Source organism: Arsenicicoccus dermatophilus (assembly GCF_046267915.1).
Lineage (GTDB): Bacteria > Actinomycetota > Actinomycetes > Actinomycetales > Dermatophilaceae > Arsenicicoccus > Arsenicicoccus dermatophilus_A.
This window is the reverse complement of the sequence record NZ_CP176520.1, coordinates 1-56969: the sequence shown is the minus strand read 5'-3', so window position 1 is coordinate 56969 and position 56969 is coordinate 1. Positions and strand designations below refer to the sequence as shown.

At 73.2% G+C, this 56969-nt stretch carries 46 protein-coding genes and 3 tRNA genes; 21 read left to right on the top strand and 28 right to left on the bottom strand.

The features are described from left to right. The first annotated feature begins 28 nt into the window (after positions 1–28). Entirely contained in the window at positions 29–1408 is a 1380-nt protein-coding gene (locus ACK2IS_RS00615) for a DUF2786 domain-containing protein (protein ID WP_409484233.1), read from the top strand. A gap of 410 nt (positions 1409–1818) precedes the next feature. Here the strand turns inward: ACK2IS_RS00615 and ACK2IS_RS00610 are convergent, their stop codons facing one another. Further along, positions 1819–2499 carry a hypothetical protein gene (locus ACK2IS_RS00610; RefSeq protein ID WP_409484232.1) on the bottom strand — a complete coding sequence of 227 codons (681 nt, stop codon included), beginning with the start codon at positions 2497–2499 and terminating at the stop codon, positions 1819–1821. 183 nt (positions 2500–2682) lie between these two features. On the opposite strand from ACK2IS_RS00610, the gene ACK2IS_RS00605 reads away from it, so the two are divergent. Then, positions 2683–4371, top strand: a complete 1689-nt coding sequence (locus tag ACK2IS_RS00605; RefSeq protein WP_409484231.1) for a phytoene desaturase family protein — start codon at positions 2683–2685, stop codon at positions 4369–4371. A 73-nt stretch (positions 4372–4444) separates the two neighbouring features. Here the strand turns inward: ACK2IS_RS00605 and ACK2IS_RS00600 are convergent, their stop codons facing one another. Then, positions 4445–4888, bottom strand: coding sequence for an SRPBCC family protein (locus tag ACK2IS_RS00600; RefSeq protein WP_409484230.1), 444 nt, complete (start codon positions 4886–4888; stop codon positions 4445–4447). 84 nt (positions 4889–4972) lie between these two features. Beyond that, the gene (locus ACK2IS_RS00595; RefSeq protein ID WP_409484229.1) at positions 4973–6253 is read right to left on the bottom strand and encodes an oligosaccharide flippase family protein; all 1281 of its coding nucleotides are present in this window, start codon (positions 6251–6253) and stop codon (positions 4973–4975) included. Between the two features lie 55 nt (positions 6254–6308). On the opposite strand from ACK2IS_RS00595, the gene ACK2IS_RS00590 reads away from it, so the two are divergent. The 5 genes from ACK2IS_RS00590 to ACK2IS_RS00570 all read left to right on the top strand — a co-directional run bounded on the left by ACK2IS_RS00590 (position 6309) and on the right by ACK2IS_RS00570 (position 14704). Further along, entirely contained in the window at positions 6309–8078 is a 1770-nt protein-coding gene (locus ACK2IS_RS00590) for a hypothetical protein (RefSeq protein WP_409484228.1), read from the top strand. A gap of 139 nt (positions 8079–8217) precedes the next feature. Then, the gene (locus tag ACK2IS_RS00585) at positions 8218–8400 is read left to right on the top strand and encodes a hypothetical protein (RefSeq protein WP_409484227.1); all 183 of its coding nucleotides are present in this window, start codon (positions 8218–8220) and stop codon (positions 8398–8400) included. 30 nt (positions 8401–8430) lie between these two features. Beyond that, entirely contained in the window at positions 8431–9687 is a 1257-nt protein-coding gene (locus tag ACK2IS_RS00580) for a glycosyltransferase family 4 protein (protein WP_409484226.1), read from the top strand. Continuing rightward, on the top strand, positions 9684–10487 hold the full coding sequence (locus tag ACK2IS_RS00575; RefSeq protein WP_409484225.1) for a class I SAM-dependent methyltransferase: 804 nt from the start codon (positions 9684–9686) through the stop codon (positions 10485–10487). The genes ACK2IS_RS00580 and ACK2IS_RS00575 overlap by 4 nt, the downstream gene beginning before the upstream one ends. Then, positions 10484–14704 carry an alpha-(1->3)-arabinofuranosyltransferase family protein gene (locus ACK2IS_RS00570; protein WP_409484224.1) on the top strand — a complete coding sequence of 1407 codons (4221 nt, stop codon included), beginning with the start codon at positions 10484–10486 and terminating at the stop codon, positions 14702–14704. Before ACK2IS_RS00575 ends, ACK2IS_RS00570 begins: the two co-directional genes overlap by 4 nt. Before the next feature lie 70 nt (positions 14705–14774). On the opposite strand, the gene ACK2IS_RS00565 is transcribed toward ACK2IS_RS00570, so the two are convergent. After that, complete coding sequence (locus tag ACK2IS_RS00565; protein ID WP_409484223.1) at positions 14775–16007, bottom strand: acyltransferase family protein; 1233 nt, start codon at positions 16005–16007, stop codon at positions 14775–14777. Between the two features lie 194 nt (positions 16008–16201). On the opposite strand from ACK2IS_RS00565, the gene ACK2IS_RS00560 reads away from it, so the two are divergent. Beyond that, positions 16202–17233 carry a DUF3068 domain-containing protein gene (locus tag ACK2IS_RS00560; protein ID WP_409484222.1) on the top strand — a complete coding sequence of 344 codons (1032 nt, stop codon included), beginning with the start codon at positions 16202–16204 and terminating at the stop codon, positions 17231–17233. 79 nt (positions 17234–17312) lie between these two features. On the opposite strand, the gene ACK2IS_RS00555 is transcribed toward ACK2IS_RS00560, so the two are convergent. The 3 genes from ACK2IS_RS00555 to ACK2IS_RS00545 form a co-directional block, all read right to left on the bottom strand. Next, complete coding sequence (locus tag ACK2IS_RS00555; RefSeq protein WP_409484221.1) at positions 17313–19481, bottom strand: glucose PTS transporter subunit IIA; 2169 nt, start codon at positions 19479–19481, stop codon at positions 17313–17315. Positions 19482–19943: 462 nt separating this feature from the next. Beyond that, positions 19944–21365: a hypothetical protein gene (locus ACK2IS_RS00550; protein ID WP_409484220.1), complete on the bottom strand. Its 1422-nt coding sequence runs from the start codon at positions 21363–21365 to the stop codon at positions 19944–19946. Positions 21366–21602: 237 nt separating this feature from the next. Further along, positions 21603–22256 carry a TenA family protein gene (locus ACK2IS_RS00545; RefSeq protein WP_409484219.1) on the bottom strand — a complete coding sequence of 218 codons (654 nt, stop codon included), beginning with the start codon at positions 22254–22256 and terminating at the stop codon, positions 21603–21605. Between the two features lie 71 nt (positions 22257–22327). Between ACK2IS_RS00545 and ACK2IS_RS00540 the strand changes: the two genes are divergently transcribed. Then, complete coding sequence (locus ACK2IS_RS00540) at positions 22328–23236, top strand: HNH endonuclease (RefSeq protein WP_409484218.1); 909 nt, start codon at positions 22328–22330, stop codon at positions 23234–23236. A gap of 58 nt (positions 23237–23294) precedes the next feature. On the opposite strand, the gene ACK2IS_RS00535 is transcribed toward ACK2IS_RS00540, so the two are convergent. The 4 genes from ACK2IS_RS00535 to ACK2IS_RS00520 form a co-directional block, all read right to left on the bottom strand. Further along, a complete protein-coding gene (locus ACK2IS_RS00535) occupies positions 23295–23792 on the bottom strand; it encodes a lamin tail domain-containing protein (RefSeq protein WP_409484217.1) in 498 nt (165 codons plus the stop codon). Between the two features lie 121 nt (positions 23793–23913). Further along, a complete protein-coding gene (locus ACK2IS_RS00530; protein WP_409484216.1) occupies positions 23914–25134 on the bottom strand; it encodes a sensor histidine kinase in 1221 nt (406 codons plus the stop codon). Positions 25135–25143: 9 nt separating this feature from the next. Further along, positions 25144–25806, bottom strand: a complete 663-nt coding sequence (locus tag ACK2IS_RS00525) for a LuxR C-terminal-related transcriptional regulator (RefSeq protein ID WP_409485692.1) — start codon at positions 25804–25806, stop codon at positions 25144–25146. 525 nt (positions 25807–26331) lie between these two features. Continuing rightward, a tRNA-Leu gene (locus tag ACK2IS_RS00520) sits at positions 26332–26417 on the bottom strand. Between the two features lie 154 nt (positions 26418–26571). Between ACK2IS_RS00520 and ACK2IS_RS00515 the strand changes: the two genes are divergently transcribed. The 6 genes from ACK2IS_RS00515 to pknB are packed head-to-tail and all read left to right on the top strand — an operon-like array spanning position 26572 to position 34333. Continuing rightward, on the top strand, positions 26572–27660 hold the full coding sequence (locus tag ACK2IS_RS00515; RefSeq protein ID WP_409484215.1) for an FhaA domain-containing protein: 1089 nt from the start codon (positions 26572–26574) through the stop codon (positions 27658–27660). Between the two features lie 8 nt (positions 27661–27668). Next, a complete protein-coding gene (locus ACK2IS_RS00510) occupies positions 27669–28136 on the top strand; it encodes an FHA domain-containing protein (RefSeq protein ID WP_409484214.1) in 468 nt (155 codons plus the stop codon). Between the two features lie 5 nt (positions 28137–28141). Beyond that, on the top strand, positions 28142–29539 hold the full coding sequence (locus tag ACK2IS_RS00505) for a Stp1/IreP family PP2C-type Ser/Thr phosphatase (protein ID WP_409485691.1): 1398 nt from the start codon (positions 28142–28144) through the stop codon (positions 29537–29539). Then, positions 29536–30903, top strand: coding sequence for an FtsW/RodA/SpoVE family cell cycle protein (locus ACK2IS_RS00500; RefSeq protein WP_409484213.1), 1368 nt, complete (start codon positions 29536–29538; stop codon positions 30901–30903). Before ACK2IS_RS00505 ends, ACK2IS_RS00500 begins: the two co-directional genes overlap by 4 nt. Then, positions 30900–32369: a peptidoglycan D,D-transpeptidase FtsI family protein gene (locus ACK2IS_RS00495; protein WP_409484212.1), complete on the top strand. Its 1470-nt coding sequence runs from the start codon at positions 30900–30902 to the stop codon at positions 32367–32369. Before ACK2IS_RS00500 ends, ACK2IS_RS00495 begins: the two co-directional genes overlap by 4 nt. Next, positions 32366–34333 (top strand): Stk1 family PASTA domain-containing Ser/Thr kinase, encoded by a 1968-nt coding sequence (gene pknB, locus ACK2IS_RS00490; RefSeq protein WP_409484211.1) that lies wholly within the window; start codon positions 32366–32368, stop codon positions 34331–34333. The genes ACK2IS_RS00495 and pknB overlap by 4 nt, the downstream gene beginning before the upstream one ends. 174 nt (positions 34334–34507) lie before the next feature. Here pknB and ACK2IS_RS00485 read toward each other — a convergent pair whose 3' ends face one another. The 4 genes from ACK2IS_RS00485 to ACK2IS_RS00470 are packed head-to-tail and all read right to left on the bottom strand — an operon-like array spanning position 34508 to position 36785. After that, positions 34508–35131: an aminodeoxychorismate/anthranilate synthase component II gene (locus ACK2IS_RS00485; RefSeq protein WP_409484210.1), complete on the bottom strand. Its 624-nt coding sequence runs from the start codon at positions 35129–35131 to the stop codon at positions 34508–34510. Between the two features lie 48 nt (positions 35132–35179). Further along, complete coding sequence (locus tag ACK2IS_RS00480; RefSeq protein ID WP_409484209.1) at positions 35180–35344, bottom strand: hypothetical protein; 165 nt, start codon at positions 35342–35344, stop codon at positions 35180–35182. Continuing rightward, positions 35344–36012, bottom strand: a complete 669-nt coding sequence (locus ACK2IS_RS00475; RefSeq protein ID WP_409484208.1) for a class E sortase — start codon at positions 36010–36012, stop codon at positions 35344–35346. Before ACK2IS_RS00475 ends, ACK2IS_RS00480 begins: the two co-directional genes overlap by 1 nt. After that, positions 36009–36785, bottom strand: coding sequence for a DUF881 domain-containing protein (locus ACK2IS_RS00470; protein ID WP_409484207.1), 777 nt, complete (start codon positions 36783–36785; stop codon positions 36009–36011). Before ACK2IS_RS00470 ends, ACK2IS_RS00475 begins: the two co-directional genes overlap by 4 nt. Positions 36786–36858: 73 nt before the next feature. Between ACK2IS_RS00470 and ACK2IS_RS00465 the strand changes: the two genes are divergently transcribed. Then, positions 36859–37152, top strand: coding sequence for a cell division protein CrgA (locus tag ACK2IS_RS00465; protein ID WP_409484206.1), 294 nt, complete (start codon positions 36859–36861; stop codon positions 37150–37152). Positions 37153–37513: 361 nt separating this feature from the next. Here the strand turns inward: ACK2IS_RS00465 and ACK2IS_RS00460 are convergent, their stop codons facing one another. Together ACK2IS_RS00460 and ACK2IS_RS00455 are read right to left on the bottom strand one after the other, a co-directional pair. Continuing rightward, entirely contained in the window at positions 37514–38416 is a 903-nt protein-coding gene (locus tag ACK2IS_RS00460; RefSeq protein ID WP_409484205.1) for a rhomboid family intramembrane serine protease, read from the bottom strand. Positions 38417–38611: 195 nt separating this feature from the next. Beyond that, positions 38612–39097: a peptidylprolyl isomerase gene (locus tag ACK2IS_RS00455; protein ID WP_409484204.1), complete on the bottom strand. Its 486-nt coding sequence runs from the start codon at positions 39095–39097 to the stop codon at positions 38612–38614. Positions 39098–39251: 154 nt separating this feature from the next. On the opposite strand from ACK2IS_RS00455, the gene ACK2IS_RS00450 reads away from it, so the two are divergent. Both ACK2IS_RS00450 and ACK2IS_RS00445 read left to right on the top strand, forming a co-directional pair. Then, entirely contained in the window at positions 39252–40631 is a 1380-nt protein-coding gene (locus ACK2IS_RS00450) for a hypothetical protein (RefSeq protein WP_409484203.1), read from the top strand. Between the two features lie 207 nt (positions 40632–40838). After that, positions 40839–41285 carry a DUF2871 family protein gene (locus ACK2IS_RS00445; protein WP_409484202.1) on the top strand — a complete coding sequence of 149 codons (447 nt, stop codon included), beginning with the start codon at positions 40839–40841 and terminating at the stop codon, positions 41283–41285. Between the two features lie 86 nt (positions 41286–41371). Here the strand turns inward: ACK2IS_RS00445 and ACK2IS_RS00440 are convergent. The 6 genes from ACK2IS_RS00440 to ACK2IS_RS00415 all read right to left on the bottom strand — a co-directional run bounded on the left by ACK2IS_RS00440 (position 41372) and on the right by ACK2IS_RS00415 (position 48041). Then, positions 41372–41444 (bottom strand) — tRNA-Ala (locus tag ACK2IS_RS00440). Positions 41445–41613: 169 nt separating this feature from the next. After that, positions 41614–41690: transfer RNA gene (locus tag ACK2IS_RS00435), tRNA-Ile, on the bottom strand. An 89-nt stretch (positions 41691–41779) separates the two neighbouring features. Continuing rightward, positions 41780–42256 carry a DUF3566 domain-containing protein gene (locus ACK2IS_RS00430; RefSeq protein WP_409484201.1) on the bottom strand — a complete coding sequence of 159 codons (477 nt, stop codon included), beginning with the start codon at positions 42254–42256 and terminating at the stop codon, positions 41780–41782. Continuing rightward, positions 42253–44952 (bottom strand): DNA gyrase subunit A, encoded by a 2700-nt coding sequence (gyrA, locus tag ACK2IS_RS00425; protein WP_409484200.1) that lies wholly within the window; start codon positions 44950–44952, stop codon positions 42253–42255. The genes ACK2IS_RS00430 and gyrA overlap by 4 nt, the downstream gene beginning before the upstream one ends. Positions 44953–45018: 66 nt before the next feature. Beyond that, positions 45019–47052, bottom strand: a complete 2034-nt coding sequence (gene gyrB, locus ACK2IS_RS00420; protein ID WP_409485690.1) for a DNA topoisomerase (ATP-hydrolyzing) subunit B — start codon at positions 47050–47052, stop codon at positions 45019–45021. A 596-nt stretch (positions 47053–47648) separates the two neighbouring features. Continuing rightward, entirely contained in the window at positions 47649–48041 is a 393-nt protein-coding gene (locus ACK2IS_RS00415) for a PaaI family thioesterase (RefSeq protein ID WP_409484199.1), read from the bottom strand. A gap of 59 nt (positions 48042–48100) precedes the next feature. Between ACK2IS_RS00415 and ACK2IS_RS00410 the strand changes: the two genes are divergently transcribed. From ACK2IS_RS00410 to ACK2IS_RS00400, 3 genes are all read left to right on the top strand, one after another. After that, positions 48101–48496 (top strand): hypothetical protein, encoded by a 396-nt coding sequence (locus ACK2IS_RS00410; RefSeq protein ID WP_409484198.1) that lies wholly within the window; start codon positions 48101–48103, stop codon positions 48494–48496. A gap of 81 nt (positions 48497–48577) precedes the next feature. Continuing rightward, on the top strand, positions 48578–49372 hold the full coding sequence (locus tag ACK2IS_RS00405) for a hypothetical protein (RefSeq protein ID WP_409484197.1): 795 nt from the start codon (positions 48578–48580) through the stop codon (positions 49370–49372). Positions 49373–49518: 146 nt separating this feature from the next. After that, positions 49519–50262: a hypothetical protein gene (locus ACK2IS_RS00400; RefSeq protein ID WP_409484196.1), complete on the top strand. Its 744-nt coding sequence runs from the start codon at positions 49519–49521 to the stop codon at positions 50260–50262. A gap of 62 nt (positions 50263–50324) precedes the next feature. Here the strand turns inward: ACK2IS_RS00400 and ACK2IS_RS00395 are convergent, their stop codons facing one another. The 5 genes from ACK2IS_RS00395 to dnaA all read right to left on the bottom strand — a co-directional run bounded on the left by ACK2IS_RS00395 (position 50325) and on the right by dnaA (position 56869). Then, positions 50325–50981 carry a DUF721 domain-containing protein gene (locus tag ACK2IS_RS00395; RefSeq protein ID WP_409484195.1) on the bottom strand — a complete coding sequence of 219 codons (657 nt, stop codon included), beginning with the start codon at positions 50979–50981 and terminating at the stop codon, positions 50325–50327. Continuing rightward, positions 50978–52183, bottom strand: coding sequence for a DNA replication/repair protein RecF (recF, locus tag ACK2IS_RS00390; protein ID WP_409484194.1), 1206 nt, complete (start codon positions 52181–52183; stop codon positions 50978–50980). Before recF ends, ACK2IS_RS00395 begins: the two co-directional genes overlap by 4 nt. Before the next feature lies 1 nt (position 52184). Next, positions 52185–53189 (bottom strand): phosphogluconate dehydrogenase (NAD(+)-dependent, decarboxylating), encoded by a 1005-nt coding sequence (gnd, locus tag ACK2IS_RS00385; protein ID WP_409484193.1) that lies wholly within the window; start codon positions 53187–53189, stop codon positions 52185–52187. A 154-nt stretch (positions 53190–53343) separates the two neighbouring features. Then, positions 53344–54477 (bottom strand): DNA polymerase III subunit beta, encoded by a 1134-nt coding sequence (dnaN, locus tag ACK2IS_RS00380; RefSeq protein ID WP_409484192.1) that lies wholly within the window; start codon positions 54475–54477, stop codon positions 53344–53346. Positions 54478–55210: 733 nt separating this feature from the next. Then, the gene (dnaA, locus tag ACK2IS_RS00375; RefSeq protein WP_409484191.1) at positions 55211–56869 is read right to left on the bottom strand and encodes a chromosomal replication initiator protein DnaA; all 1659 of its coding nucleotides are present in this window, start codon (positions 56867–56869) and stop codon (positions 55211–55213) included. Between the last annotated feature and the right edge of the window lie 100 nt (positions 56870–56969).

Below are 56969 nucleotides of genomic sequence, written 5' to 3'. Positions count from 1 at the left end.
CGCCGAGGCGGGCGGAGAGGTGGAGCTCATGGGTGACGCGACCGGAGGACGTGGGGCCACCTCGGACGAGCGGGCGGCGCTGGTGGAACGGGCGACCCGGCTCGCCCTCGACGGCGTGACGGCCCTGGTCCGCGAGGTGCTGTGGGACCTGGACGACGCGGTGACCGACCTGGTGGTGCTGGCCGGGTCCGGCGGCGCCGAGGTGGTCGACCAGACCCTGGCGCAGCGGCTGCGGGAGGTCCTGCTGGAGCGGTGGCGCACCGGGTGGCAGCCCCTGGACCTGCACCACGTCGTCCAGCGGGCCGACCTGCACGTGCGTGCCGAGGCCCCGGTCGTCGGGCGGGTCGCCGCGCTGGTCGGGGACCTGGTGGCCGACGACCTGGGCCGGTATGCCGCGGCGACGGTCGAGCCGCGCTGGCACGACCAGCTGGCGATCATCCAGGAGTCGCGCAACGACCACCGCAGCGGGGGCGGTGCCGCGGGACGTGGTGCCGCGAGACCTGCTGACCCAGGACGCGCTGGCGGGACGCTCACCTGGCTGGGCGCGCGGGCGGCGTCGTGGGGGCGGGCGGAGACCTACGAGGCGGCCCTGCGCCTGGAGCACGTCCTGCGCCGCGTCCCCGCGCTGCAGCAGCTCGGCGCCCGGCCCGGCCACGCCGTCACGCCGGCCACCCGCCGCAGCGACGTCGACGACAAGGTCCTCGCCCGGGTGCGACAGCTCCTCGCCAAGGCCGAGTCCACGACCTACGAGGCGGAGGCGGAGACGTTCACCGCAGGCGCGCAGGCGCTCATGGCCCGGCACAGCATCGACCACGCCCTCCTCGCGGCGACCGCGGCCGGGAGCGGGTCCGCGGCCGACGGGCGACCGGACGGCAGGCGGCTGTGGATCGAGACGCCCTACGTGCGGGAGAAGGTCCTGCTCCTCGGGGTCGTCGCCGACGCCAACCGCGCCCGCAGCGTCTGGGCCAAGGAGGACGGCTACGTCACGCTGCTGGGCTTCGGGCCCGACCTGGACGCGGTGGAGACGCTCTACACCTCGCTGCTCGTCCAGGCCACGCGGGCGATGCACGGGGAGGGCAGGCGCCAGGACGCGTATGGCGGCTCGCGCACCCGCAGCTTCCGGCAGAGCTTCCTGGCGGCGTTCGCCACCCGCATCGGCGAGCGCCTGGCCGAGGTGACCGCGGCCGAGACCGAGCAGGCCGCCGTGGACGCGCAGGAGCGTGGCGGGCAGGAGCTCGTGCCGGTGCTGGCCGCGCGCGAGGAGGCCGTGGAGTCCTATCTGGGAGAGGTGTTCCCGCAGCTGCGGACGGTGTCGATGCCGCTGGGGCGCGACCGCGAGGGCTGTGTCAGGGGACGGCGCGCCGCGGACCGGGCCGCGCTGTCCTGGGGTCGCCCGCTCGACCGCTGACCTGCACCGGGACCTGGTCCACCGGCGGGCAGGTCGGGCGCGGGCGGGCGGGCGGCAGGTCGGGGCGCCGGTGGCGAGGACGCGGTGCGCGGCGCCCCCGGTCAGGGCGCCTGGATGGGCGACCAAGGTCTCGGCGGGGTCCCCCCGTGGGTGGAGGAGCCGCCCGGCAGGTCCATCCCCCGGGTGGATGCGGGCGGCGGGCCGGGGGCGCGATCCTGGAGCCACGTCCTCGCCGCCAGGCGGCCCGCGTCCGTGGGACGAGCCCTCGCAGGACGACGTGGGCGTACGAGACGACCCGCGGACGTGGGGACGCCCCGCGAGTCGCCGCCGTGGTCGGCGGAGGCACGTGGGCTCCGGCCCAGGGCCGCAGCGCTCCGTCAGGGGGAGAGCGCTGCGGCCCGTCCGGGGGCTCAGCAGGCCTGGGCCGCCTCGGCCAGCCGAGCCACCAGGTGCTCCCGGTGCGGCACCCCGTCGCGGCCGCGCATGTGCCAGGCGAGCGGGCTCGGCGAGGGAGCGGTCAGCACGGGCAGCGGCAGCGTGAGGAGGGCGGGCTCGGCCCGGGTCGCGGCCCGCCAGGTCGTGGCGGCGCCCCCGCCGAGCAGGACCACGGCCCGCGCGGACGGCAGCGACCCCAGCAGCTCCAGCAGGTATGGCGCAGCACGGCGCGCCTGGTCACCCACGCGCCGACGGCGTCCGGGGATGACGTCGCGGTCGGGGTCCTCCACCCACCAGGGCACCACGTCGGTGAGCAGGGTCTCGGCATAGGGCAGACCGGCCTGGTCGAGCGCCGTCAGCAGGTTGCCCGAGGCGGGGTCGTCGCGGTGAGCCGTCGCGAGGCGGGCGCCGCGGACGGCCGAGCAGCGGGGGTCGCGGCGCAGCAGCACCACGCGGGCCCGGATGCCCCCGCCGAGCGGGTCCGGCCACGGGACGTCCTCGCCGGTCTCGTCCCGCAGCCGGCGCACCCGCTCGACCAGGGGGGCGACGTGCGGCCGGTCCAGCAGGGCGAGGCGACCGTCGACGGCGGCCTGGTCGTCGTCGGGGAGCAGCACCCCGGCGTCGGCGGCGGGACGGTTGCGGGGTGCGCGGGCCATGGGTCGACCCTAGGGGCCGCAGGCGCGTCGGCGGGCCCTGGCGTCGGCCGGATCCTGGCCGCCGCGGTGCCGCCCACGCCGTCCGGTCCGCGTCGTCCGGTGCGCGCCGTCCCGTCGGTGGGACGACACGATCGCGTCCGGGCAACGCTCCCACCGCACCCCGGGTGCGGCATCGTGGGAGCCATGGCCCTCCGCCCCGTCGCCCCCGCCCGCCCCACCCTGCCCGCCGACGCCGCAGGCACCGCCACCCCGGCCGCCACCACCCGCCCGACCGAGACCGTCGACGCCGTCGTCGTCGGGGCCGGTCACCACGGCCTGGTCGCCGCCGCGACCCTGGCCGACGCCGGCTGGGACGTGCTCGTCCTCGAGGCGCGCGACACGGTCGGCGGCGCCGTCTCGTCCCGCGACGTGGACGGCTGGGTGATGGACGAGTTCAGCGCCTGCCACCCCCTGGGGGCGGCCTCACCGGTGCTGCAGGCGCTGGACCTGCCGGCATACGGCCTGCAGTGGGCGCACGCACCCCGCCCGGTCGTGCATGTCGCCGACGCCGAGGACCGGCAGGGCTCGACGGTGGAGGACCGGGCCGAGGACACCGCCGCGCTGCTGGACGCCGAGCACCCGGGCGACGGGCAGACCTGGCTGCGGATGGTCCACCAGTGGGAGTCGATCCGTGAGCCGCTGCTCGCGAGCCTGCTCACCGCCTGGCCGCCGGTCCGGCCGATCCCCGCGCTGCTGGCCGGGATCGGCGCGGCCCAGCTGCCGGACTTCGTGCGGTTCGCGCTGCTGCCGGTGGACCGGATGGGGGCGGAGCTCTTCGGCGGGGTGCGCGGCGGTCAGATCCTCGCGGGCAACGCGATGCACGCCGACATCCCCCCGGAGGCGCCGGGCAGCGGCCTCTTCGGCTGGATCATGTCGATGCTGGCCCAGGACGTGGGCTTCCCGTCGCCGCGCGGGGGCACCCAGCGGCTCGCCGACGCGCTCGCCGCCCGGGCCCGAGCGGCCGGAGCGCAGGTCGAGACCGGGCAGCGGGTGGCCCGTGTCGTGGTGTCGGGCGGTCGGGCCCATGGCGTGGAGACCGTCGACGGCCGCCGCGTCCGGGCCCGGCGCGCCGTGATCGCCGACACGAGCGCCCCCGACCTCTACGACCGGCTGCTCCCCTCCGACGCGGTGCCCGCCGGCCTGCGGGCCCGCCTGGACCGGTTCGCCTGGGACCTGCCGACCCTCAAGCTCAACTACCGCCTGTCCGCGCCGGTGCCGTGGCTCGCCGAGCGTGCCCGCGGGGCGGCCGTCGTCCACGCCGGGCAGGACCGGCACGGGCTCGTCCGCTGGTCGGCCGACCTCGGGTCCGACCGGGTGCCCGCACGACCGTTCGCCCTGGTGGGGCAGATGTCGACGATCGACCCGACGCGCTCGCCGGACGGCACGGAGACCCTGTGGCTCTACACCCACCTGCCCCGCGGCGTCACCGACACCGGTGCGGCCCGGGAGCTCACGGACGCGTCCGAGGCGATGCTGGAGGACCTCGCGCCAGGCTGGCGCGATCTCGTCGTCGACCGCTGGGAGCAGGAGCCGGACGGCCTGCACGGCAGCGACGCCAACCTCGGGGACGGCGCGGTCGGCGGCGGCACGATGCAGCTCTTCCAGCAGGCGATCTGGCGGCCGACCACGGGACTCGGGGGCCCGCGCACCCACGTCGCCGGGCTCTACCTCGGCAGCGCCGCGGTCCACCCCGGCGGCGGGGTGCACGGCGGCTGCGGCTACCTCGCGGCACGGGCGGCCCTGGCGGACCGCTCCTGGTGGGGTCGGCCGGCACGGCGGCTGAGCCTGGCTGCGCTGCACCGGCTGTACGCCGAGCTGCCGACCGTGCGCTGAGGGCCCCCGCAGACCGCACGACGAGGGCGGCGCCCCGCTCGGGGTGCCGCCCTCGTCCGGGAGGAGCCGACCGTCAGCGGGGCTCGGTCGCCTGCTCGGCGATCAGCGCCAGCCTCAGCAGCGCCTCGCGGTTGCGGCGGGCCACCCCGGCCTGGCGCAGCTGGTGCGGGACGACCTGGGTGACGCCGGCGACGGTGTCCTCGCGCATGCTGATCAGGGTGCCGCCGGCCTGCGGCTCCAGGGTGATCTCGACGGCGGCGCGGGTGAACGGGCGGGCCTTGGCCTGCAGCACGATGCGGCGACCGGGCTCTACCTCCATGACGGAGGTCTCGTCGTCGAGCAGTGTCGGCCAGGCGCCGACGCTGTGGTGCAGGCGGGCGCCCACGGCCGGCCAGTCCGCGGAGACCGCGCGCATCCGGGAGGCACCGACCACCCAGCAGGGATAGGTCCAGCCGTCGGCGAGGACTCGCCAGACCTGGTCGGGGGTGGCGGTGGTGCGGCGCTGCTCGGTGTGCACGGATCCTCCTGGTCGTGGGTGTGTCTCCAGCATGCCGGGTGCGGCGCGGTGAGCGGGAGTTGTCGCCCCGGCACGGCGATCCGGTCAGCTGCGGGGTCTCGGCCTGCGCGGGCACCGGGTGCGCGGGCACCGGGTGGGAGGGGTCGGCGCCGCCACGGGAGCGCGGCGCACCAGCGCGAGCGCGACCACGACCAGGACGGCCACGCAGGCGAGGACCGCGAGGACCACGGCCGCCACGCTCGCGTGCCACGCCGCGACGGCGGCGACGGCCGCGACCACGATGACCCAGACCGCGGCGCCCACCCGGTGCCCGTGCACCGCGAGGTCGGCGTACACCAGCACCTGCACCAGCGCCAGCAGCACCCCGAGAGTGGTGAAGGCCCAGGCCAGCGGCCCCAGCTCCCCGACGAACCGCGCCCCGCCCGCGACCCGCACGAGCAGGTCCCCGAGCCCGGCCGCGAGCGCCACCCCGACCAGACCGACGCCGGCGGTCAACCCCAGCGCGGCCCGCACGGCGGCGACGCGCTCGGCGGGACGGGCCATCCGCGGGTAGTACAGCGTCGCGAGGAACTGCGGCCCCCAGAAGGCGACCTTCTCGAACAACGCGCCCATGGTGTAGGTCCCGGACCGCCCGTCGGCCAGGTGGTGCCGCGCGAGCAGCACGTCGAGGCTGGACAGCACCAGCAGCCCGGCGGTGGGCGCGGCCGCGGCCAGGGCCTCGCGGGCGCGGGCGAGCCCATCGGTCCAGGTGCGGTCGTATGCCGCAGGGGTCTGCCCGCCGCCTGCCCGCGTGCGTCGCACCAGCGCGGCGCCGGCCAGGGCGAGGAGCACCCAGCCGCCGGCATACCAGCAGGTGACGGCCAGGACGCCGGCACCGAGCCAGGCGGTGACGAGCGCGGCGAGGACCTTGACCACGCCGGTCAGCAGGGCGAGCAGCCCCACGGCGCCGAAGGACTCGCGGCCCTGCAGCAGCCCGATGGCCGCCGAGGTGATGGTGAGGGGCACCGCGGAGGCCGCGAGCACGAGCACCGGCCACGGGGAGGCCAGGTGCAGAACGGGAGCGACCAGCCAGGCACACCCGGCGAGCAGCAGCGCAGGCCCCCCGCCGAGGAGCAGCGCGGCGCCGAGCAGCGATCGTGGGCCCGCGGCCGCACCACCCGCCACCCGCCGAGCCGTCACCAGCTGCAGACCCACGCCGGGGACGGTCAGGATCGTGGACAGGTTGATCAGCGAGCCGACGGCGCCGAGGTCGGCGGGGGACAGGACGCGCCCGAGCACGACGAAGAAGGTGTAGCCGAGGAGCGCCCCGGCGAAGGTCCCCGCGAAGAGCACCGCCCCGGCCGGCACGGCACGACGCGCGCGCATGGGACCTCCTGCGGATAGCGGCTGCTGGGCCTGGTCAGCGTGCCATAGTGCCTGCATGCCGCGCCGACAGCCGGAGCCGCTCGGGACGGGACGGCTCACGACGGGTCCGGGCACGGCCGGACCGAGCAGGGCGGGACCCCGCGCGACGGGCCCGGGGCCGCTCCGGTCGCCTGCGCCGCGGGCCGCCCTGGCCGGGTGCGCGGCCGCGCTGCTGATCACCGCGCTGTGGCTGTGGCCGGCGCTGGGGCGGGGGCAGCTGCTCCACCGCGACTTCGTGCAGGTGCCGCGGCCCGCGCTGGGAGCGGCCACCCTCGGGCTCGGCGACCAGGGCCCGCGGGGGGTCCCCCTGGACGCGGTGACCGCCCTGCTCGCGCCCGTGGCGCCCACCGGCCTGCAGCAGCAGGTGATGCTGCTCGCGTCGCTGGCCCTGGCCGGCTGCGGGGTGGCGGTGCTGCTGCGGCGGCACGGGACGGCGGCGGCGGTCACGGCGGCGGCGCTGACCTGCTGGCATCCCTATCCGGCGGAGCGGCTGCTCCTCGGGCAGCCGCCGACCCTGCTCGCCTGGGCGATGGTGCCCTGGCTGGTGGCGGCGGTGCGGCTCGACTGCTCCCGATCCTGGCGCCTCGGGGCCGTCCTGGCGGCCGCCGTGCCCGCCGCCCTCACGCCGTACGGCGGACTCCTCGCCCTCCTCACCGTGGTGCTGACCAGCGCGCTCACCCGCCGCGGACGAGACCTCGGGAGCCTGCTCGGGCTCGGCGCCGCCTGGTGCCTGCCCTGGGTGGTGGCCGGGCTGCGCGGCTCCCCCGGGACGGGTGAGCGGGCGGGGGCGGCGGCCTTCGCGGTGCGGACGGGAGGGGTGCCGGCGCTGCTGGACGTCCTCACCGGCGGCGGGGTCTGGGCGCCGGGTGCCACCCTGGCCTCCCGCGGGGGCGCGCCCGCCCTGGTCGCGAGCGCCGCCCTGCTGGCCGCGGCGTTGTGGGTGCTGCTGCGGCCGCACCCACGGTGGCGACCGGACGGACGCGAGGACGACGGGCGCGAGGACGACCGCCACCCCGACGGACCTGGCGTGCGCCTGCTGCTGGGGCCGGCGCTGCTCGGACCGCCGGCGCTCGCGCTGCTCCTCTCGACCGGCCCGGGGCTCGCGCTGTGGGGTGCTGCCCAGGCCGTCCCCGGCGTCGGGATCCTGCGCGACACCCATCGCTGGCTCGGGGTGAGCGCCCTGGCCCTCGCCGTCCTGGTGGGGCTCGGGGTGGCCCGGATCCCGGCCCTGACCTCTGCGGACCGGTCTCACCCCGTCCGGCCCGGGACCGCGCTCCCGGCATACCGGCTCGCGCAGGTGCTGCAGGTCACCGCGGCCGTCGGGGCGCTGGCGCTGGCGGCGCTGACCTGCCCGGACGCCCCCGCCCGGCTGCACCGGGCCTATCGCCCGGTGGTCTGGCCGGCGGGCTGGGACCAGGCGGTCGCGGCGCTCGGTGACCGGACCACGCTGGTGCTGCCGTGGCAGCCCCTGCGGCGGCAGGACTGGGCGGGGCCGGAGCCCTTCCTGGACCCGCTGCCGCTGGCGCTGCCCGGGCGGGTGCTCAGCTCCCGCGACCTGACCGTGCGCCGGGGTGGGCGCACCCTCGTGGTGGGCCACGACGACCGGCGGGCCGTCGACGCCTGGCGGCGCGGTGACGGCGCGACCCTGCGGTCTCTGGGCGTACAGGCGGTGGCGGTGTGGACGGGCACTCCCGGTGCCGTCGGCCCCCCGCCGCGCGGTGCCCGGAGGGTCCCCGTGCGCGGGCCGTTGCAGGTGTGGCTGCTCGACGGTGCGTCAGCGGGGTGAGCCGTCGAGAGGGCGCCGTGAGACAGTGGGGGACAGCGCGCGGCCGGCGCCGTACCCTACCTACTGGTAGTCGCCCCCAGCAGCCGCACCGCCGTAGCCGCTCGACTGCCCGGCCCCCGCCGAGACGAAGAGGTCCCCCATGCCGCAGACCACCAGTCGTTCCACCGCCGCCCTGATCACCGCCGTGTGCTGCCTGCTCGGCCTCGGCGCCGCCACCGTCGCCGTCAACGCGATCGCCTCGTCCGCGCCCAACGACGCCAAGGCCGGCACCTCCCAGGGCAACCAGCTGACTGCCGACGAGCTGATCAACTACGGCGGCTGACCGCCCGTCCTGCTGCCCCCCTGATCCATCGTGCGCATCGCCGTCCTCAGCTGGCGTGACCTCACGCACCCGGAAGGCGGCGGCGCCGAGCGCTACGCCCAGACGGTGTGCGCGGGCCTGGCCGCCCTGGGGCACGAGGTCACGCTGCTGTGCGCCGACCACGGCGGCGCCCCCCGTCACGAGCAGCACCCCGACGGCTACCGGGTCCTGCGCCAGGGCGACCGGCTCGGGGTCTATCCGCGCTCGCTGCTGCGGCTGCAGTCCCTGGAGCGCGCCGAGGGCCGCTTCGACGTGGTCGTCGACGTGCAGAACGGGCTGCCCTTCGCCGCCCGCCTCGCCACCCGCACCCCGGTCGTCCTCCTCGTCCACCACGTCCACCGCGAGCAGTGGCCGGTGGTCTTCGGGCGGGTCGTCGCGACGCTGGGCTGGTGGCTGGAGTCCCGGGTGAGCCCGAGGCTGTATGCCGGCTGCCAGCACGTCACGGTCTCCGGGCGCACCCGCGACGAGCTGGCCGAGCTGGGGGTCCGTCCCGAGCACGTGTCGGTGATCCACAACGGCACCGAGCCGCCCCTCGACCTGGGCGAGCCGCGCGCGGCGGAGCCCCGCCTGGTCGTCCTGGGCCGCCTGGTCCCCCACAAGCGGGTCGAGCTGGCCGTCGACGTCGTCGTGGCGCTGCGGCAGCGGCTGCCCGGGCTGCGGCTGCACGTCGTCGGCGACGGCTGGTGGCGCGACGAGATCGCCGCCCACGTGCGGGCGGTCGGTGCCGACGACGCGGTCACCCTGCTCGGGCACGTCGACGAGCAGACCAAGCACCGCGAGCTCGCGGCCGCGTGGGTCGCCCTGGCTCCGAGCCTGAAGGAGGGCTGGGGCCTGAGCGTGATCGAGGCCGCCTCCCACGGCGTGCCGACCGTCGCCTTCCACGGCGCGGGCGGGCTGTCCGAGTCGGTGCTCGACGGCTTCACCGGGCTGCTGGCCCACGACCAGGCCGAGCTCGTCGCCCACACCGAGCGGCTGCTCACCGACGAGGCGACCCGCGCGGAGACGGCCCGGGCCGCGCAGGCCCACGCCCGCCGCTTCTCCTGGGCCGACACGGTGCACCGCTGGGACGCGCTGCTGCGGCACGTCGCCGCCGGACACGCCCCTGTCGCCGAGATCGACCAGGTGGTGACGACCCCGCCGGGACCCGGTCGGCCGGGGTCGGGGGCGCAACGGCCGGGACGAGACCGTCCCGGACCCGCACGACCTGGGTCCGAGCGACCCGACGCCCCCGAGCGGGTGAGCGCATGAGCGCCCCGGCACGCACCCCGGCCCCGGTCCCGGCCCACCGGCGGGCGACCCGACCCCTGCCACCGCTCGCACCCGAGGGCTCGCTGCGCCGGTCGGTGCAGCTCTTCCGGGCGTTCACGGTCGAGCAGACCGACCCGGCCTACTTCTACGGCCTGCTCGCCGTCGACTCGGTGCGCGAGGCGCGGCGCTGGTGCCCGCTCGACGGGGCGACCATGGTCGACGTGGGCGGCGGGCCGGGATACTTCGCCGACGCCTTCCGCGCGGCCGGGGTGCGCTACGCCGGGATCGACCCGGACGCGGGCGAGCTGGAGCGTCGCGGCGACGTCGCCGACGACACCCTGCGCGCCTCCGGCCTGGCGCTGCCGATCGCCGACGACGCCGTGGACCTGACCTACTCCAGCAACGTCCTCGAGCACGTCCCCGACCCCGAGCAGATGCTCACCGAGATGGTGCGGATCACCCGCCCCGGCGGGACCGTCGTCGTGTCCTGGACGCCGTGGCTGTCCCCGTGGGGCGGGCACGAGACCTCCCCGTGGCACTACCTCGGGGGCCGGCGCGCCGCCGACCGCTACGCCCGCCGTCACGGGCACCGGCCCAAGAACGACTTCGGCGTCTCCCTGCACGCCTGCTCGATCGCCCGGACCCTGCGCTGGGTGCGGGCGCAGGAGCGGGCGGGTCGGGTCCGGACCGTCGAGGTCCTCCCGCGCTACCACCCCTCCTGGGCACGCTGGCTGATCCGGGTCCCCCTCGTGCGCGAGGTGCTGTCCTGGAACGCCGTCGTCGTGCTGCGGGTGCGATGAGCGGGTCCGGCCCACGCGCCGAGCAGGTCGTCTGGCGGGCGCGGCTCCTCGCCGGGTGCCTGCTCCTGGCGGCCGTCGCCTTCCTGCAGGCCGGAGGGCGGGTCGCGCCGGACACCAAGCTCGACCTGACCCTCGACCCGGTGGCCTTCCTGCTGCGGTCCCTGCACGTGTGGGACGCGAGCCAGCTCGGCCAGCTGCAGAACCAGGCCTACGGCTACTGGTGGCCGATCGGACCGGTCCACGCCGTGCTGCGCACCCTGCTCGTCCCCGAGTGGGTGACGCAGCGGCTGTGGTGGACGATCGTGCTGGTCACGGCCTTCCTGGGCTTCTGGCGGCTCGCGCGGGCGGTCGGGGTCGGCGGGCCCTGGTCGCGCTACCTCGGGGCCCTGCTCTACGCCCTGTCCCCCCGGATGCTCGCCGAGGTCGCCGTCACCTCGATCGAGGTGTGGCCGTATGCCGTGGCCCCCTGGGTGATCCTGCCGCTCGTCGACCCCCGCCCGCGGCGACCCTGGCAGCGGATCGTGCTGTCCGCCGCGGCCTTCGGGTGCGTGGGCGGCGTCAACGCCGTGGCCACGGGGGCGGTCCTCGTCATACCGACGCTGTGGTGGGTCACCCGGGCCCGCTCCCTGCGGGCCGCCCGCGACGGGCTGGCCTGGCTGGGCGCCTGCCTGCTCGCCGGGGCCTGGTGGCTGGGACCGCTGCTCGTGCTCGGCCGCTTCAGCCCGCCCTTCCTGGACTGGATCGAGAACGCCCCGGCGACCACGAGCACGGCGAGCGCCTTCAGCGCGCTGCAGGGCACGACCGCGTGGCTGACCTACCTGCGGGTGCCGAGCGGGCCCACCTGGCCCGCGGGCTGGCAGCTGGTCGCGCAGCCGCTGCTCGTCGCGGTGAGCACCGCCCCCGCGGTCCTCGGGCTCGTCGGACTGACGCTGCCGCGGCTGCGGGAGGGCGCCTGGTGGCGGCTGTCCGCGCTGACCGGGCTGGTGCTCCTGACGCTGGGCTTCGCCGGCCCGGCGCACGGCCCCCTGGCCGGGGCGGTGCAGGGCCTGCTGGACGGGCCGCTGGCGGCGCTGCGCAACATCCACAAGTTCGAGCTCGTGGTGCGGATCCCCCTGCTGGTCGGGCTGGTCCACGCGCTGCACCGGCTCGGGGCCGTGGCCTGGGACGGTCCCGCCGGGCGCCCGTCGCTCGCCGGTCCGCTGCCGCGCCGGCTCGCGGGGGTGCTCGCGGGGGCCCTGGTGGTCGCCGCCGCGGGACCGGCCTTCGCGACCACCCTGCCGCGTCAGGGCACCTTCACCCAGGTGCCGGACTACTGGCGCGACGCCGCCCGCTGGCTGGACGCCCAGCCTGGCCCGGGCAGCGTGCTGGTGGTGCCGGCCGCCCCCTTCGCCGAGCTGACCTGGGGCGCGCCGCGCGACGAACCCCTCCAGGCGCTGATGCGCCGACCCTTCGCCGTGCGCGACGCCGTGCCGCTCGGGTCGGCGGGGGCCACCCGGCTGCTCGACGAGGTGGAGCGCTCACTGCGCACCGGCGTCACCGTCCCCGGCCTGCGCACCGCCCTCGCGGACGCGGGGATCCGCTATCTCGTGGTGCGTGGAGACCTGCGAGCGGCGGCCCGCTCGGCGCCGCCGCTCGCCGTCCACCAGGCCCTCGCCGACGCGGGGATCCCCCGGGTGCGGGCCTTCGGACCGGCGTCGGGCAGCACCCTGGAGACCCCCGACCTGACCTTGGACGAGCGCACCCTGCTGCCCTACCCGAGCGTCGAGGTGTATGACGTGGGCCCGGTCGAGCAGGCGCGTCTGGTGCCCGTGGCGGCCCTGCGGTCGGTCACCGGCGGCCCTGAGGACGCCCCCTCCCTGGCCCGGGTGCTGCCCGCCCGCGTCGGGGTGCTCGGGCGCGACGCGGACGCGCTGCTGGGCGGCCCGGAGGGGGACGCCGTGCGGGCGGCGCTGCCGGGCGGGCGACTGCCCGAGGTGCTCACCGACGGCAACCAGGAGCGCGAGGTCGGTTTCGGCCGGGCCTCGGACAACCGGTCGCCGGTGCTGACCGCGGACGACCCGGGCACCACCGGGCGCCGGGTGCGGGACTACCTCGTCGACCCGCGGGCGCCACGGACCGTGCTGCGCTGGGAGGGGGTCGCGGGGGTCGCCGCCTCCAGCTCCACCGCCGACGCCGGGTCGCTGCTGCACATCGCCGGTGGCGACGGCCCGGCCGCGGCCCTGGACGGCGACCCGGCGACCCGCTGGCGCTCCGGGCTCGAGCCGGCCGGGGCCCGGCCCTGGCTGGAGATCCGGCTCGACCGCCCGCGCGACCTGCGGGGCGCCACGGTGACCCTGGCCCGGCCCGCGCCGGGGGCCGCGCTGCCGACGACCCTCGAGACGCAGACCGACGCCGGCACCGCCGCGACCCTCGTGCCTTTCGCGCAGCCGACGGATCCCCTGACGCTGCGGCTGGCCCCGGGCCCGACGACCCGGCTGCGGGTGCGGCTGCGCACCCTGGGTCCCGGCGCGGACGCCGGCCTGGCGATCACCCAGCTCTTGGTGCCCGGGATCGTGCCCGTGCCGCGGCTGCAGCTGCCGAGAACCCCTTCCGGCACACCCGACGTGGTCGGTCTGCGCCGCCAGGAGCCCGGTCGCGACGGCTGCCTGCGCCAGGGCGGCCGCCCGCTGTGCGCCGCCGGGCTCGTCGCGGCGGGCGAGGAGCAGGTCGGGCTGTTCCGCGGGTTCACGACGACCGCGCCGCGCCGCTACGTCTGGTCCGGGACGGTCCGCCCCCGCCCCACGCCGCAGGCCGCCGCGCTCCTGGAGCCCCCGGTGGGGGTGCGGGCCGGCGCCACGTCGAGCCGGGTGCCCTCGCTGCTCGGCCGGCCCGGGGCCGTCGTGGACGGCGACCTGGGCACCGGGTGGGTCGCGTCGGCCGAGGACGCCGCCCCCACCCTGACGCTGCGGCTGCCGACCCGCCGCCGGATCGGCGGGCTGGTGCTGCGCGTCGACCAGCACCTGGCCGCCGCCCGGCCCACCCGGGTCACCGTGCGCCTCGGCGGCCGCGCCCTGGACCGCACCGTCGGTCCGGACGGCGCGATCTGGCTGCCCGCCACCGTCACCGACCGGGTGGACCTGGTCCTGCGCGGGCGTGAGGTGGTCCGCTCGGTCGAGGCCGCGACCGGCGTCGTCCAGCACCTGCCCGTCGGGGTCTCCGAGGTGCAGCTCCTCGGCGCCCAGGACCTGGTCCGCGGGGCCCTGCGCACCGCCCCGGTGGGGGCGACCTGCGGGTCCGGTCCGGTGCTCACCGTCGACGGCATCCCCCAGGCCACCCGCCTGCTCGGCACCGTCGGGGACCTGCTCGCCGGACGGCCGGTGCGCTGGGTCGGGTGCGGGCGGGCCTCGCTCGCGCTCGGCGCGGGCGACCACCGCGTCGACGCCCCGGCCGCGGCCGCCTGGCAGCCCGAGTCCCTGCAGCTCGTGGCCACCGACGCCGCGATGGCTGCGCCGCCTGCCTCCGGCATACCGCTGGAGGACGGCCGCTATCGGCTGCCCGCGCGCGCCACCCCCGCGGTGCTTGCGCTCCCGCACAACGCCAACGACGGCTGGGTCGCCGTCGACGGGTCCGGCGCCGCGCTGCGGCCGGTGCGCCTGGACGGGCGGGCGCAGGGATGGCTGGTGCCGGCGGGCGAGGCCACCTGGGTGCGCGAGAGCTATGCCCCGCAGCAGCCCTACGCCTTCGCTCTCGCTGCCGGATTCCTGCTGCTGGTGGGCCTGCTCGTGCTGGTGATCCGCATCCTGCGCCACCCCCGCGAAGGCTCGGCGCCCCTGCCCGCGGCCTCCTGGGCGGGGTCGGCGCTCGCCGTGCTCGCGGTCCCCGTGCTGGGCCTGGCCTGCGGCGTCACCGGTATGACGGCCGCCTGCGGCGGCGTCCTGCTCGGGGGCGCCTGCGGGTGGCTCGCCCGCCGCCGCGCGGCCGGACGGCCGACGGTCCGGTCCGCGAGGTGGGAGCGGGCGACGGCGTTCCTCGCGACCCTGCCCGCGCTGCTCGTCGGGTGCGCGGGCGCGGCGGCGGTCGCCCTGGTGTGCGCGCAGCCGTGGGGCGCGGGCGGGGCGGCGCTGCGGTCGTGGTGGGTGCAGGCGCTGGTGCTGAGCGGCTTCGCCCTGGCCGTGACGCACCCCTGCCCCGACCCCACGCCGGGCCGGGGCGGCGGCGAGGAGGTCGGCGCCCGGTGAGCTCCTCGGCCAGCGCCGTGCCGTCCCGGCCGCCGCACACCCCCCACCGGCGGCTCGCGGTGACCCGGGGCTAGCCGACATGCCCTGCCGGTGTCCAGGCGGGCCCGCGGTCGTCCGCGGCGGCTGCGTCCGCGGTGGCTGCGTCCGCGGTGGCGGGCGCAACCGGGGTCGCGGGGTCGCGGCGACGGGCCCACCGCAGGACCGGCCGCTCCAGCCAGCGGTGGCTCGCCCAGGCCACCGGGAGCGTGAGCGCCACCGTGAGGACCCACAGCAGCGGCCCGTTCCCCGAGAACGGCCGGTGCCCGAGGGCCCGCTGCACGAGCCCGAGCAGCACCAGGTGATAGCAGAAGACGCCGTACGACAGGTCCCCCAGCACCGACGCGACCCGCCCACCCAGCACCGACACCGCACCCCCGGGCTGCTCGCGCGCCGGCGCCACGCACGGCAGCACCACCAGCGCCCCCACCGCCGTGTAGCCCGTCGTCTTGACCACCGCCTCCATCGCGGTCGCCGGGGTCAGTCCGAGAGGACCGGCCGCCAGCGTCGACAGCAGCAGGTAGGTGGCCCCCGCCAGCGCCCACACCGTGCCGGGGTGCGCGGCCAGCTCGTCGACGCCGGTGCGGGGCAGGACGCCCGCGAGGCGTGCCTCCCGCCATACGGCCAGGGCCATCCCGGCCCCGAACCAGCCGACGTAGCCCGGCAGCCAGAGGTTGGGCGTCCCGCCGAGGCGGTCGTGGGTGAGCACCGTCCACGCCACCGCCACCAGCGGGGTGGTCGCCAGCGCGAGCAGGATCGACCGGACCGACCCGAGCCGCGCGAGCAGCGGGACCGCGAGCGGCAGCGCGAGGTAGAAGGCGGCCTCGGTCGCCAGGCTCCACATCTGGGTCAGGCCGGGGACGGACGGCTGCGGCGAGTAGATCTGGGTGAGGGTGGCGATGCGCAGGTAGGGGGCGGGTCCCAGGCCGGCCGGCAGCAGCACGGCGCCAGCGAGGACGGCGACCCAGGCCGCGGGCAGGACGCGCAGCAGCCGGTGCCGGGCGTAGCTGCGCCAATCCCGGGCCCGCGCCGTCTCGCCCGCCGATGCCGCGCCGACCCACACCCGCGCGTGCGGTCGGGTCAGCAGCAGCCCGGAGACCACGAAGAAGATCGGCACCCCCGCGTCCAGGCGTGCCAGGAGCCCGCCGTAAGGCCCGCGCATCGCGTCGCCGCTGGCGAAGGCGACGTGGGTGGTCAGCACCATGAGCGCGCCGAGCGCCCGCATCCCGTCGAGGGCGGGCAGGCGCGTGGGGCGGGGTGGGGTCACGACCGCGAGGGTAGGCTGTTCCCGCCATCACCGCACGGTGATCGGTGCACGCGGGGTGACACGAAGGGACAGGGACGGGCTGCGCTGCTACCGTCTGCGAGAACGCCAGGTCTACCCACAGGTAGGCTCCGAGCCCTTCTGCGAGCACATCCCCTCGTCACGACACCGCCGCCGTTCCTGAGCAGGAGTCCTCCATGCGCCGCATCCTCGGCGGTCTCGCCGTGTTCCTGGGCATCGTCGCCCTCGTCATCGGCCTCAACGCCAACGGCATCTACCACCGGCTCGCCAAGGTGCCGCTCGACATGAGGACCCGGCCCGTCTCCGAGGGCACGGGCGTCTCGATCCTCAGCATCACGCGTCCGGAGGGTTCGACCGCCCTCAAGGTCGAGCAGCTCACCGACCAGAAGGTCACCAACACCCGCAACATCATCGGTATCCCCGGCCAGGTGCCCGAGGACGAGCGCGACTCGACGGCCTACTGGCAGGTGGGCTTCCAGACGGGCATCACCGGCGGCCCGTGGCTCGACCGCAGCGAGGACGGCGTGTCCATCGACCGCACCACCGGCATGGCGACCAACTGCTGCGGCGACTATGCCAGCACCCCCGGCAGCAACGGCGTCATGCAGCGCGGCGAGATCGCTCACGAGGGGCTGTTCTTCAAGTTCCCCTTCGACGCCCAGCGCCGCACCTATCCCTTCTGGGACGCGCAGCTGCGGCGGGCCGTCGACGCGGAGTTCGTGCGCACCGACACCCTGCAGGGCCTGGACGTCAATGTCTACCGGCAGCGCATCCCGACCACCCGCCTGCCCGGCACCCGGCCGGTGCCCCGCTCGTGGTACGGCTCCACCGAGCCCGGTGACGTCGCGTCCTCCGTGGACTACGCCAACACCCGCACCTTCTGGGTCGAGCCCGCGACGGGCGTGATCATCAAGGGCCAGGAGCAGATCGACCGACGACTGGTCTCCGACCTCGGCACGATCACGCTGGTCAAGGGCACGATCGGGTATGACGGTGCGACGCAGCGCGCGTATGCCGACGAGTACGGCCCCAAGGCGCGCCAGATCACCTTCGTCCGTGACCTGCTCGGCCCGATCGGGGTGGTCACCGGGCTGCTGCTGACGGTGCTCGGGCTGGTGCTGATCTGGCGCCAGGGTCGGCCGCGGCGGGCGCAGCACCGCGAGCCCGAGCCCGAGAAGCTGGACGTGATCGGCGCCGGCCACGCCTGAGCCGGCGCCCCGGACCCGGACCGACGACGGAGCCCGGCACCCGAGGTTCGGGTGCCGGGCTCCGGCCGTGCTGCGTGGGTCAGCCCTGCGGGTGCACGGCGATCACCGGCGTCCCCGAGGCGACCTCGCCGTGGGCGGCCTGCTCGACGGCGCCGTGCGCGAAGGCGTTGGTGACGAGCACCGGCGTGATCAGCGAGTAGCCCGCCTCCTCGATGACGGCGCGGTCGAAGGTCACGAGCGGGGTGCCCGCCGCCACGACGTCGCCCGCCGTGACGTGCACGTCGAAGCCGCGACCGTCCAGGTTGACGGTGTCGATGCCCACGTGGATCAGCAGCTCCACGCCGTTGTCCAGGGCGAGTCCGAAGGCGTGCCCGGTGGCCTGGGCCACCACCACCTTGCCGGCGGCGGGAGCGCAGACGGTGTCCGCGGAGGGCTGTATGCCGACGCCGGGTCCCACCAGGCCGGCGCTGAACACCTTGTCGGGGACCTCCGCCAGGGGCACGACGGTGCCGGCGACGGGGGAGCCGATCTCGATCACGCCGTCCGCCGCCCGCGGGGCCGGCGCGGCGTCCGCGGAGCGTCCGGCGAGTGTCGCACCCGCGGCTCCACCGGCGGCAGCACCGGCGGTGTCACCCGCCACCGCCTGGCCGCCCGCGGAGCCCGCGGCGGAGACGGGGCTGGCGGCGTGCGCCATACGGTCGTCGGTGCGCAGGGTGACGGTCTCGTCGGCCACGGGGTCCTGCTCCGGGATCGCGGTGTCCGTGGCGGCCGCGGCGCTGGCGCGGGACGCGAGCTTCTGCTCCTCGGTGCGGTAGTCGCCGATGATCACGAGCATCATCGAGGTGACGAAGGCCGCGAGCACGCCCGCGGCATACAGCGCGATGTTGCTGTCGAAGGCCGGGATCGTGAGCAGCGAGGTGAAGACGAAGGCCTTGGTGGTGACGCCACCGCCGAGGCCGATGATCAGACCGCCGACGAGGCAGCCGACGAGCATGCGGGGGTAGATCTTCTTGAACCGCAGGTGGATGCCGTAGAGCGAAGGCTCGGAGATACCACCGAGCAGACCGGCCGCGAGGGCACCGGTGGCCGTCTGGCGCATGGCCACGTCCCGGTCCTTGACGGCGTGGTAGAGCACGCCGGCGGTGGCGCCGAAGCAGGCGAAGTTCCACGCGCCCATGGGGCCCTGGATGAAGTCGTGGCCGAGGGTCTGGATGTTGAGCAGCATGATCGCGTTGATCGGCCAGTGCAGACCCAGCGGCACCATGAAGGGATAGGCCAGCGGGATCAGGATGGCGAAGATCAGCGGGTTGAAGCCGTTGACGGCGCTGAGGAAGTTGCCGAGCGCGGCACCGACGTACACCCCGATGGGGCCGATCAGGAAGGCCGTCAGCGGGATCATGATCAGCATCGCGAGGAAGGGCACGAAGATCAGGTGCAGGTTGGCCGGGACGATCCGCTTGAGCAGCTTGTACAGCGGGCCGAGCACCGCGGCCATGAGCAGCGGCGGGAACACCGTCGAGCCGTAGCCGAAGATCGTCAGCGGCAGACCGAACACGTCGTAGATCTTGATGTCGCTGCCGAGGAAGTGCGCGGTGCGGGCGTGCTCACCGAGGGCCTGGAAGCCGGGCAGCATCAGCACGCCCATGATCGCGAATCCCACCCAGGGGTCGGCGTCGAGCTTCTTGGAGGCGTTGTAGGCCACCATCAGCGGCAGGAAGTAGAACACGCCCTGCCACAGCAGGTTGACCGCCGCCCAGCCGCCCTTGAGGGACACGCGCGGGTCGGCCCAGTTGTCGATGCGGCCGATGGTCGACATCAGCGCCATGAAGGTGATGAACAGCGAGGCGCCCAGCAGCGCGCCCATGATCGGGCGGAAGGAGTCGCTGAGGAACTCGAAGAAGTTGTCCAGCCAGGCGCGGCTGCCGCGGGGGCCGCCCGCGCGCAGCTGGGCCTTGAGCTCCTCGTCGGTGCCGGCCCGGCTCGTGCCGGCGCCCTGCTGCTGCATGTCGGGCAGCGCCTGGATCGCGTTGTAGACGTCCTGCACGCCGCCGCCGATGACCACCTGGTAGCGCTCGCCGGACTGCGGGACGGCGCCCATGACGCCGGGGATGGCCTCCACCGCGGGGGTGTCGATGCCGGAGGCGTCACGCAGCTGGAAGCGCAGTCGCGTGGCGCAGTGGGTGAGACTGACGATGTTGGACGGACCGCCGACTGCGTCGACGATCGAGCGTGCTGGGCTCGCGGCCATGTGATGCCTTCTGGTTGCAGGTGCTGGGCGGGGGGCCTCTCCATTGTCAGGTCGTCGGGGCGCGATATCGCGCTGCGACGCCGCCCGGGTGAGTCCGCCTGATGCTGCAAATCCTACCGAACGCATCCGTTCGGGCATCGGGGGAGGCGGTCGGGCCGGGCAGAGGGCTGCAGGCGCACCGTGCGCCTGCGAATACCCGTGCGGGGGTGAGGAACTCGCCCGGCATACCGCTCAGCGTGGTCCGGAGCACCGCTGGCGCGGGGCCGTAGGTCGGGACGCGGACGCCCGCGCGCCGCCTCGTCCGATGCCCCCGGGCGGGGCCCGCGCCCGGAGGGAGAATTTGCATGTGCGAACAGGTCGTGCCCGCACGAGTCCCCGATGTCACGGATCCGGACCCACGACCTGCGGACGCAGCGCGAGTCCTGGACCGGCGAGTCCGCAGCGGCGGCGGCGCCGCCCCCGCTACTCCGTGAGGTTGACCGTTCCGTTGAACTCGTACTTGATGGAGGCGTTGGCGGGAGCAGACGCCTCCCCGTACTCTTTCTTGGGCCCGACGGACTGGGCAAGCACCTTGAGCTGCAGTGCCGTCTTGTCAGGAGCGATCGGGACGGCGAACACATAGCGCAGTCCCTTTCCTGACCACGTCGAATCGCCGATGGTCTCGCTCACGGCTTTCTGCCCGTCGAGGGTGAAATCAGTGACGTTCAGCTTGGTATCGTAGGAGGCACTGGACCAACCTTTGTAGAAGGTAGGGACGTCCTCGCTCAAAGAGGCCGTGACCACCGCCCAGGCCTGTCCCGCCGGCGCCCACTTCTTCTCACGATCGTAGGCAGTCAGCTGCACCTTGATGTCCGTCAGCCGGCCGATGGCACGCCAGCCGTCCTGCTCCGAGCCCCCGATCTGCGCAGACAGCGCATCCGAGGCGCCTTGAGAACGCGCCAGGTACATCGCAGGCGCAGGATTGCCGATGCGCTTTCCGTCCAGCCCGATCGATTGCGCAAGCCCGTCATAGGTGAACTCGAAGACGGCGTCTTTTCCGTCCCCTGCCACGGCCAACGCGCGATGATCAGAGGTGGACGTGTCCAGCGGGACGGGGTAACTCTTACCGCCTACCTTGACCGCGGCGGTCGTGGAGATGGTGGGCGTGCCGCGACCATCGGGGCTCAGCGCCCAGGCCGAGGAGATGGAGTCACGGGCCAGCTTGAACACCAGGAAGGTCCCGCCCTCAGGGGCCGCCTTCCGATTCTCAGGATCGCCGACGCGAGCCTGTCGCGTGACGTGAACGGTGTACCGGCCATCCGGCATGATCACCGGCTGGGACTCGGCCTCTGGACCGTCACTCGGTGCCCCAAGGCTCGGTGTCCCGAGGCTCGCAGAGGACACGCTGTCGATCACGGTTCCTGCACCGACCTTGGGCGCGTCGGGCTCGTTCACCTTGACCTGAAGATCAGCGACCTTTCCATCAGGCCTCCAAGGGGACAGACCTTCAGCAGCGGTTCCAGGGGTGAAGGTATCGCCTCCAGTTCCTCCCAGACCTAGCCTCACCGCTTCACCGTCGGAACCAACCGGCACGATCTTCGCCGCGTCCCAGGTAGTTTCCGTGGAGGCCATGAGGCGATAGGGGCCGCAGAGGACCTTCTCCCAAAGAGCCTTGGCGTCCTCCACCGTCGCTACCTGGAAGTAGCATCGAGCCTCGTCCGGCACGTTGGCCTTCACCTTGCCCCGCCCGACCGCGGCCTTCCACTGACTCTCAACCGTCTCGAGAACCTTGTCGGGCTCGGCCACCTTGGTGCCGCCGTACGTCACGGTCGGACCAGATGAGCATCCGGCGACCACCAGGACGAGCGACCATGTCGCGGACGACACGACAAACCTGCGGAGCATACAGTCCTCCCTCACGGTCCCCGTCGGGATCCACCGAATGGTGGTCCTTCCTGGACCTCCCCTGAGCGACGAGGGTAATGCAGGCTCGCGGGTGGCGCGGACCCGTCCTGGCCCCATCCGCTCGCTCCCCAGCCTCGACCCGAGTCAATGGCCTCGGGGTGCCCGCCACGATCTGTCATCACCACGCCGGAGGTCGAGACGCGGACGCCTGCACACCGACTCTCCCCGGCATACCGCTCAGCGCTGGTAGGCCGCCTCGAAGAACGCCAGCTCGCAGGACACCGCCCGCCGGAAGGCCGCCTCCACCGCCTCGTGCTCCGCCTCGTCCTCGGGCACGTTGTCGTCGAGCTCGGCCCGCAGCCACTGCACCCACGCGCGGAAGTCGGGCCCGCGGTGCAGGTCGACCCAGCGGACGTGCTCGGGTCGCGTGGCGGCCATCGGCTCGACGTCGGCGCGCTCGGCCCAGTCGAGGTAGAGCCACTCGGCGACGAGCAGCACGGCGACGACCTGGGCATGGCTGCGGGAGGCGTTGGCGTCGCGCATCACCCGGTCGAAGGCGCGCGTCGCCTCGGTGAGCCGTGGTGCGGTGCGGTCCTGCTCGCTGACGCCGAGCGCGTCGAAGGAGTCGACGAAGTAGGTGTCCTCGTCGCTCGCGAACATCCCGAGCTGCCGGGCGTACCGCAGGCGGCTGGGCAGACCCGGCGCGGTCGCGCAGGCCTCGCCGAGCAGCGCGACGAAAGCGTCGCAGAACTGGTAGTCCTGCACGAGGTAGTGAGCGAGCACGTCGTCGGCCACCGTGCCGGCGAGCAGCTCGTCGACGAACCGGTGCCGCGTGGCGGCGGTCCACTCGTCGTGGACGGACTCGCGCAGGGCCTGGCTCCAGCTGGTCATGCCCCCACCGTATGCCGCCCGAAGACCTGAGTTGGCGTGCTGGCCCACGCATCTCGTGCCAAGCTCAGCTCATGTGGTCCCACGAGGAGGATGCCGCCCTGCGGATCGAAGCCATGCAGTGGCTAGCGGCCCGCACTCACGATGGGGAGGGCGTGCTCTCCACGGAGGAGATCGAGGAGTTCACCTTCCGGGGAGAGCCGTTCAAGCTTCGCGATCGTCAACGCGGTATTCGCAAACCCAAGGAGCTGGGCTCCGCACTGTCGATCACCACCGTGTGGCGGCCGGAGGGCGCGGCCCGGCCGTATGCGGACGACCTTGGATCAGATGGTCTCGTTCGCTACAAATGGCGCGGCGACGATCCTGACCACGCGGATAACCGCGCCCTTCGCGCGGCCATGCGTGACGAGCAACCTCTCATCTGGTTCTGGGGTGTGGGCACCGCACTCTACAAGCCTGTCTTTCCGATCTTCCTCGTGGCTGAGGAGCCGAACCATCACCAATTCGTGGTGGCCCTCGATGGGATGCAACACTTGCGACCCTCCGAGTCCCCCGTCGAGGAGGTCCTGCGGCGCTACCTCCGTTCCGAGACGACACGGCGGCTTCATCAACCGGTATTCCGCAGCATGGTGCTGCGGGCTTATGAGAGCCACTGCGCCGTCTGCGCCCTGCGCCACCCCGTGCTCCTCGATGCGGCTCACATCGTCGAGGACAAGCACGAGCTCGGGGCCGCTTCGCTGCGGAACGGTCTATCCCTGTGCAAGATTCATCACGCCGCTTACGACAGCGGGATCTTGGGGGTGACTCCGGACTTCCAGGTGCAAATCCGTGCAGACATTCTCGATGAAGTCGACGGCCCATTGCTGGAGTACGGCCTCAAGGGGCTGCACGGTGACCAGCTGAGGTTCCTTCCCCGGCTCGAGCGTGAGCGTCCCGACCCCCAGCTGCTGCAGATTCACTACGCGAGGTTCCTCGCCGGCTGAGGGGCTCGCGGTGCATGAGCGTGAGGCAGCCCATGGACGTCGCCGCTATCGGCAGGCGTCAGCAGTTGACGTAGCCCGCGGCGTTCTTCTTGTAGCCGCAGACGTCCATCCGCATGCCCTTGGGCGACAGCAGCGTCGCGGTCTCACCGGTGTTGTTCCAGGTGTGGAAGCCGCGCTTCCAGTAGAACCGCCCCTTCCCATCCGTCCCCGCCCCGGTGTAGACGGTCACCACGCCACGCGCGGGGATCACGGCGCCCTTGGGAAAGACATAGCGGTGGCCGTACGCGTCACGCAGCACATACCCCGCGACGCCGAGAGCCTTGGCCGAGGTGTTGCGCACCTGGATCCACTCGCCGTTGACGTTGGCCTTGGTGTCCTTCTGCCTGGTGCCGCCGGCGTCGGCCTGGAAGCGGCCGAGCTGCAGCGGCGAGGTGGCGGCCTGCGCGGCAGCGGCCGGAGCCAGCAGGAGCCCGGCGGCGACGAGGGCGGACAGAGCGGGTGCAGGACGACGTGCAGACATGATGTTCCCCCGGAAGTTCTTGTATGAGAACAACATCCGATCACCCCCACGCCGCACGCGCCACCCCAGGTCGCCCGTCCGCGCCGGGTTGGCGCCCGCGTGGGCGGGACGGCGAGGGTCAGACCTGGACGGGGGGCTCAGGACGAACCGGTCCGGGTCAGCAGGCCCCCGTCATGGTCACCGTGCACCCCTCGCCCGGCGCGCTCGCCACGTGGGCTCGCACGCCCTGGGCCGCCAGGTTGTCACGCACCAGCGCCCGCAGCCCGTGCCCCGGCACCACCCGGTCCACGTCGAAGCCACGCCCGTCGTCCCGCACCGTGACCTCCCAGCCGCCCCTGCAGGCGTCCGCGTGCACCACGACCAGGGCCGCGCCGGCGTGCTCGCGCACGTTGTGCAGGCAGGTCGCCACGGCCTGGGTGAGCGCCTCGGCGACCGGGGGAGCGAGCACCACGCCCTCGGCGAGGTCCACCGCCAGCTCGATCGGCAGGTCGGCGAAGCCCTCCACCCCGGCGCGCACCGCGCCGGCGAGGGTCGGGTCGCCGGGCCCGGGGCAGCCGTCATACGCCGGGTCGACGGTCGCGGGAGCGGGCACCGTGCGGGTGTCGGACATGAACGACCGCAGCCGGACCGCCTCCGTCGCGGCCTGCTGCCGCAGCGCGGAGAAGGACTCGGGAGGGGTGTCCGGGTCGGCGATCATCCTCAGGATCGCCGCCGGGTCGTGCACCACGAGTCGCGCCCGGTCGAGCGCGGCCAGCTCGCCCGCGCGGGCGGCCTCGCGCACCGCGACCGCTCGCAGGGTGTCGGCCTCCCGGGCGAGGGCCCGCCAGTTGGAGGCCACCACCCAGGTGGCACAGGTGAAGCCCGCCCACATGGCGGCGTTGCTCAGCACCAGGGGTGCGGGCGCCTTGTTGAGCCCGAAGGCCACGAGCAGATAGGTGCCGATCATGACGACCGCGCCGAGCAGGTCCAGGCGGCGGCGCGCCCACAGCCCGACGGTGGTGCACGCGTTGCCGCACAGCCCGGCCGCCCACAGCAGCCCCACGCCGGGGTCGCGGGGGTCGGCCGGTGGCGTGACCAGGCCCAGGCCCAGGACGGCGAGCGCGACGACCAGGGCGTCGGTGATCCAGCACGGCCGCGCGGGCATCAGGCGCAGGACCAGCAGGCGCACGGTCAGCGCGAGGGTGACCCCGAAGGTCACCACCACGAGCGCGGCGTAGACCACCCGGTTGGTGGTCACGGCCCAGCCCACCGACACGCTGAAGCAGGACGCGGCCAGGACCGCCAACCGCGTCGCCGCCGCACCCAGGGCCAGCAGGCCCTCGACGCGATCCACCGACGCACGCTCCGGTGACAGCACGTCGTCCCGCACCTCGGCCACGCCCGGAGCCTAGCCCGATCGCTCCCCGTCCAACAGGTCGCCGGGACCGATCCCGAGCTGCCGCTCCAGGTCGGCCGGCGTGGCGCCCTGCAGGTAGGCGGCGAACTTCGCGGACGCGGCCGCCAGGTGCTCCCGGGCCACCGACTCGGTGATGAACAGGCGCCGCGCGATCGACGACCAGGACTCTCCCCTCGCCCGCGCCGTCAGCACCTGCCGCTGCCGCTGCGTGAGCTGAGGCATCCCCCCTCGACGGTCGACGAGCTCGGCCAGGCCGACGAGGGACTGCGTGATCACCGTCTCACCGGCCGCGACCCGGGCGAAGGCGTCCGCGACGACCTCGGCGGGGTCGGACTTGTGCACCGCCCCGTGCGCACCGGCCCGCAGGCACTGCGCGAGCACGAACCTGCGCCGCTCGTCGCTGTAGAGACACACCCGATAACCCATCGCCGCCACCGCGCGCACCGCCGCCGACCCCTGCAGCCGCCCGTGCGGGTCGTCACCCACCAGCCGCAGGTCCAGGGCCACCACGTCCGCGAGCGGCCGTCGCGCGGCGAGCGACTCCACGTCCGGGAGCGTCGCCACGAAGTCCAGCTGGGGCAGCATCACCGGCAGGCCCACCCGGATCGCCACGGAGTCGTCGACCAGCACGACCTGCAGGGGCGAAGGAGGCATGCTCACCGGGCCATCATCGCCTGACCAGGCCGGATCCGGCATACCCCCTGTTTCGGGGGTATGCCGCTGACCTGGGGTCGAGCGAGGATCGGACCATCAGGCAGGCAGCCGAGGTGACCGCACCACGCCGGGGGGCGACAGCCGGTCGATGGTAAGTCTGCCTGGTGCGGGGGGTCGAGGTGCTGGCGCTGATGGGGGGGCGCCAGCACCTCTCCCCGGCCCGTGGGCCGGGCGTCCAGGGGCGGCGGCCGGCAGGGGGCCGACCCCCTCGGACCGCTGACGAGCCCCGCCGTGTGCCGGAGGACGGCGCCCAGCCCCCCAGGGACCTTCTCGCCGCCGCCGCCGAGCCTCCCCTGGCCCCCGCGACGCGCGCACGCCGCTGCCTTGCTCCCGGGCGACTGACGGGGTGCGTGACCACTGACGTGCTGCAACCGGTCGACGGGCCCCCACCACGCCACCGCGCACCGCCGTCCGGCCCGGACGTGCGACGAGGGCCCCGGATCGGATCCGGGGCCCTCGTCGTGCTGGTGGGCAAGGGGGGACTTGAACCCCCACGTCCTTGCGGACACTGGCACCTGAAGCCAGCGCGTCTGCCATTCCGCCACTTGCCCGTGGCTGCTCGGGTGCGACCCCGTGCGACGCCCTATCTTGCCCCACCGGAGCCTCAGTCACCAAACCGAGACCGCGCAGGTCCCTCATCTCCAGGAGGCTGCCACCGTCCCCGGTTACGATGCCCACGAACTGCGACGTGACGGAGGTGGGCCTGTGGGACTGTTCGACAACCTGGAGAACAAGCTGTCGTCGATGGTCAACGGCGCTTTCGCCAAGGCCTTCAAGTCGAGCGTGCAGCCCGTGGAGATCGCCAGCGCGATCCGCACGGCCATGGACGACAAGGCCGCGGTGGTGGGCCGAGGGCGCACGATCGTGCCCAACCTCTACACGGTTCAGCTCAGCTCCGCGGACTACGCGGAGCTGTCGTCGTACGCCGAGGGACTGACCGACGAGCTCGTGGCCGCGGCCGAGGAGCACGCGGAGTCCCAGCGCTACCACCCGGCGGGGCCGCTGCGGGTGGTGCTCAGCCAGGACCCCCAGCTGGAGACCGGCGTGTTCAAGCTGCGTCCGGCGAGCGCCAAGGACCCCTTCACCCGGGACGAGCCCGCTGCGGACCCGTACGAGGCGCCGCGGCGTGATCCCTACGACGCGCCCCGGCGCGACCACTACGACGTCCCCGCGTACGACGAGCCCGCCTCCCGGCCCACGCCGCCGCGCCACGAGGCGCCGCCCGCTGCTGCCGCCGATCCCTACGCCCCGCCCGCCCCGACGGGCCGCGAGGCGGCCTACCGCGGGGGCGGGCGGGAGCGCGAGTCGGCCTACACCGCCGGCGCGGCCATCATCCCCTCGGGGGTCGGGGACCGGCTCACCGGCGACGACTTCGAGGCGGTCGACCCCTACGCCCCGAGCCCCTACTCGGCGCGCGACCCCCTCGAGCGGGACGTCTACGAGCCCGCCCCCGCGACGCACTCCTACCCGCCGGCCCGTCGCCCGCGCCTGGACCCCACCAAGCGCCCGTGGCTGGACATCGACGGCGATCGCTACCCCCTCCTGGGGGCCATCACCGTGATCGGCCGCGACGGCATCGCCGACGTCGTGCTCGACGACCCGGGCATCAGCCGGCGCCACGCGGAGATCCGGGTGACCAGCGAGGGGCCTCGATTCGTCGGGGCGATCCGCGACCTCGGCAGCACCAACGGCACCTTCGTGGAGGGGCACCGGGTCGCCAGCCAGGCGCTGTCGGACGGTGACCGCGTGACGGTCGGACGCACCTCTTTCACCTTCCGCCTCGGCAAGCCCTAAGGACGCCCGTGAGCGAGCTCACCCTCACCATCATCCGGCTCGGACTGCTGGCCGGCCTGTGGTTCTTCGTGCTCAGCCTGGCCGGCGTCCTGCGCCGTGACCTCTACGGCACGCGCGTGGAGCCCAAGTCGTCGCTGCGCCCACGCACCCGCGGCGGCCAGCGTCGCGGTGGCGCGGCCGGCAACGAGCCCGACCGGATCGTGGTGACGGAGGGCAGCCTGCGGGGCACGACCCTCACCCTCAAGCCGTCGGGCGTGCTCGTCGGCCGCAACCCGGAGTGCGCACTGATCCTCGACGACGACTTCGCGAGCGGACGGCACTGCCGTGTCTTCCGCGACGAGCAGGGGTGGAAGGTCGAGGATCTCGGCTCCACCAACGGCACCTACCTCGGCGAGGAACGCCTCATCGAGGTCACCCCGGTGGGGCTGGGCACCCAGCTGCGCATCGGCCGCACGGTCCTCGAGCTGCGGCGGTGAACGACATGCCCATGGCCCTGCGCTACGCCGCGCGCTCCCACGTCGGCCTGGTCCGGGACTCCAACCAGGACAGCGGGTATGCCGGCCCGCACCTGCTCGTCGTGGCCGACGGGATGGGCGGGCACGCCGGTGGCGACGTCGCGAGCTCGACCGCGATCGGTGCCCTCGCCCCCCTCGACGACGACTCGCACGGCTCCCGCGCCCTGCAGCACCTCGAGGACGCCATCGGCACCGCCAACGGCCACCTGCACCAGATCGCGCAGGAGAAGCCCGAGCTCGCCGGGATGGGGACCACGGTCACCGCCCTGCTGCGCACGGACAACAAGCTGGCGGTCGCCCACATCGGCGACTCCCGGGCCTACCTGCTGCGTCAGGGCCAGCTGATCCGGATGACGCACGACCACACCTTCGTGCAGTCCCTCGTGGACGAGGGCCGGATCACCGCCGAGGACGCCGAGCACCACCCGCACCGCTCGATGGTGACCCGCGTCCTGACCGGGCACGAGGGCGACGAGCCCGACGTGTCGTGGCGCGAGCTGCACCACGGTGACCGTTACCTCATCTGCAGCGACGGCGTCAGCGGCTTCGTCGCGCAGGACACCATCACCGAGATCCTGGCCGAGCAGCCCGGCCCCGACGAGGCCGCCGACCGGCTCGTGGACCTGGCCCTGCGAGCCGGCGGCCAGGACAACATCACCGCGATCGTCGCGGACGTGGTGCGCCTCACCGACGAGGAGGGACCGTCGACCCGGCCCCAGGTCGTCGGCGCGGCCGCCGCACGCCAGCTCAACCGGTCCGTCCCCGACACCCCGGCCGCCCGGGCCGCCGCCCTGACCCGCACCGCCACCGGCGCCCCGGACCAGGAGCCGGTCGCCGCCGAGGACCCCGCCGCCGGCGGACGCGGGACGATCACCCGGCTCGTGCTCAGCGGCCTGCTCGCCCTCGTCGTGCTGGCGGGCCTCGGTTACGCCGGCTGGCTGTGGTCCCAGCAGCAGTGGTTCGTCGCGGCCAAGGACGACAAGGTCGCCGTCTACCGCGGCATCGACCAGCAGGTCGGCCCGCTCTCGCTGTCGACCGTGGACCAGGTCACCGACGTCTCCCTGGCGGACCTGCCGGACTTCTACCGCAACCGCATCACGCAAGGCGTCCCCGCCGCCGGGCGGGACAAGGCCCAGGAGGTCGTCGCCGACATGCGCAACCAGGCCCAGGCCTGCACCCGCGCCAAGGCCGCCGGTCAGACCTGCGGCGACGGCAGCGCGGCTCCGACGACCACGCCGACGCCCACGCCCACGGTGGGCGCCGACGGGTCCGGTGGCACCGCCACGGTCACCGTCGTCGTGCCCCCCACCCCGGCGGCCCCGGGCAAGGCACCCGGGGCAACCCCCACGGGGGCGCCCCGATGACCACCGTGTCGTCGTACCGCCCCCGGACGGGACGCACCATCGAGCTCGGCCTCATCGTCCTCGCCGTCGGGCTGATCATGCTGGCCTACGCCAACGTGGGCCTCAAGACCGCCGGCACGCTCCCCACCGACATGCTGACCAACGGCGCGGGGCTGCTCGGCATCGGCGTCGCCTTCAACCTCGCCCTGCGCTGGCGCGCGCCCTACGCCGACCCGCTGCTGGTCCCCATCTCGATCCTGCTCAACGGGCTCGGCCTGGTGATGATCCACCGCATCGACCTGGAGCACACGCGCGACGGCATCCTCGCCCCGCACCAGCTGCTGTGGAGCTTCGTGTCGGTGCTGTGCGCCGTCGGGCTGCTCGTGTGGCTGCGCGACCACCGCCGACTGCGGCGCTACACCTACACCTTCATGGCCGCCGGTGCGCTGCTGCTGATCCTGCCGCTGCTGCCGTTCATCGGGGACCCGCACTACGGCTCGCGGATCTGGATCCGGGTCGGCCCCTTCGGCCTGCAGCCCGGCGAGATCGCCAAGATCGTCCTGGCGATCTTCTTCGCGGGCTACCTGGTCCAGACCCGAGACGTGCTGTCCCTGGTCGGACGGCGCGTGCTGGGCTTCCCGCTGCCGCGCGCCCGTGACCTCGGCCCGATCCTGATGGCCTGGGCGTTCAGCCTCTGCATCCTGATCTTCGAGAAGGACCTCGGCTCGTCGCTGCTGTTCTTCGGCCTGTTCGTCGCGGTGCTCTACGTCGCGACCGAGCGGGTCTCCTGGATCGCCCTGGGCCTGCTCATGTTCTGCGGCGGGGCCTATATCGCCTGGCTGCTGTTCGACCACGTCCAGGAGCGCGTCAACCTGTGGTTCGACCCCTTCTACAAGGGCCTGACCCAGGTCGGGATGGGCATCATGGGGATGGCCTCGGGGGGTCTGCTCGGTGCCGGGCTCGGCGGGGGCCACCCCGAGATCACGCCGTTCGCCAAGAGCGACTACATCATCGCCAGCCTCGGCGAGGAGCTCGGGCTGTTCGGCATCTTCGCGATCCTCGCGCTCTACGCCATCCTCGTCGAGCGCGGGCTGCGCACGGCGGTCGGTGTGCGGGACGGCTTCGGCAAGCTGCTGGCCGCGGGTCTGGCCTTCGGCATGGCGCTGCAGGTCTTCGTCATCGTCGGCGGGCTGACGCGAGTCATCCCGCTGACCGGTCTGACCACGCCCTTCCTGTCGGCGGGTGGCTCCTCGCTGATCGCCAACTGGTCCATCGTCGCCCTGCTGCTGCGCATCAGCGACCAGGCGCGGCGCCCGATCGACGAGGGTGACACCGCCGGCATGCCCGCAGCGGCCGAGGTCACCCAGGTGGTGAACCCGCGGTGAACCCCCCCATCCGCAGGCTCGGCGCGGTCGCCGCCTTCCTGTTCGCCTGCCTGCTCGTCAGCACCACGTCGATCATGTTCTTCCAGTCCAGGTCCCTGGCCGCCCGCGCCGACAACCGCCGCTCCCTGCTGGCGAGCTACGACCGCGAGCGCGGCCAGATCCTGGTCGGAGGCACCCCCATCGCCAAGTCCGTGGCCACCCAGGACGAGATGAGGTGGGAGCGCACCTATCCCCAGGGGCAGCTCTACGCCCACGTCACCGGGTTCTACTCCTTCACGTACGGCGCCGGGGGCGGCGTGGAGCGCGCCGAGGACGGCATGCTCTCCGGGACCTCCGACACGCTGTTCTACCGCCGCATCACCGACCTGGTCAGCGGCCGCCAGCCCGCGGGCGCCAGCCTGGAGCTCACCATCGACCCCAAGGTGCAGAAGGCCGCGGACGACGCCCTGGGCGACCAGCGCGGCTCGGTGGTGGCGCTCGACCCGCGCACCGGAGCGATCCTGGCGATGGTGTCGCACCCGACGTACGACCCGGCGCAGCTGTCCAGCCACCGCCTCGCCGAGGTCCGCCGGGCCTGGGCGTCGCTCACCTCCGACCCCGCCCAGCCGATGGTCAACCGCGCGATCGCGGGCAACCTCTACCCACCGGGGTCGGTCTTCAAGCTCGTGACCACCGCCGCCGCCCTGAGCTCCGGGCGCTACGACGAGCAGACCCGCATCCCGGCGCCGCCGCAGCTCAAGCTGCCCCTGTCCACGGTGCCGCTGACCAACTGGCAGAACGGCTCGTGCACCGGCTCGGACACGGTGACCCTGCAGCAGGCGCTGGAGACGTCCTGCAACTCGGCCTTCGGGTCGGTGGGGATCGACCTCGGCGGCCAGGCCCTCGTCGACCAGGCGGCGAAGTTCGGCTTCGGCGACGAGCTGCGCATCCCCACGCGGGTCACCCCGTCGACGGTGCCCGGCACCATGGACAAGGCCCAGTCCGCCCAGGCGGCGATCGGGCAGTACGACGTGCGGGTGACGCCGCTGCAGGTCGCGATGGTCAGCGCCGCGATCGCCAACAAGGGCATCGTCATGAAGCCCTACCTCGTCTCCACCGTGCGCGGGGACGACCTGTCGGTGCTCGACAAGACGCAGCCGACCCAGCTGTCCAAGGCGATGTCCGCCGACCAGGCGAGCGTCATCGCCCACATGATGCAGGGCGTCGTCGAGAACGGCACCGGCACCAACGCCCGCATCCCCGGCGTCGTGGTGGGGGGCAAGACCGGCACCGCCCAGCAGGGCAACGGCAAGCCTCCGCACGCGTGGTTCACCGCCGCCGCCCCCCTGGACGCCCCGGACGACAAGCCGCAGGTCGCGGTCGCCGTGGTGGTCGAGGACGGCGGCAGCGCCGGCCGGGAGACCGGTGGCAACAAGGTCGCCGCCCCCATCGCCCGCAAGGTCATCGAGGCGGTGGTCGGATCATGAACCGGCTCGTGGGTGGTCGCTACGAGATCGGCGACGAGATCGGTCGTGGCGGAATGGCGACCGTGCACGCGGCGTACGACACCAGGCTCGGGCGCGCCGTCGCGGTCAAGATGCTGCACGCCGGACGCCTCGGTGACCGGACCTTCCAGGGTCGTTTCCGGCGGGAGGCGCACGCCGCGGCGAGCCTGTCGCACCCCAACATCGTCGCGGTCTTCGACTCCGGCGAGGACGTCGTCGAGAACGCCGTGGGCGTCACCGAGGTCGTGCCGTACATCGTCATGGAGCTGGTGGAGGGGTACACCCTCAGCCAGCTGATGCACGACCAGGGGCCCTTCTCCCCCGAGGACGCCATGCGGATCGGGGAGCAGATCCTCGCGGGCCTCGGCTACTCCCACGAGCGCGGGATCGTCCACCGCGACGTCAAGCCCGGCAACGTCATGCTGACCGGTGACGGCATGGTCAAGGTCATGGACTTCGGCATCGCCCGAGGGGGCATGGGCCCGGACTCGACGGCGACCATGACCCAGACCCAGGCGGTCATCGGGACGGCGCAGTACCTCTCGCCCGAGCAGGCCCGCGGCCAGGTCGTGGACGGACGGTCGGACCTGTACTCCGCCGGATGCCTGCTCTTCGAGCTCGTCACGGGGCGCCCGCCGTTCATCGGGGACTCCCCGCTCGCCATCGCCTACCAGCACGTCGGCGAGGACCCCACGCTGCCGTCGACCCACGACAGCACCATCCCTCGGTCCCTGGACACCGTGATCATGCACGCGCTGATCAAGGACCGGGAGCAGCGCTACCAGACGGCCGCGGCCTTCGCCGCCGACCTGCGCGCCGCCCGGGAGGGTCGCCCGCTGAGCGAGGACGCCCGGACGACCGCGGCGGCGCTCTTCGAGCCCACCGAGCCCCTCGCCCGCACCGAGGCGATCCCGGGCAACACCTCCCACCTGGTGGGAGCGACGGCGGCGGCATCCGCCGTGACCAGGTCCGACGCCGTGCCGGTGACCGACCCCAGCCCCACCTCGCCCGGTCCCGACGGCTACCGCACCTCCTCCCAGCCACCGGTGAACGAGCGGGGCACCGGGCGCTACGTCGCCTGGATCGTCGCGCTGCTGCTGCTCATCGGACTCGTCGGCCTCGGGGCCTGGCGGATGCTCAACCCGCCCGCCAAGCAGGTGGTGCTGGTGGCCGTGCCCAGCCTGATGGGCGAGACGGAGAAGGGCGCCCAGGCCAGGCTCACCAGCGTGGGCCTGCGGGGGGACTTCCAGCGCAAGCAGAGCAACGCCCCCAAGGACACCGTGATCGGCCAGAGTCCGGCCGCGGGCGTCCAGCAGGACCCGGTCAACGCCGTCGCCGTCTTCGTCTCGACCGGACCCACCGCCGTCCCGGTGCCTGACGTGCGCAAGTACTCCCAGGGCTCGGCGCGGCAGCGTCTCGTCGACTCCGGGCTGCTGCCCGGCGTGGTGACCAAGGTCGACGACAAGTCGATCCCCGCCGGGCAGGTCGTCGGCACCGAGCCGGCCGTCGGTACCATGGTGCCCGTCGGCAGCTCGGTCGGGCTCGAGATCTCCACGGGGCGGGCCCCGGTGCCCAACGTGGAGGGCCAGGACTACCAGGCGGCCGCCAAGGTCCTGACCGACGCAGGCTTCCGGCCCGCCCGCAGGGACCGTCCGAGCAGCCAGACCGCCGGCACCGTGCTGGAGCAGGACATCAAGGACGGCACCCAGCCGCCGGGGACCAAGATCACGCTGACCGTGGCCGCCCCGCAGCCGAGCCCTCAGCCCACGACCACGATCACGGTGACGTCGACCGCCCCCGCGCCGGCGCCGCCGACGGCGCCTGACAGCCCGGGACCGGCCCCCCAGCCCACCCGGACGACCCTGCCGGGACCCACCCAGACGGGGAGCAACCCGGGCCCGCTCCCGCCGACGCCCCCGCTCCCGTCCACGCCGCCGAGCCCGTGACGGTTGGGTCCTTGACGGGGTGAGCCCTTGACGGGGTGAGCCCGGCACCGAGCTCCGACACCGAGGCCCGGCCCCGCAGCAGCAGCAGCGGCGCCGGGCCTCGGTGGTGCCGCGGGGGTGAGGGGGCGGGCGCGCGGTCGACCCCGCGGGCCACCCCACCGGCCGCGGTGCGCCTCAGCGGGCGACGAGCGGGCTGAGGCCCTCGCTGGCGGCGACGGCCGTGGTCGAGCCGCACAGGGCGAGCCAGTTGGCGAGGATCCGGTGGCCGCCCTCGGTGAGCACGCTCTCCGGGTGGAACTGCACGCCGTGCAGCGGCAGCTCGCGGTGCCGGACGGCCATGACGACCCCGCTGCCGGTCGCGCCGGTGACCTCGAGCTCGGCGGGGACCGTCTCCGGCTCGATCGTCAAGGAGTGGTAGCGCGTCGCGGTGAAGGGCCGAGGGAGCCCCGCGAGGACGCCCAGGCCGTCGTGGTGGACCAGGGAGGTCTTGCCGTGCAGCAGCTCCGGGGCCCGGGACACGGTGGCCCCCAGGACCACCCCGAGCGCCTGGTGCCCCAGGCACACGCCCAGCATCGGCTGCGCCCGGTCGGCGCACCCGCGGATCATGTCCAGCGACACGCCGGCCTCCTGGGGGGTGCCCGGCCCCGGGGAGATCAGCACCCCGGCATACGCCTCGGCCTGCTCCGGGGTCACCGCGTCGTTGCGCAGCACCTCGCACCGGGCCCCCAGCTGCTGCAGGTAGCCGACGATGGTGAAGACGAACGAGTCGTAGTTGTCCACGACGAGGATGCGGGTCATGCGGGGCCTCCGGGCGGCGGGGTGGGTCGGCCCAGGGTATGCCGAGGGCTACTCCTGCGAGCCCACCGTCTGGTCGTTGAACGGCATGACGTCCGCGAGCGCGGGAAAGACCTGCTGGAAGAGCAGCCACACCATCACGGTCAGCAGGAGCAGGCACAGCAGCGCCCGCAGCCAGACCGGACCGGGCAGGACCCGCCAGAGCGCGGCATACATCAGCGGCCTCCGGGGACGGCGAGGTAGGCCTTGGGCGGGCCCTGCTCGTGCGGCACGACCTTCTCGAGCACCCCGTGGACGATCCACCGCTGCTTGGCGGCGTACTTCGGGTGGCAGGCGGTGAGCGTGATGTAGGCCTTGTCCGGCCTGACGCCCGGCCGCTCGGGCATCGGGTCGATGGCCGCGATGTGGCTCGGGTCCACGAGGGTGTGCGGACCGACCTTGTAGACGTACCACGCCCGGGCGGTCTCGACGACGACCCGGTCGCCGGGCAGCACCTTCTCGATGTCACGGAAGGGGCCGCCGTAGGTCATGCGGTGGCCGGCGATGGCGAAGTTGCCGACCTGGCCGGGCATCGCGGTGCCCTCGTAGTGCCCGATCCCGCGCCGCAGGACCGCCCGGTCGGTGCCCTGGATCAGCGGCACCCGGTAGTCCGCGCCGAGCGCGGGGATCCGGACGACGGCGAAGGCCCTGCCGTGCGGGACCGTGGCGGGCTCGGCGACCCCTCGCGCGAAGTCGCGGCTCAGCTCGTCGACGAGCTCGGTGTGGGCGGCGTTGGCGGCGACGTCGGTCCAGGCCAGCTGCCAGCCCACGAAGAGCAGCGTGATCACACCCAGCGTGATCAGGAGCTCACCAAGAGCCCCGATGATCCCTCGTGCAGTCCTCACTTACCCACTGTGGCATGGTGCAGGGTCACGGAGCCGTCATATGCCGGAAAGGTCGCCCGGGGTGTCGTGCGCACCTCGTAGCCCAGGCTGACCGCCTCGACGTACTGCCGCAGGATCTGCAGCTGCGGGTCGTCGTCCAAGGCCTTGCGCAGCTTGTCGGGGTCCCCCATGGCCTTGATGACGAACGGCGGGGAGTAGACCCGCTTCTGCAGGATCAGGGTGTTGCCGACGCAGCGGACCGTGCTCGTGGCGACGACGCGCTGGTCCTGGATCATCATCGCCTCGGCCCCCCCGCGCCACAGCGCGTTGACGACCGACTGGACGTCCTGCTGGTGGATGACCAGGTCGTCCGGCACGATGTCCGGGCCGAAGGAGTCGATCGACCGCGGGGAGTCGGTGAGGCTGACCTGCACGACCGGTCCGCTCACGGCCTCCAGGCCGGCGGGCCCGGTGAGCCGGGCAGCCTTGTCGGCCAGCTGCTTCAGGGCGGCGCTGCCCGGCGCGTTGCGCGCGGTGAGCGTCTGGACCTCGCTGCGCAGGGCCGCGACGCGGGCTTCCTTGGCCTCCACCGCGTGGTTGCGGGCCGCGACGACGTCGGCGAGGCCCCGGGTGTCCGAGGGCCGCAGGGAGGTGCCCTTGGCGGTCACCGCGCTGGCGGCGAAGAGAAGCCCGGCGAGCATGGCGACCACGGGCACGAGTATCCCCCAGGCGCTCGGCCGCCCCCCGAAGAGCACCCGCAGCGTGCGTGCGCGTCGGTCTCGGGCGTCCACCACGGGGCCTCCTGGGGCTGGATAAGGTTGTGGGCAGACCCACCGTACCCGTGGACCCTCTCGAGCAGGAGTCGTCGTGCCCGCATCCAAGAGCACCACCCCGTCCCCGTCGGACAACCCTGGCCGCCGGGGCCGTTCGTCCGCCGCCCCCGCCAAGACGTCACGCAAGGGGGAGGCCGGGATCAAGGAGCCGAGCCCGCGCTGGTGGGCACCGCTCATGGTGACGCTGATGATCGTCGGGCTCATCTGGGTGGTCGTGTTCTACCTCTCCCAGACGGCCTATCCGATCCCCGACCTCGGGTACTGGAACCTCGGGATCGGCTTCGGGCTGATGCTGATCGGCTTCGCGATGACGACGAACTGGCGCTGACCTCGCCGGCACGACCGCTAAGGGCCGCCCGCGCACGCGGCCGGCCTACGTGGTCGTGCCGGGCGGACCGTCGTCAACAGCTGTGCACAACGGGCAAGTTATCCACAGGGTTGTCCCCATCGTGTGGGTAATTACACGGGTGTAATGGGTGACTACCCCAGGGTTATCCACAGGTCCTGGGGAAAAGTGCCCCCAGATCTGTGGACAACCCTGTTGACCAGCCTGGGGAAGGCCTGTGCACCGTTGGGGATAACCGGTGCATCACACACCCATCCTGTGGGTAACCTCACCGCTCCGGGCCGACGAAGGCCCCGTCATCCCCAGGCTGCGGGACGACGGGGCCGGGTCGGTGCGGACGGGCTCAGGCGGCGCCGGGAACCAGTGCGGGTGCCAGCGCGTATTTCACCACCGCCAGGGCGACCAGCACGACGGTCACCCCCGCCAGGGCGGGCCACTGCAGGCGCACCCGGTCCCGGCCGCGGGTGGCCCAGACCAGACCCGCGATGGCCGCACCGGTGACCAGTCCGCCCAGGTGCGCCTGCCAGGCGATGTTGGGGACCATGAACCCGATGGCCACGTTGATGCCGAGGAACACCAGGAGCGAGCGGACGTCCCGGCGCTGCAGCCGCGCGAGCACCAGCTCCGCGCCGAAGAGGCCGAACACCGCCCCCGAGGCCCCCACGGTCGGGGTGAACCACGACGAGCTCACGTCGTACATCGGGCTCACCGACGGCTGGGCCAGCAGCAGGTAGCCCACCGATCCGCCGATCGCGCTGATCAGGTAGAGCGCGAGGTAGCGCGCCTGCCCCATGGCCCGCTCCAGCGGCTGCCCCACCGTCCACAGCGCCATCATGTTGAACAGCAGGTGCGTGAGCCCGCCGTGCAGGAAGGCCGCGGTCACGAAGCGCCAGGGTTCCAGGCGACCCATCGCCGGCATGAACCACAGCTGCTGCTCCACGGCCGGGGTCACCCACTGCACCACGAACATCACCACGCACGCCGCGACCAGCGCCGCGGTCACCGGGGACTCCCCGAGCGCCCCGCCGACGCCGCCCGCCGGTGCCCCGAGGGAGGTGCGGGCCTGGGGAGCGGTGCGCGCCGCCTCCCGGACGCAGTCCACGCAGTGGATCCCCACCGGCGCCTGCACTTGGCACTGCGGGCAGGTCGGCCGCCCGCACCGGGTGCACCGCACGTAGGCCACCACCTGGGGATGGCGCGGGCAGGTGGGGACCTGCGGGTCCGGCTCGGGCTGGCTCGTGGTCATCGGGTCCTCACGACGGCTGCTGGGGTGCTCGACCACGGGTCCGTCGGTCGGGCAGGCGATCTCAGGGTATGACGGGAGCGGCCCGCGCCGGGGCACCTGGGACCAGGTGCGAGGGGCGCGGGCCGCGGGTGACCACGCACCGGCCGCCGGCATACCGCCCGGAGAGGGCGGGACCGGGCCGGCACGAGGCCGGGGTCACTCGGAGACGGTGGTGCTCTCGATCACGACGGGCTCGACCGGCTTGTCCATGGCACCGGTGCGGACGGCGGCGATCGTGTCGACGACGTCGCGCGAGGACTGGTCGGCGCACTCGCCGAAGATCGTGTGCTTGCCCTGCAGCCAGGTGGTGGGGGCGACCGTCACGAAGAACTGCGAGCCGTTGGTGCCGCGACCCATGCGCTTGCCGGCGTTGGCCATGGCGAGCATGTAGGGCTGGGTGAAGTTCTTGTCCGGCGAGATCTCGTCGTCGAAGGGGAAGCCGGGCTGGTCGGGCTGACCGGTGCCGGTGCCCTGCGGGCAGCCGCCCTGGATCATGAAGCCGGGGATGATGCGGTGGAAGGTCAGTCCGTCGTAGTAGCCGTCCTTGGCCAGACCGGTGATCTTGGCGACGGTGGTGGGGGCCGCCTCGGGGAACAGCGTGAGGGTGATGTCGCCGTGGTTGGTGTGCAGCGTCCAGTTCATGTCGGCCAGTCTCGCACGAGAGGTTCGCGTCGGGCAGGTCTGAGCACGCGCACCGGCGGGTAGGGCGCAAGGGAACGAGATGTGCACGCCCGACGCCCGTGCGGGCAAGATGGGTGTGACGCCCACCGCGTATCGATCTCCACAGGAGGACACGATGATCCGCAACAAGTACAAGATCGAGAAGAAGAGCAAGCTGGAGCTGGCCCAGGAGGACGCCGCCGCCAAGGCCGGCGACCTGCAGGCCACCGCCGCCGGACACGCCGCGGCCGTCGCCGACACGGCGACCGACGTCAAGGACGCCGCCGCTGGCCGCCTCAGCAGCGCCGCCGACACCGTCAAGGAGCACCCGGCCCCCACCGCGCTCGCCGCGCTGGGCACCGCCGCTGCCGCCGCCCTCGCCTCCGGCCTGGGCTCGCGCGAGGAGCACCACACCACGGACGAGCTGCCCGGCTACGGCACCGCCCGCACGTCCGAGCGCAAGGACCACGGCGGCCTGGTCGACGAGATCGTCCCGCTCGTGCTCAAGGCCCTCGTGGGCATGGCCGCCGCCGGCACCACCGCCACGGCCGCCAAGGCCGCCGCGGACAGCGACACCGACATGGGCGACCTGGCCAAGAAGGCCGCCGGCGCCGTGGGCGTCAAGAAGGCCGCCGACACGGTCGGCGACCTCGACATGGCGGGCCTGGTCAAGGGCGCCGCCGGTCTCCTCGGGGCCAAGAAGGCCAAGGACGCCGCCACCGACGAGGACGACGACTCCGCCAGCCCGGTCAAGGCCGCGGCGAGCCTGTTCGCCGCCAAGAAGGCCAAGGACGCCGTCACCGAGGACGACGAGCAGGACGAGGACATCGACGTGGAAGAGCTCACCACCAGGGCGGCCGCCGCGGGCATCTCCAAGAAGGAGCTCGACAAGGCCGCCAAGCGGGCCTACAAGCGCGAGGAGAAGCGCGCCGCCAAGCTCGCCGCCGTCCAGGCCAGGCTGGACGCCGAGCAGGCCAAGCTCGAGGCCCAGGAGGCCAAGACCGCCAAGGCCGCGAAGAAGGCCAAGAAGGTCGAGAAGCGCGAGAACAGCTCCGGGGGTGGCAAGCTCATCACCCTCGGTCTGCTCGCCACGGCCGGTGCCGTCGCCGCGGTCGCCTACCGCCGCACGACCCCGCAGGACGACCCGTGGGCGACCCCGCTGGCCGACCCCTACACCGGCCCCGAGTCCAGCACCATCGGCACCGCCGGGACCGGCACCGTGGGTACGAGCACCGAGTTCGCCACGTCGACCTCGTCCACGACGTACTCGACCCCGGACTACGGCACGGAGTCCTCGGTGGACCTGACCGACGCCAAGCCGCTGGGCTCCCACCAGCCCGCCGGTGACCCGCTGTCGGCCGTCTCCACCGAGCCGGTCATCCTGGACGCCAAGGACCAGGAGGACTTCGCCGCGACGACCCCGTCCACCGCGACCGAGTTCGACCGCGCCGACGACGGTGCCGGCCAGCACCTGGACCACAACGCCGGCTCGGACAAGCGCGCCAACGACATCTGACTCGTCCGACCGCCACGTCCGGCGGCGCCCGGGCCTGAGGGCCTGAGCCTGCACCCCGAGAGGCGGCGACCCCGTGGGGTCGTCGCCTCTCGGCGTCTGCGGGCCCGGCTGCGGTCCTGGCTGCGATCCCGGCTGCGGGCCTGGTCCGTCCGGACCGGGTGCGCCCGCACCGGGTGCGCCCGCACCGGCATACGCGAGGATGGAGCCATGAGCACGCACACTCCCGACAGCAGCCATCGCACGGCCTCGACGACGATGTATCGCCTGGTGGTGGTGTGGACCACCCTGGGTCTGGTCGGCGGGGTCTTCTACCGCGAGTTCACCAAGGCGCAGGGCTTCCACGGACACACCCAGCTGTCCGTGCTGCACACCCATCTGCTCGCGCTGGGAACGCTGCTGGGCCTGATCGTGCTGCTGCTCGAGCGAACCTTCCGGCTCAGCGCCACCCAGCAGTGGCGGCCCTTCCTGGTGACCTATGTCGCGGGCCTGCTCGTCACCACCACCATGATGGTGACCAAGGGCGTCCTGCAGGTCCTCGGGAGCGCGAACGCCGACAACCCCGCTCTCGCCGGGCTCGCCGGGCTGGGACACATCCTGCTGACGCTCGCGCTCGTCTTCCTGCTCATGGGTCTGGGCAAGCGCCTCCACGCCTGAGGCGGCAGGCGTCCGAGGCACCTACGGCACCCGGCCCCGTCCGCACGAGGGCCCGGCACCACCACGGTGCCGGGCCCTCCTCGCGGTGGAGCGTAGGGGACTCGAACCCCTAACCCCCTGCTTGCAAAGCAGGTGCGCTACCAATTGCGCCAACGCCCCGTGCGTGGGAACTATACCGGCCGGCCGCGAGCCCGGCGCCACGACCGGGCCCGCCTCGCCCCGGTCCTGGACCCGGCCACTGTCGTCGGCTCGGCGCGGGCAGCCACCCTCGACCGCAGCGTCCCCCCAGCACGACGAAACCGCCACCCGATGGGCAGCGGCTCCGAGGTGGTGGGCCTAACAGGACTTGAACCTGTGACCTCTTCCTTATCAGGGAAGCGCTCTAACCGTCTGAGCTATAGGCCCGCACCCGCGTGGACATTCCGGTGACGACCAGGTGTCCAGCGCGGAGACAAACGTTACCCCAGGCACGGGGTGACGATCAAAACGGGTGGTCAGTCGTCCGTGAGCGTCTGGTTGACGCCGCCGACCAGGCTGGCGCAGATGTTGTAGAGAAAGGCCGCGAGGGTGGCCAGTGCCGTCAGGAGCAGCACGTTGATGAAGCTGATCACGATGGACAAGGACAGCACCCGGCTGAACCCGGCGTAGTCCATGATGTCGAACTTCTTGCCCGACCCGAGCAGGCTGGCGATGGAGTCGTTGACCGCCGAGAAGACACCCATCCCGTTGAGGATCATCCACAGGACGGCCACGAGCACCACGCCGGCGATGCCCGCGGCCACGGACAGCAGGAAGGCCAGCTTGAGCACCGACAGCGGATCGAGCCGCTGGACCCGCAGCTTGGCCTGCCGGGGGCCGCCTGCTGCGAGCCCCCCAGGGCCCGCGTCGCGCGCCGCGGACACGCCGCCCGCGGCACCACCCGGGGCTGCGGTCGCCGTCACCTGGGTGCGTTCCGGCTGCGAGATCGTCACTGGTCCTCCTGCGGAGAGTGGTCGTCGGCGTCAACGCTAGCCGCTGCGTCGACGCCTGCGCTGACGGCGGCTGCGTCGGACACCGAGGGGTCCGGGGCGGCCTGCTCGTGCTCAGTCTGCACTACGTCCTGGGCAGCATCGTCGCCACCGGACGTCGTGGCGGCGTGGAGGTCCGCCGCCGTGGTCGCACCGGCACCGGGCGTAGTCGTCTCGCCGTCGTCCGGCTCGTCGTCGCCCTCCCGCTCGGCGTTGCGGGCGACGGCGACGATGCTGTCGTTCTTGCCGGGGTTGGCGAAGGTCACGCCCTGGGTGTTGCGGCCCGTGTAGCGCACCTCGGCGACCCGGGAGCGCACGATCCGGCCGCGCTCCATGACCACCATCACCTCGTCGTCCGGGGACACCACCAGGGCTCCCACGAGGTCGCCGCCACGGTCGGACTGCTTGGCCACCAGGACGCCCAGCGTGGCGCGCCCCTTGACGGGGTACTCCGACGCGAGGGTGCGCTTGGCCAGACCGTTCTCGAAGACCACGAACACGTCCGGGTCGGTGTCCTGCTCGACGACGTTCATGGCGAGCAGCTCGTCACCGGGGCGGAACTTCATGCCGGTGACGCCGGAGGTGGACCGACCCATGGGGCGCAGCACGTCGTCGGAGGCCGTGAACCGCACCGACTGGCCCTTGCGGGACACCAGCAGCAGGTCGTCCTCCGCGGACGCGAGAGCGGCGCCCACGAGCTCGTCGCCGTCGCGCAGGTTGATCGCGATCAGTCCGCCGGAGCGGTTGGAGTCGTAGTCGTCCAGCCGGGACTTCTTCACCAGGCCCCGGCGGGTGGCCAGGAGCAGGTAGGGGACGTTGATGTAGTCCTGGATCGCGAGCACCTGGGCGATGCGCTCCCCGGGCTGGAAGGCCATCAGGTTCGCGACGTGCTGGCCCTTGGCGTCGCGCGACCCCTCGGGCAGCTCGTAGGCCTTGGCCCGGTAGACCCGGCCGAGGTTGGTGAAGAAGAGCAGCCAGTGGTGGGTCGTGGTGGTGAAGAAGTGCTCGACGATGTCGTCGCCGCGCAGGGTCGCGCCGCGCACTCCCTTGCCGCCGCGGTGCTGCGAACGGTACTCCCGGGTGACCGTCCGCTTGGCGTAGCCGCCGCGGGTGATCGTGACGACCACGTCCTCCTGGGGGATCAGGTCCTCCATGGACATGTCGCCGTCGAAGGGGACGATCTCGGTGCGCCGGTCGTCGCCATACTTGTCGACGATCTCGGTCAGCTCGGCGCCGATGATCTGCCGCTGCCGCTCCGGCTTGGCCAGGATGTCGCGGTAGTCGTCGATCAGGCGCTGCAGCTCGTCGTGCTGCTCGATGATCTTCTGCCGCTCCAGGGCGGCCAGCCGCCGCAGCTGCATGTCCAGGATCGCCGTCGCCTGGATCTCGTCGATGTCGAGCAGGTCGATCAGGCCGTCGCGGGCGACCTCGACGGTGCGGGAGGCCCGGATGAGCGCGATCACGTCGTCCAGTGCGTCCAGCGCCTTGAGGAGGCCGCGCAGGATGTGGATGCGCTTCTCGGCCTCGCCGAGGCGGTAGGTCGTGCGGCGGACGATCACCTCGACCTGATGGTCCACCCAGTAGCGGATGAACGCGGACACCGGCAGCGTGCGCGGCACCCCGTCCACGAGCGCCAGCATGTTGGCGCCGAAGGACTGCTGCAGCTGGGTGTGCTTGTAGAGGTTGTTGAGGACGACCTTGGCCACGGCGTCGCGCTTGAGCACGATCACCAGGCGCTGGCCGGTGCGCCCGGAGGTCTCGTCGCGGATGTCCGCGATGCCCTGCAGCCGGCCCTCCTTGGCGAGCTCGGCGATCTTGAGGGCGAGGGCGTCCGGGTTGACCTGGTAGGGCAGCTCGGTGACGACCAGGCAGGTGCGGCCGTGGATCTCCTCGACGTTGACCACCGCCCGCATGACGATCGAGCCGCGACCGGTCCGCTGCGCCTCCTCGATCCCCTTGCGCCCCATGATCAGCGCGCCGGTGGGGAAGTCCGGGCCCTTGATCCGCTGCATCGAGGCCTCGAGGAGCTCCTCGCGGGAGGCCTCGGGGTGGGCGAGCAGCCAGTGGACGGCGTCCGCGACCTCGCGCAGGTTGTGCGGCGGGATCTGGGTGGCCATGCCGACGGCGATGCCCGCCGAGCCGTTGACCAGCAGGTTGGGGAACCGCGCCGGCAGGACCGCCGGCTCCTGGGTCTTGCCGTCGTAGTTGTCCTTGAAGTCGACGGTGTCCTCGTGGATGTCGCGCACCATCTCCATGGCGAGCGGCTTCATCCGGCACTCGGTGTATCGCGGCGCGGCGGCCCCGTCGTTGCCCGGCGACCCGAAGTTGCCCTGCCCGTCGATCAGGGGGTAGCGCAGCGACCAGGGCTGCACCAGGCGCACCAGGGCGTCGTAGATCGCCGAGTCCCCGTGCGGGTGGTAGTGACCCATGACGTCGCCCACGACGCGAGAGCACTTGTTGAAGCCGCGGTCGGGGCGGTAGCCCCCGTCATACATGCCGTAGACGATGCGCCGGTGCACCGGCTTGAGCCCGTCCCGCACGTCCGGCAGCGCGCGGCTCACGATGACGCTCATGGCGTACTCGATGTAGCTGCGCTGCATCTCGGCATTGAGGTCGACCGGCTCGACCCGGTCGACGATGGAGGGTGGCTGCTCGCTCATGTCTGCTGGGACCTCTCGCACGATGGCGTATGACGGAAAGGCTGGCGGGGGTGGACGCGCGCGGGGTCAGGCGTCCAGGAAGCGCACGTCGCGGGCGTTGCGCTGGATGAACGAGCGGCGGGACTCGACGTCCTCGCCCATCAGCACGGAGAAGATCTCGTCGGCCGCGGCCGCGTCGTCCAGCGTGACCTGCAGAAGGACCCGGTGGTCGGGGTCCATGGTGGTCTCCCACAGCTCCTGGTAGTTCATCTCGCCCAGGCCCTTGTACCGCTGGATGGGCGCGTCCTTGGGCAGCCGACCGCCCGTGGCCTGACCGGCGGCGACCATCTCGTCGCGCTGGCGGTCGGAGAAGGCGAACTCGTGCTCCCGGTTGGTCCACTTGATGCGGTAGAGCGGGGGCTGGGCGAGGTAGACGTAGCCGGCCTCGATCAGCGGACGCATGAACCGGAAGAGCAGCGTCAGGAGCAGCGTGCGGATGTGCATGCCGTCGACGTCGGCGTCCGCCATGATCACGATCTTGTGGTAGCGCGCCCGGGTGATGTCGAAGTCCTCGCCGACGCCCGTGCCGAAGCCGGAGATCAGCGCCTGGACCTCCTGGTTGGCGAGGACCTTGTCGATGCGGGCCTTCTCGACGTTGAGGATCTTGCCGCGGATCGGCAGGATCGCCTGGGTCATCGGGTTGCGGCCCTGGGTGGCGGAGCCGCCGGCCGAGTCGCCCTCGACGATGTAGACCTCGGACACCGAGGGGTCCTTGGACTGGCAGTCCTTGAGCTTGCCGGGCAGGCCGCCGGACTCCATCAGGCCCTTGCGGCGGGTGGCCTCGCGCGCCTTGCGCGCGGCGATGCGGGCCGCGGACGCCTGGACGGCCTTGCGGACGATCTCCTTGCCCTCGCCGGGGTGCCGCTCCAGCCAGTCGCCGAGCCGGTCGGTCATCGCACCCTGCACGAAGCCCTTGACCTCGGAGTTGCCGAGCTTGGTCTTGGTCTGGCCCTCGAACTGCGGCTCGCCGAGCTTGACCGAGACCACCGCGGTCAGGCCCTCGCGGATGTCGTCGCCGGTGAGGTTGTCGTCCTTCTCCTTGAGCAGTCCCTGCTTGCGGGCGAAGTCGTTGACCAGGCGGGTCAGGGCCGCGCGGAAGCCCTCCTCGTGGGTGCCGCCCTCGTGGGTGTTGATGTTGTTGGCATAGGTGTGGACCGACTCGGAGTAGGCCGTGGTCCACTGCATGGCGACCTCGACGGCGAGGGCCTTGGCGGGGTCCTCGAGCTCGAAGTCGATGATCTCGTCGTTGACGACCTCGGCCCGCTTGGACTTGTTGAGGTGCTGGACGTAGTCCACCAGGCCGTTGTCGTAGCGGTAGGTCACCGTGCGGCCCTTGGCCTTGCCCGTGGCGTCGGTGGCGACCTCCTCGGTCGCGCCCTCGGCCGGCTCGGCGGTGTCGCCCTCGGCGGTGGTCGCCCCGGCCTCCTGCGCCTCCAGGTCCCCCTCGGCAACGGCGACGGCCTGCTCGCGCTCGTCGGTCAGGCAGATGGTCAGCCCCTTGTTGAGGAACGCCGTCTGCTGGAAGCGCGCCCGGATCGTCTCGTAGTCGTAGACCGTGGACTCGAAGATCTCCGGCGACGCCCAGAAGGTGATGGTCGTGCCGGTGCGATCCGACTCCTCCTCCTTCGCGAGGGGGGCGACGGCCACGCCGTGGTCGAACTCCATCCGGAAGGCGTGACCGAGCTGGTAGACCTCGGCGAGCAGGCGGGTCGACAGCGCGTTGACGACCGAGGAGCCCACCCCGTGCAGGCCACCGGAGACCTTGTAGCCACCGCCGCCGAACTTGCCGCCCGCGTGCAGCTGGGTGAGCACCAGCTCCACGGTGCTCATCTGGTACTGCTCGTTCATGCCGGTCGGGATGCCACGACCGTCGTCGCTGACCCGGACCCCGCCGTCGGCCAGCAGCGTCACGTCGATCCGGGTGGCGTAGCCCGCCAGGGCCTCGTCCACGGCGTTGTCCACGATCTCCCACACCAGGTGGTGCAGTCCGCGCTCGCCGGTGGACCCGATGTACATCCCAGGCCGCTTGCGCACGGCCTCCAGGCCCTCCAGGACCTGGATCGAGCTGGCGTCGTAGTCACCCTCGACGGCCGGGGCCTTGCGCTCGAGCTCCTGCGCGAGCTGCTCGACCGCCTCCGGGCCGGTGGGTCGCTCGTCGTCCGCCACGGTGCTCCTCACATCTGTCCTCACGTATGCCGACCCGCTCCGCGGGCGACGACCACCACCCGCCCGGGCTGCCGGGCACCGCGGGGGTGGACGCGCACCGTGAGTAGGGCCGCTCCTGGCCACCGACGTGGCAGCCGTCCGCCAGTCTATCGGTCCGTGCGGACAAATCACGCCCGCCAGGGCCCCTGCAGGCGGTGTCGGCGAAAAAACAGGTCGGGTCTCGTGTCCCCCCACGACCCAGGGCCGTCCAGGGCCGTGCGCAGCCCGTCCGTTGGGCCACCCGTCGACCGGCAGCCAGACCGGGTGTGCGCCGAACTCGCCAGTAACTCCCACGGAGCGTGACGCGAACTCCACAGATGGCCCCGCCTACCTGGTCCGCGCCGCGAAGTCGGCCGCTCCCGGGCCCCGGGCGCCCCACCGGAGCACCGGCGCGGCGCCCGGGGCCCGGCGGACGGGCCAGGTGCCCGCCCGCCGAGTCAGGAGCCCTCGGCTCAGTCGGCGTCGATCACCGAGAAGGTCGCCACGCCGTGGGCGATCGGCTTGTCGTCCTCGACGCGCACCACGTCGGCCTCGAGCATGATCAGCGAGCCGCCCTCCTTGCGGACCTCCGCGCTCGCGAGCAGCTCCTCCCCGACCTTGGCGCCGTTGAGATAGGTGACGGTGAGGGAGACGGTCACCGCGGACCTGTCGTCGGGCAGGTGGTCGCGCGCCGCCTCGCCCATCACCGAGTCGAGCATGGTGGCCAGCAGCCCGCCGTGGACGCCGCCGTTGACGTTGGCATGCGCCTCGGTCGGGGTGATGCGCAGGCCGGCGTCGTTGCCCGGCCGGTCGGTCTCGTGGGGATTGCCGGCGGTCACGCCGAGGGTGTCCAGGAAGTTCGCCATACCGTCTCCTTGCCCTGACCCGGGCCGCCTGAGACCTGCCGCCACCTAGGATGGGTGTCATGTCCGCGACCACGACCGCCCCCTCCGAGCGCCGGGCCAGGCGCTCGGCCCGCACCATGGCCGGCTTCCTCACCGGCATGGGCGTCCTCCACTTCGTCAAGCCCGAGCCCTTCGACTCGCTCATCCCAGGGTGGGTGCCGGGCAGCGCCCGGTTCTGGACCTATGCCTCCGGCGTCGCCGAGCTCGCGACCGCGGCGCTGCTCGCAGTTCCGCGCACCCGGCGCACCGGCGGGGCCGTGGCGTCGGCGCTGTTCGTGGCGGTCTTCCCCGGCAACGTGGAGATGGCCCGGCAGTGGCGTGACCGTCCCGCTCACCTGCAGGCGATCTCCCTCGGTCGCCTCCCCCTCCAGGCCCTGCTGGTGGCGCAGGCGGAGGACATCCGGCGGAACGGCTGACCCGGGCGGCCGCACCGGTCCACCGCCGGCAGGCCAGGCGGGCAGGATGCCGGCATGCAGCCAGTGGAACGTGGGCAGGTCGTGACGCTGTCTTCCGATGCCCTTCGTGAGTGGACCGTCGCGCAGGTCACGCTGGCTGGTCGGGCGGAGGGGTTCGCGAGCATCCCCGAGCTCGACTGGTCAGGTCCTGAGCCGTCCGACCTGGCTGACGTGGGTGAGCTGCGGCCTCTGCTGCTGACTCATCATGGGTATCAGGACCGGCCCGAGTACTCTCACTACCTGACCGACCTCGGGCTTCCGCGCGGGGCTCGCGTCATCGGTCGGCATCGGGTGCTCCCGGTCGGGGCCTCCCCGTCGATGCGGTGGGCGTGGCCGGTCGGTGACGACCTGGCTCTGCAGCGGCTGTGGGACTCCGGCGCCCGTGAGCAGGAGATGCCTGGCTCGATCCGCCTGACCGGGCCTGAGATCGCCGAGCGCATGTCCACGGGCGTCTCGGACACCGAGGTGTGGGAGGTCTACCTGGAGGAGGTGCGAGAGCTGGACGTCTCCGCGCTGGTGCAGGCCTTTCCCGCGGTGTCGAGGCTCTCCATCGCGGGTGACCGCGCCCGGCTGGAGAACGCCTCCGAGCTGAACCGGCTGCACCGACTCAGGCTGCTGTGGATGCGTGATGTCTTCGGGCTGACCGCGCAGGACGTGATCCACCCGTCGCAGCTGGAGCACCTGGCCTTCCTGCTGCTCCACAGCATCCCGAAGGAGTACGCCATGGCCATGCGGGCGCAGTGGCGCAGGACGAGAGCCCAGGGCGTGTCCGTCTCGGTGACCGCGGCGCGCAGCGAGGAGTGGGTCGAGCGGACCCTCGAGGACCGGCGCCCCTGAGCGAGCCATCCGCCTGAGCGAGCCGTCCAGGAGATGCCGGCCCGCGCCGCCCACGGGAGTCACGACGGGCCGACAGGCGAGGGGGCGTCGCCCGGCAGACCGCATCACGCCCCCGCTGCGGGTGCGGCTCGACTAGCGTGGCGGTCATGCGCCTGCTGCCCGTCGTCACCGCCACCTGCGTCGCCCTGGCGGCCTGCTCGTCCGCAGGAGGCGACTCCTCGGCCTCCGGCTCCGGGGTCGGCACCACGGCCGGCGCGAGCGGTGGGCCGAGCGGGGCGGGCGCGAGCTCAGGTAACCCCACCGGGGCTCCGAGCGCTCTCACCACCCGCAGCGCCGCTCCCTCGGTGGCCGTCAGGCCGGTCGCCCTCCCGGCCAGGCACCGGTGGATGCCGCTCCCCGCGCTGCACACCCGCCTCGCCCTGCCCACGACCTGGAAGGTCCTCGACCTCACCACCCTGCGCGAGCAGCGCGGCACCCCGGCCTTCGCGAAGACCGCGGCGTCGCTGGGGTACACCGAGCAGGAGCTCGCGGACTTCGCGGCGTCGGGCGCCGTCGCCATGGCCGTGGGGCCGGACGCGGGCGACACCGCACCCAACCTGCTCGTGCGGTCCGTCGCCGGGGAGTCCTTCGCCGACGGCGACCACCTCACCGCCGCCGCCCGCGGCGCCACCGGGGTGCTCGACGACCAGTCGGAGCCCGCGTGCCCGGCGGGACCGTGCGTCCGCGGGGACTTCCACGCGCCGCTGGACGACGGGACGACCGCCCAGATCTCCCAGCTGGCCGTGACCGTGGACGGTCAGCAGGACCTGATCACCGTGGCCGCCGCCGACGCGGCCACGCGCGACGCCGTCATGGACACCGTCGCCGCGACGTACACGCCCATCCCCTGACGGGCGACCGGCCCGAGAGGCCCGTCCGTCCGTCGAGGGCAGCCGTTCGGCACGGCGTCCGGTCATCCATAGGTGTCCCGCGGCCCGCGCCCGTCCGTCGACCGACGTCGCCCTCTGCTCCAGCGGGGCGCGCCGGGCCCGACGACCCGCAGCTGCTCCACCACGCCCTCGCCGACCTCGGCCGTGAGCCGACCCAGGATGGTGGAGGTCATGAGCCGCAGCTGCGTGGCCCACGCCGTCGACGAGGCGCGCACCGTGAGGATCCCGTCGTCGAAGGTGAGCGGCTCGCTGTGCTCGGCCACCTCCGACCCGACGACCTGAGGCCACCGCCCGATCACCGACCCGACCTTGACCTCGGACTGCCAGCCTCGGCCGGCGACCAGGTGGGCCAGGGTGTCCCCGAGCAGCAGCGGATCGCGGCCGGCGGCGTCGACGCCGGTCCCGCTCAGCAAGATCTCGGCGGGTCGGCGCCTGCGCCGGGGGCGCGATCCCGGGCGCAACCCCTTTGCCCTGGCGACCGAACGGGCCCGTTGCAACGCGGCTGCGGCCGCGGTCTCGGCGGCGTCCGGGGCGAGCCGCGGGTCCGGGTCCTCGAAGGTCTGGTCCGTCAGCTCGGCCACCAGCTCGCCGGACGGGTCGTCCAGCAGGTCGTCGGTGAGGAGGTCGTCGGGCGTCCCCTCCTGGTCGGCGACGCGCAGGTCGTCGGGACGCCCCGTCATACCGCCGTCACCTCTCCCCGTTTCACGTGAAACCGCGCCCCCTCGACCAGCTCGGGGGGCACGTCGTCGCCGACCGCCGCGGTGATGAGGACCTGCTCGCAGTTCGCGATCATCCCGGCCAGCCGGCTGCGGCGCCCCGCGTCCAGCTCGGCGAAGACGTCGTCCAGGACGAGCACCGGGTCGTCCCCGAGGTCGTGTCGCAGGAGCTGGAAGCTGGCCAGCCGCAGCCCGAGGGCGAAGGACCACGACTCGCCGTGCGAGGCATAACCCTTGGCCGGGAGCTCGCCGAGCTGGAGCAGCAGGTCGTCGCGATGTGGGCCGACCAGCGTCACCCCCCGCTCGATCTCCTGCTCCCGCACCCGCAGGAGCGAGTCGGTCAGCAGGTCGGCCAGCTCGACGGGCTCGGGCACCTCGCCGGCGGCGATCCGGGCCGCGATCTCCTCGTGCAGCGACGAGCGATAGGTGACCCGCGCGTCCGACTGACCGGCGCTCACCTCGTCGTAGGCCTGCGACAGGTAGGGCCCCAGGTCCCGGACGAGCCGCAGCCGGGCGTACAGCAGGCTGGCCCCCACCTGGGCCAGGTGCTGGTCCCACACGTCCAGGGTGTGCAGCGCCCCCGCACGGGCGTCCTCGACCGGCTCCTGCCCCTGACCGTATGCCGACCGGCGGCGACCCCCACCCTTGCGCAGGACGGGTGCGGCCGACCGGAGCAGGGCGTTGCGCTGCCGCACGACCTTGTCGTAGTCGCCGCGCACCCCGGCCCAGCGTGGCTGCCGCTGCACCAGGAGGTCGTCCAGGAAGCGTCGCCGCTCGGAGGGATCGCCCTTGACCAGGGCGAGGTCCTCGGGTGCGAAGAGCACCGAGCGCACGGTGCCGAGCACCTCACGGGTCCGCGGGACCGGGGTGCGGTTGAGCTTGGCGCGGTTGGCCCGGCCCGGCGTGATCTCGAGCTCCACGAGGCTCTCGCGGCCGTCGCGGACCACCACGCCGCGCACGACCGCCTGCTCGGCGCCGTGACGCACGAGCGGCGCGTCCTGCGCGACGCGGTGGGACGACAGGGTGGCGAGGTAGCCGACGGCTTCGACCAGGTTGGTCTTGCCCTGGCCGTTCAGACCCTCGAGGGTCGTGACACCGGGCGCGAGCGGAAGCTCCGCGGCGTGGTAGCTGCGGAAGTCGCCGATCGACAGGTGTCGCAGGTGCACCTCAGTGCTGCTGCAGGTCCCCGGTGCCGGAGGAGCGGCTGGCCTGCTCCTGGGCCGAGCCCTTGGCGCCGGTGTCGTCCTGCTTCTCCTGGGCACCCTGGTGCACGTCCGACAGCGGCGTGCCCTCGAGCATCTTCACCGCATGGCCTCCGAACTGGCCGCGCAGGGCGGCGACCGCCTGCATCGCGGGGGAGTTCTCCTGGCGCGACTGGAACCGGGCGAAGAGCGAGGCCGCGAGCACGGGCATGGGGACCGCGAGCTCGATGGCCTCCTCCAGGGTCCAGCGGCCCTCGCCGGAGTCGGTGGTGAACTCCGAGATCCCCGCGAGGTCGGGCGTCTCCTCCAGCGCCTTGACCATCAGGTCCAGCAGCCAGGAGCGGACGACGGTGCCCCGGGTCCAGGCCTTGAAGCAGCCGTGGACGTCCTCGACGATGTCCTTGGCGTGGAGCAGCTCGAAGCCCTCGGCGTAGGCGTGCATCAGGCCGTACTCGATGCCGTTGTGGACCATCTTGGCGTAGTGGCCCGCGCCGACCTTGCCCGCGTGGACGAAGCCCTCGTCGCGCGGCCCCTCGGGGCGCAGCGCGTCGAAGATCGGCATCGCGCGCTCGACGAGCGTCTCGTCACCGCCGACCATGAGGCCATAGCCGTTCTCCTTGCCCCAGATGCCGCCGGAGACGCCGCAGTCGAGGTAGCCGATGCCTTTGCCGGCCAGGTGCTCGGCGTTGACGGCGTCGTCGGTGAACTTGGAGTTGCCGCCGTCGATGACCAGGTCGCCCTCGACCAGCAGGCCGGACAGCTTCTCTATCGTCTCCCGGGTGGGATCCCCGGCGGGCACCATGATCCACACCGTGCGGGGGGCCTGAAGACGTCCGACGAGGTCCTCGAGGGAGGTCGCGTCGCTGATCTCCGGGTTGAAGTCGTAGCCGATGACCTCGTGGCCGGCGGCGCGCAGGCGATCGCGCATGTTGCCGCCCATCTTGCCGAGGCCGATGAGTCCGAGCTGCATGGGAGGACCTTTCGTGGGAGCAGGGTGCGATGGGGGCTTACCCACCGCACCTCGAGGCTAGGCGAGGTATGCCGGTCCGGCTGCGGCCGACCGGGGCGCCGCGCCCGCGGACGGGTCCGGAGGGTCGGCCGGGGGCCGCCGGGGTGGCTGGTCGTCAGGCGGGGAAGCGCACGGGCATCAGCACGTAGCGGTAGCTCAGGTCCGGCTCGGCGTCGGCCTCGGCCTGGCCCACCAGGACGGCCGGTCGGCTGGCCTGGGTGAACTGCAGGCGGCAGTGCCCGGTGCCGACGGCGCCCAGCCCGTCGAGCAGGAAGTGGGGGTTGAACCCGATCTCGATCTCCGGCCCCGTGAGCGAGCACTCGACCGCCTCGCTGGCCTGGGCGTCGTCGCCCGCACCCGCCTCGATCGACAGCTGGCCCTCGGTGAACCGCAGCCGCACCGGGGTGTTGCGCTCGGCGACCAGGGCCACCCGCTTGACGGCCTCGACGAGGGCGGCGGTCTCGACCACGGCCTCGCTGTCCACCGAGGAGGGGAAGATCGAGGTGACCTTGGGGTACTCGCCGTCCAGCAGGCGGGTCGTGGTGCGCCGGGTGCCGGCCTGGAAGCCGACCAGGCCCTCACCGCCCGCGGCGTCGCCGAGCGCGATCTCGACCGAGCCGGAGGCCCCGAGCGACTTGGCGGTGTCGGACAGCAGCCGGGCCGGGATCAGCGCCACGTGGGCGGCGTCGGGGGCGCTGGGGGACCAGGTGAGCTCGCGCATGGCCAGCCGATACCGGTCGGTCGCCAGGAGCGTCATGGTGTCGCCCTGGATCTCCACCCGGACCCCGGTGAGGATCGGCAGGGTGTCGCCCCGGTCGGCGGCCACCGCGACCTGGGTGACCGCCTGGGTGAACGTGGTGCCGTCGATGGAGCCGCTCGGCTGCGGGCTGCTGGGCAGCGTGGGGTACTCGCTCACCGGCATCTGCAGCAGCGTGAACCTGCTGGACCCGCACGTGAGCTGGACCCTGGAGCCGTCGGTGGCCAGCTCGGCCGGCCGAGCCGGCAGGTTGCGGCAGATGTCGTTCAGCAGCCGGCCGTTGACCAGCGCCGAGCCTGCCTCGGTCACCTCGGCCGCGATGCTCAGGCGCGCAGAGATCTCGTAGTCGAAGGCCGACAGGGTGACGGTGTCGTCGTCGTGGGCCTCCACGAGCACGCCGGCCAGGACAGGTGTCGGGGGGCGGTTGGGCAGCGCTCGGGCGACCCAGGTGACGGCCTCGGTGAGCACCTCGCGCTCGAGTCGGAACTTCACCCTGTCACTCCTCGGTCGTTCGGGCCCCGCGGGCGGAAGACGGCAGCACGGGCCTTGCTGGTCCGCGTCGGTCGGTCGTCCTCGGGGCTGTGGGTGGCGCCAGGCGTGGCCTGTGCCTGGGACGACAGTAGTGCACCGGGCCGACCGTCGTCGGCTCACGCGCGGGTGTGCCGAGGAGCTGTCCCTGTGCGTGGTGGGAGGCACCGGGGCGGTGCGGCGGACGTGGGACGGGCGTGGACGGTCGCACTCATCCCCAGACGTACGTGGGGCGGATCGATGCAGAGAACCAGGGTTAGTCGTCATCATCGGGCCTGTGGGAACTGTGGATAACCGATATCCGCGCACGTCACCGCGGGAGGCGCCCTGTGCATGACTTGTGGGCACAGCGGTGGACACGCTGCGCGACCTGTGGACAGCGGTTTTTCATCCACAGGTCGTCCACCGTTCTTGTCCGGTTGTCCACAGCTGTGTGGGGGTTATGCCCCGGTTGTCCACCGTGGGCGGTGGACAACCGAGGGGGTGCCCGTCCGGGTCCGATCAGGTGCGCAACGAGGTGTCACTCTATGTCGCCATACGCCTAATTCATGCTCCGCCCGGGCGATGTTCATGACGCGCGGTAGTGGTGAGGACGTCGCAGGGTTCAGCCACAGGCCTGTGGAAAAACCTGTGGAAACACCGATCCCCGGACTGGGGACCAGTCCGGGGATCGGCGAAGGGGCGCGCTGCGCGCGGGTCAGCCCGGGGTCGACTTGATCCGCGTGGTGAGCTCGGTGACCTGGTTGTAGATCGCCCGCCGTTCGCTGAGCTGTTCACGGATCTTGCGGTCGGCGTGCATCACGGTCGTGTGGTCGCGTCCGCCGAACTGCTGGCCGATCTTCGGCAGCGACAGGTCCGTGAGCTCGCGGCAGAGGTACATCGCGATCTGGCGGGCGGTGACCAGCACCCGCGAGCGGGAGGTCCCGCACAGGTCCTCCACGGTGAGGCCGAAGTACGACGCCGTCTGCGCCATGATCGTCGCCGGGGTGATCTGGTTGGTCTGCTCGGCGGGGATCAGGTCCTTGAGCACGATCTCGGCCAGGGTCATGTCCACGGCCTGGTGGTTGAGGCTGGCGAAGGCCGTCACCCGGATCAGGGCGCCCTCGAGCTCGCGGATGTTGGTGGAGATCCGGCTGGCGATGAACTCCAGGACGTCGTCCGGGGCCGTCATCCGCTCCTGCACGGCCTTCTTGCGCAGGATGGCGATGCGCGTCTCCAGGTCCGGGGGCTGGACGTCGGTGAGCAGACCCCACTCGAACCGGCTGCGCATGCGCTCCTCGAAGCCGCTCAGCAGCTTGGGCGCCACGTCCGAGGTGATGACCACCTGCTTGTTGGCGTTGTGCAGCGTGTTGAACGTGTGGAAGAACTCCTCCTGCGTCTGCACCTTGCCCTGCAGGAACTGGATGTCGTCGATGAGCAGGAAGTCGACGTCGCGGTAGCGCCGCTGGAACTCGCCGGCCTTGTTGGACCCGATGGAGTTGATGAAGTCGTTCGTGAACTCCTCGGAGTTGACGTACTTCACCCGCACGTTGCGGTACATCTGCTGGGCGTAGTGCCCGATGGCGTGCAGCAGGTGCGTCTTGCCCAGACCGGAGCCGCCGTAGATGAACAGCGGGTTGTAGGCCTTGGCCGGCGCCTCTGCCACGGCGATGGCGGCGGCGTGGGCGAAGCGGTTGCTCGAGCCGATCACGAAGGTGTCGAAGGTGTACTTCGGGTTGAGCTTGGCGTCCCCGCCGTCCTCCGCGACGAACGGCTTGCGGAAGATGTCCCGGATCCCCACCCCCTCGGCCATCAGCTCGCGCTCGTCGTCGCGGTCGTCGTCGAGCCCGTGACCTCCCCGGACCGGGACCCCCTCGGACACCAGCTGCAGCTCCACCGGGTCGGCGTGGAAGCGGTCGGAGTAGGCCTCGCGGAAGCCGTCACCCCCGGACCGCACCGCCCGCTCGTCGCGCGCCAGCCGCAACCGGTCCGGCTCGCCGTGCGGGCCTCCAGGACCGCCGTCGGAGAGCCGGTCGGTGGAGGTCAGGACGGTGGGGTGCTCACCGGCCGGGCGCTGGGCGTCGTCGTCGCGGTCCTCCGCCTCGCCGAGCTCCAGCGAGCTGTCGATGGTCACCGCCAGCCGCACGTCGCGACCGAGCTGCTCCTGCAGGGCGGAGACCAGCTCGGCCCGGATGTCGCGCTCCACCAGGCCACGGGTGTAGTCGTTGGGCACCGCGATCAGCGCCGTCCCCTCGAGCAGGCCCACCAGTCGGCTGAGGCGCAGGAAGCCGCGGTGCTTGGCGGAGATCCCGTGGGACTCGAGGGTGCGCAAGGTGTCTCGCCATACGCGAGGGACGTCGACCTGGGCGTCGCTCACGGTGCCTCGTTTCGCTGCTGCTGGTGCACGGGTCCCCGGTGCGCGGGGTGTGGACAACCGGCCGGCCGGCCCACCCGGACCACGGCGAAGCCGCAGGTAG

Bases quoted from the DNA above. Each gene is read 5' to 3' on its own strand.
- ACK2IS_RS00540 (WP_409484218.1), top strand. From the start codon at position 22,328: ATGTGGTCCCACGAGGAGGATGCCGCCCTGCGGATCGAAGCCATGCAG.
- ACK2IS_RS00570 (WP_409484224.1), top strand. From the start codon at position 10,484: ATGAGCGGGTCCGGCCCACGCGCCGAGCAGGTCGTCTGGCGGGCGCGG.
- ACK2IS_RS00400 (WP_409484196.1), top strand. From the start codon at position 49,519: ATGCGCCTGCTGCCCGTCGTCACCGCCACCTGCGTCGCCCTGGCGGCC.
- ACK2IS_RS00450 (WP_409484203.1), top strand. From the start codon at position 39,252: ATGATCCGCAACAAGTACAAGATCGAGAAGAAGAGCAAGCTGGAGCTG.
- ACK2IS_RS00610 (WP_409484232.1), bottom strand. From the start codon at position 2,499: ATGGCCCGCGCACCCCGCAACCGTCCCGCCGCCGACGCCGGGGTGCTG.
- ACK2IS_RS00535 (WP_409484217.1), bottom strand. From the start codon at position 23,792: ATGTTGTTCTCATACAAGAACTTCCGGGGGAACATCATGTCTGCACGT.
- ACK2IS_RS00615 (WP_409484233.1), top strand. From the start codon at position 29: ATGGGTGACGCGACCGGAGGACGTGGGGCCACCTCGGACGAGCGGGCG.
- ACK2IS_RS00505 (WP_409485691.1), top strand. From the start codon at position 28,142: ATGCCCATGGCCCTGCGCTACGCCGCGCGCTCCCACGTCGGCCTGGTC.
- ACK2IS_RS00575 (WP_409484225.1), top strand. From the start codon at position 9,684: ATGAGCGCCCCGGCACGCACCCCGGCCCCGGTCCCGGCCCACCGGCGG.
- ACK2IS_RS00455 (WP_409484204.1), bottom strand. From the start codon at position 39,097: ATGAACTGGACGCTGCACACCAACCACGGCGACATCACCCTCACGCTG.
- ACK2IS_RS00555 (WP_409484221.1), bottom strand. From the start codon at position 19,481: ATGGCCGCGAGCCCAGCACGCTCGATCGTCGACGCAGTCGGCGGTCCG.
- ACK2IS_RS00605 (WP_409484231.1), top strand. From the start codon at position 2,683: ATGGCCCTCCGCCCCGTCGCCCCCGCCCGCCCCACCCTGCCCGCCGAC.
- gnd (WP_409484193.1), bottom strand. From the start codon at position 53,189: ATGCAGCTCGGACTCATCGGCCTCGGCAAGATGGGCGGCAACATGCGC.
- ACK2IS_RS00410 (WP_409484198.1), top strand. From the start codon at position 48,101: ATGTCCGCGACCACGACCGCCCCCTCCGAGCGCCGGGCCAGGCGCTCG.
- ACK2IS_RS00395 (WP_409484195.1), bottom strand. From the start codon at position 50,981: ATGACGGGGCGTCCCGACGACCTGCGCGTCGCCGACCAGGAGGGGACG.
- ACK2IS_RS00480 (WP_409484209.1), bottom strand. From the start codon at position 35,344: ATGTATGCCGCGCTCTGGCGGGTCCTGCCCGGTCCGGTCTGGCTGCGG.
- ACK2IS_RS00550 (WP_409484220.1), bottom strand. From the start codon at position 21,365: ATGCTCCGCAGGTTTGTCGTGTCGTCCGCGACATGGTCGCTCGTCCTG.
- ACK2IS_RS00585 (WP_409484227.1), top strand. From the start codon at position 8,218: ATGCCGCAGACCACCAGTCGTTCCACCGCCGCCCTGATCACCGCCGTG.
- gyrA (WP_409484200.1), bottom strand. From the start codon at position 44,952: ATGAGCGAGCAGCCACCCTCCATCGTCGACCGGGTCGAGCCGGTCGAC.
- ACK2IS_RS00500 (WP_409484213.1), top strand. From the start codon at position 29,536: ATGACCACCGTGTCGTCGTACCGCCCCCGGACGGGACGCACCATCGAG.
- ACK2IS_RS00415 (WP_409484199.1), bottom strand. From the start codon at position 48,041: ATGGCGAACTTCCTGGACACCCTCGGCGTGACCGCCGGCAATCCCCAC.
- ACK2IS_RS00445 (WP_409484202.1), top strand. From the start codon at position 40,839: ATGAGCACGCACACTCCCGACAGCAGCCATCGCACGGCCTCGACGACG.
- ACK2IS_RS00560 (WP_409484222.1), top strand. From the start codon at position 16,202: ATGCGCCGCATCCTCGGCGGTCTCGCCGTGTTCCTGGGCATCGTCGCC.
- ACK2IS_RS00525 (WP_409485692.1), bottom strand. From the start codon at position 25,806: ATGCCTCCTTCGCCCCTGCAGGTCGTGCTGGTCGACGACTCCGTGGCG.
- ACK2IS_RS00590 (WP_409484228.1), top strand. From the start codon at position 6,309: ATGCCGCGCCGACAGCCGGAGCCGCTCGGGACGGGACGGCTCACGACG.
- pknB (WP_409484211.1), top strand. From the start codon at position 32,366: ATGAACCGGCTCGTGGGTGGTCGCTACGAGATCGGCGACGAGATCGGT.
- ACK2IS_RS00485 (WP_409484210.1), bottom strand. From the start codon at position 35,131: ATGACCCGCATCCTCGTCGTGGACAACTACGACTCGTTCGTCTTCACC.
- ACK2IS_RS00545 (WP_409484219.1), bottom strand. From the start codon at position 22,256: ATGACCAGCTGGAGCCAGGCCCTGCGCGAGTCCGTCCACGACGAGTGG.
- ACK2IS_RS00595 (WP_409484229.1), bottom strand. From the start codon at position 6,253: ATGCGCGCGCGTCGTGCCGTGCCGGCCGGGGCGGTGCTCTTCGCGGGG.
- ACK2IS_RS00460 (WP_409484205.1), bottom strand. From the start codon at position 38,416: ATGACCACGAGCCAGCCCGAGCCGGACCCGCAGGTCCCCACCTGCCCG.